At 42.6% G+C, this 45956-nt stretch carries 33 protein-coding genes and 1 pseudogene; 17 read left to right on the top strand and 17 right to left on the bottom strand.

Annotated features, from left to right (window positions below):
• The 10 genes from A1019T_RS05010 to A1019T_RS04965 form a co-directional block, all read right to left on the bottom strand.
• A partial coding sequence (locus tag A1019T_RS05010) for a lipopolysaccharide biosynthesis protein (protein ID WP_143514083.1) occupies positions 1 to 1462 on the bottom strand: 1462 nt, incomplete at its 3' end.
• A 104-nt stretch (positions 1463 to 1566) separates the two neighbouring features.
• Complete coding sequence (locus A1019T_RS05005) at positions 1567 to 3543, bottom strand: nucleoside-diphosphate sugar epimerase/dehydratase (protein ID WP_077450692.1); 1977 nt, start codon at positions 3541 to 3543, stop codon at positions 1567 to 1569.
• A 66-nt stretch (positions 3544 to 3609) separates the two neighbouring features.
• Entirely contained in the window at positions 3610 to 5865 is a 2256-nt protein-coding gene (locus A1019T_RS05000) for a polysaccharide biosynthesis tyrosine autokinase (RefSeq protein WP_077450691.1), read from the bottom strand.
• Between the two features lie 96 nt (positions 5866 to 5961).
• Positions 5962 to 6396 carry a low molecular weight protein-tyrosine-phosphatase gene (locus tag A1019T_RS04995; protein WP_077450690.1) on the bottom strand — a complete coding sequence of 145 codons (435 nt, stop codon included), beginning with the start codon at positions 6394 to 6396 and terminating at the stop codon, positions 5962 to 5964.
• Positions 6397 to 6459: 63 nt separating this feature from the next.
• A complete protein-coding gene (locus A1019T_RS04990; protein ID WP_077450689.1) occupies positions 6460 to 7608 on the bottom strand; it encodes a polysaccharide biosynthesis/export family protein in 1149 nt (382 codons plus the stop codon).
• Between the two features lie 262 nt (positions 7609 to 7870).
• Positions 7871 to 10072 carry an ATP-dependent helicase gene (locus tag A1019T_RS04985; protein ID WP_077450688.1) on the bottom strand — a complete coding sequence of 734 codons (2202 nt, stop codon included), beginning with the start codon at positions 10070 to 10072 and terminating at the stop codon, positions 7871 to 7873.
• A gap of 37 nt (positions 10073 to 10109) precedes the next feature.
• Positions 10110 to 10976: a bile acid:sodium symporter family protein gene (locus A1019T_RS04980; protein WP_077450687.1), complete on the bottom strand. Its 867-nt coding sequence runs from the start codon at positions 10974 to 10976 to the stop codon at positions 10110 to 10112.
• A 152-nt stretch (positions 10977 to 11128) separates the two neighbouring features.
• Positions 11129 to 12253 (bottom strand): alpha/beta fold hydrolase, encoded by a 1125-nt coding sequence (locus A1019T_RS04975; protein WP_077450686.1) that lies wholly within the window; start codon positions 12251 to 12253, stop codon positions 11129 to 11131.
• Complete coding sequence (gene ribBA / locus A1019T_RS04970) at positions 12237 to 13355, bottom strand: bifunctional 3,4-dihydroxy-2-butanone-4-phosphate synthase/GTP cyclohydrolase II (protein ID WP_077447488.1); 1119 nt, start codon at positions 13353 to 13355, stop codon at positions 12237 to 12239. Before ribBA ends, A1019T_RS04975 begins: the two co-directional genes overlap by 17 nt.
• A 217-nt stretch (positions 13356 to 13572) precedes the next feature.
• Positions 13573 to 14886 (bottom strand): replication-associated recombination protein A, encoded by a 1314-nt coding sequence (locus A1019T_RS04965; RefSeq protein ID WP_077450685.1) that lies wholly within the window; start codon positions 14884 to 14886, stop codon positions 13573 to 13575.
• A 326-nt stretch (positions 14887 to 15212) separates the two neighbouring features.
• Here A1019T_RS04965 and A1019T_RS04960 point away from each other — a divergent pair, with 326 nt between their 5' ends.
• Both A1019T_RS04960 and A1019T_RS04955 read left to right on the top strand, forming a co-directional pair.
• Positions 15213 to 15734: a hypothetical protein gene (locus tag A1019T_RS04960; protein ID WP_077450697.1), complete on the top strand. Its 522-nt coding sequence runs from the start codon at positions 15213 to 15215 to the stop codon at positions 15732 to 15734.
• Positions 15731 to 16768 (top strand): hypothetical protein, encoded by a 1038-nt coding sequence (locus A1019T_RS04955; protein ID WP_077450684.1) that lies wholly within the window; start codon positions 15731 to 15733, stop codon positions 16766 to 16768. Before A1019T_RS04960 ends, A1019T_RS04955 begins: the two co-directional genes overlap by 4 nt.
• Positions 16769 to 16904: 136 nt before the next feature.
• Here A1019T_RS04955 and gltA read toward each other — a convergent pair whose 3' ends face one another.
• Complete coding sequence (gene gltA, locus A1019T_RS04950) at positions 16905 to 18185, bottom strand: citrate synthase (protein WP_077450683.1); 1281 nt, start codon at positions 18183 to 18185, stop codon at positions 16905 to 16907.
• 1394 nt (positions 18186 to 19579) lie between these two features.
• Here gltA and sdhC point away from each other — a divergent pair.
• The 12 genes from sdhC to A1019T_RS04890 all read left to right on the top strand — a co-directional run bounded on the left by sdhC (position 19580) and on the right by A1019T_RS04890 (position 36594).
• Positions 19580 to 19957, top strand: a complete 378-nt coding sequence (gene sdhC / locus A1019T_RS04945; RefSeq protein ID WP_077450682.1) for a succinate dehydrogenase, cytochrome b556 subunit — start codon at positions 19580 to 19582, stop codon at positions 19955 to 19957.
• Positions 19958 to 19974: 17 nt separating this feature from the next.
• On the top strand, positions 19975 to 20328 hold the full coding sequence (gene sdhD / locus A1019T_RS04940) for a succinate dehydrogenase, hydrophobic membrane anchor protein (RefSeq protein WP_208608034.1): 354 nt from the start codon (positions 19975 to 19977) through the stop codon (positions 20326 to 20328).
• Between the two features lie 166 nt (positions 20329 to 20494).
• On the top strand, positions 20495 to 22345 hold the full coding sequence (sdhA, locus tag A1019T_RS04935) for a succinate dehydrogenase flavoprotein subunit (protein ID WP_077450680.1): 1851 nt from the start codon (positions 20495 to 20497) through the stop codon (positions 22343 to 22345).
• Between the two features lie 116 nt (positions 22346 to 22461).
• A complete protein-coding gene (locus A1019T_RS04930; RefSeq protein ID WP_077450679.1) occupies positions 22462 to 23172 on the top strand; it encodes a succinate dehydrogenase iron-sulfur subunit in 711 nt (236 codons plus the stop codon).
• Positions 23173 to 24176: 1004 nt separating this feature from the next.
• Positions 24177 to 27044 carry a 2-oxoglutarate dehydrogenase E1 component gene (locus tag A1019T_RS04925; RefSeq protein WP_425271928.1) on the top strand — a complete coding sequence of 956 codons (2868 nt, stop codon included), beginning with the start codon at positions 24177 to 24179 and terminating at the stop codon, positions 27042 to 27044.
• Between the two features lie 229 nt (positions 27045 to 27273).
• Positions 27274 to 28500, top strand: coding sequence for a 2-oxoglutarate dehydrogenase complex dihydrolipoyllysine-residue succinyltransferase (gene odhB, locus A1019T_RS04920; protein ID WP_077450677.1), 1227 nt, complete (start codon positions 27274 to 27276; stop codon positions 28498 to 28500).
• A 222-nt stretch (positions 28501 to 28722) separates the two neighbouring features.
• The gene (gene lpdA, locus A1019T_RS04915) at positions 28723 to 30180 is read left to right on the top strand and encodes a dihydrolipoyl dehydrogenase (RefSeq protein ID WP_077447769.1); all 1458 of its coding nucleotides are present in this window, start codon (positions 28723 to 28725) and stop codon (positions 30178 to 30180) included.
• Between the two features lie 137 nt (positions 30181 to 30317).
• Complete coding sequence (sucC, locus tag A1019T_RS04910) at positions 30318 to 31487, top strand: ADP-forming succinate--CoA ligase subunit beta (protein WP_077450676.1); 1170 nt, start codon at positions 30318 to 30320, stop codon at positions 31485 to 31487.
• Between the two features lie 33 nt (positions 31488 to 31520).
• Positions 31521 to 32396, top strand: coding sequence for a succinate--CoA ligase subunit alpha (gene sucD, locus A1019T_RS04905; protein WP_077447771.1), 876 nt, complete (start codon positions 31521 to 31523; stop codon positions 32394 to 32396).
• A 217-nt stretch (positions 32397 to 32613) separates the two neighbouring features.
• Positions 32614 to 33492, top strand: coding sequence for a UTP--glucose-1-phosphate uridylyltransferase (locus tag A1019T_RS04900; RefSeq protein ID WP_077450675.1), 879 nt, complete (start codon positions 32614 to 32616; stop codon positions 33490 to 33492).
• A gap of 29 nt (positions 33493 to 33521) precedes the next feature.
• Complete coding sequence (gene pgi / locus A1019T_RS04895) at positions 33522 to 35201, top strand: glucose-6-phosphate isomerase (protein WP_077450696.1); 1680 nt, start codon at positions 33522 to 33524, stop codon at positions 35199 to 35201.
• Positions 35202 to 35256: 55 nt separating this feature from the next.
• Positions 35257 to 36594: a UDP-glucose/GDP-mannose dehydrogenase family protein gene (locus tag A1019T_RS04890; RefSeq protein WP_077450674.1), complete on the top strand. Its 1338-nt coding sequence runs from the start codon at positions 35257 to 35259 to the stop codon at positions 36592 to 36594.
• A gap of 129 nt (positions 36595 to 36723) precedes the next feature.
• Here the strand turns inward: A1019T_RS04890 and A1019T_RS04885 are convergent, their stop codons facing one another.
• Together A1019T_RS04885 and A1019T_RS04880 are read right to left on the bottom strand one after the other, a co-directional pair.
• Complete coding sequence (locus A1019T_RS04885; protein WP_077450673.1) at positions 36724 to 38202, bottom strand: phosphohexomutase domain-containing protein; 1479 nt, start codon at positions 38200 to 38202, stop codon at positions 36724 to 36726.
• Positions 38203 to 38304: 102 nt separating this feature from the next.
• Positions 38305 to 39597, bottom strand: coding sequence for a nucleotide sugar dehydrogenase (locus A1019T_RS04880; RefSeq protein ID WP_244156542.1), 1293 nt, complete (start codon positions 39595 to 39597; stop codon positions 38305 to 38307).
• A gap of 292 nt (positions 39598 to 39889) precedes the next feature.
• On the opposite strand from A1019T_RS04880, the gene mazG reads away from it, so the two are divergent.
• The gene (gene mazG / locus A1019T_RS04875) at positions 39890 to 40678 is read left to right on the top strand and encodes a nucleoside triphosphate pyrophosphohydrolase (protein WP_208608033.1); all 789 of its coding nucleotides are present in this window, start codon (positions 39890 to 39892) and stop codon (positions 40676 to 40678) included.
• The gene (locus A1019T_RS04870; RefSeq protein ID WP_341864623.1) at positions 40671 to 41024 is read left to right on the top strand and encodes a ComEA family DNA-binding protein; all 354 of its coding nucleotides are present in this window, start codon (positions 40671 to 40673) and stop codon (positions 41022 to 41024) included. Before mazG ends, A1019T_RS04870 begins: the two co-directional genes overlap by 8 nt.
• Before the next feature lie 29 nt (positions 41025 to 41053).
• On the opposite strand, the gene A1019T_RS04865 is transcribed toward A1019T_RS04870, so the two are convergent.
• The 4 genes from A1019T_RS04865 to A1019T_RS04850 all read right to left on the bottom strand — a co-directional run bounded on the left by A1019T_RS04865 (position 41054) and on the right by A1019T_RS04850 (position 45358).
• Positions 41054 to 41584 carry a hypothetical protein gene (locus A1019T_RS04865; protein WP_077450671.1) on the bottom strand — a complete coding sequence of 177 codons (531 nt, stop codon included), beginning with the start codon at positions 41582 to 41584 and terminating at the stop codon, positions 41054 to 41056.
• Positions 41585 to 41744: 160 nt separating this feature from the next.
• Entirely contained in the window at positions 41745 to 43613 is a 1869-nt protein-coding gene (locus tag A1019T_RS04860) for a sodium:solute symporter family protein (protein WP_077450670.1), read from the bottom strand.
• 3 nt (positions 43614 to 43616) lie between these two features.
• A complete protein-coding gene (locus tag A1019T_RS04855; protein WP_077447780.1) occupies positions 43617 to 43877 on the bottom strand; it encodes a DUF4212 domain-containing protein in 261 nt (86 codons plus the stop codon).
• A gap of 290 nt (positions 43878 to 44167) precedes the next feature.
• A complete protein-coding gene (locus tag A1019T_RS04850) occupies positions 44168 to 45358 on the bottom strand; it encodes a hypothetical protein (RefSeq protein ID WP_077447781.1) in 1191 nt (396 codons plus the stop codon).
• A 336-nt stretch (positions 45359 to 45694) separates the two neighbouring features.
• On the opposite strand from A1019T_RS04850, the pseudogene A1019T_RS04845 reads away from it, so the two are divergent.
• A pseudogene (locus A1019T_RS04845) lies at positions 45695 to 45956 on the top strand (RNA-guided endonuclease InsQ/TnpB family protein); the annotation flags it as partial.

The raw sequence follows: 45956 nt of genomic DNA, 5'->3' as shown, positions 1-45956 counted from the left end.
GTATTAATATTACTCCAATACTTGTTATCAATAATATAGTTGTAGATATAGAAAACCTTAAAAAAGAATGTTGAGGTCTTATATTAAATAACTCAAAAATTAAATACATTGTTGCAGATACTATTAGTACTGGTGTAATAGCTTCTAAAATATATTGTTTTATATTTAAATTAATTAGTTTTGAAATTAAAAACACTCTTACCATTAAAGCAACTAATGATAAGAAAATGGCTACGTAAAACACAATAGAAGCATCTCCACCACTATTTAGAAAGTAATATGAGGTTGGAACGTTAAGCAATAAGATGCTACCTACTACTAACTGATACCTTTTTATTTTGCCTGTTGCTTGTGCAGCAGTCATCAATGAAGGTGACAAACTATCTATTAATAAAGAACAAATGATAAGCTTTATAAATAGGGTAGTGTTATCTGGAGGTTTCCCTAGCCATAGATTAAGTATAAAATCTGTATGTATTAAGACTGGAATAGCAAGAATTAGTAAGATATAAAAGTTGTATTTTGAGCTATAACACACTAATTGATGCATATATGCTAAGTCATTTCTTACATAGGACTTTACTATCTGAGGATTAATAGCTGCTTGTAAGTTTTGAACAAATCTATCTAACTGGCTAGAAACCTGTATTGCTAGTCCACGTGCAGCGTTAACTGCAGGACCGAAGAATATATTGAGTAATATGTTTACACCTTGATTACTCATCACTGCAGCAATATTCCCCCAAAGGTTCCACCCTGTATAGGATATTAGAGTTTTAAAAAGTTGCTGGTCCCAATATAATTTAAATCTTGACTCTTCATACTTAATTACATTATAGGTTCTATAGATCATAAATACGATAACTACAACTAGTAAATTAAGTATTGCGTATAATATCAGCTTATCAAACCCAAGTAAGGTTAGCATAAATACCACAGCTAGCTTTAAGAAGACATCGACTATACTGACTTTAGCAAAAACTGCCATGTTCTCATGAGCAATAATTAATGCATTATAAGGCACACTAATAATGGTTACCATAAAAGAAAGTAGAGCTAAGTGAAAAACCCACTTAGCAGCACCTAACCTATCGGCTGGGATATTTAGTTGACTATTAAGAAACCATAGTCCTATGCTTTCACCTAATATTAAGACAAAAATAGCGATAAAAATGTGTATATTTAAGCTCATACTAAATATACCACTCACATCTCTACCTTCCTCCTCAGACTTGCCTAACTCAAAAGATAAAAATCGCTGGGTAGCAGACGACATAGCACTATGTAAGAAACCTAGCATAGTGACAAAGCCAGCTACAACGTTATATATCCCATAATCGTCTACTCCAAGTGTTTGAAGTACGACTCTAGACGTATATAAGCCAACAAACATTGTAAGCAGCATGCGAAAATAAAGCATGCCCGCATTTTTGGCCATTCTTTTGTAATTATCTTTACTCACATAGCCACCAGTTTGTTTCATAATAATATTAGAAATAATCTTATTAAATTTTATGGTACTAAATTTAAAAATAATACTGATATTGTTAGAAAGAAAGGATTGGGTTACTTGGCTTTATAGCCTTCTACATAATGACTAAATTCGTTTTTGAGCCAGTCGACATCGTGTTGTTGAGCCCTGGGCTTTAATTCAAACAATACAGATTCGATTTCATCTAGATCAAAGCTATGCTCACGAGCCTGCATAATTAAAGAGTGCTGAGTGGCTTCTACATTATCATCCCCAATAATCAACTCTTCATACAGCTTCTCCCCTGGGCGTAGGCCACTGAATATGATTTCAATGTCACCAGCAGGGTTGCTTTCGTCTTTTACTTCATAGCCGCTTAAGTGAATCATACGACGTGCAAGATCAACAATTTTTACCGGCTTACCCATATCTAATACAAAGACTTCACCACCTTGTGCCATTGCTCCAGCTTGGATAACCAAGTTAGCCGCTTCTGGAATGGTCATAAAGTAACGAGTTACCTCAGGGTGAGTCACAGTAATGGGGCCACCTTTAGCGATTTGCTTGGTGAATAGAGGAACTACCGATCCTGATGAGCCCAACACATTACCAAAGCGTACCATACTGATCTTTGTCTTAGGATTAGCATTACTAAAGCCTTGGCACACAAGCTCAGCTAGGCGTTTAGAGGCACCCATGATATTGGTAGGACGTACTGCTTTATCTGTTGAGATTAAAACAAAGGTTTCTACCTCTGATTCAATAGCAGCTTTTACACAGTGATAGGTACCTTTAGCATTATTTATAACGCCTTCAAAAGGATTGAACTCCACTATAGGGACATGCTTATAAGCCGCTGCATGATATACAGTGTTAATATCGTATTTTTTAAATACTGTAGACAACTTATCTTGATTATTTACATTGCCAAGAAGAGCAATGATTTCAATGTTTTGACCTTCACTATTGTTAGTTGTCCAGATAACAAGCTCTTGGTGGATAGCATATAAAGCATATTCAGAAAGCTCATACAGCACTATACATTTAGGTTTGTTTTTAACAATTTGACGGCACAGCTCGCTGCCAATAGAGCCGCCTGCACCTGTAACCAGTACATTTTTACCTTTAATATTTTTATGAAGTAGGGCTTGGTCAGGTTCAACAGTTTGACGGTCTAATACATCCAAGATATCTACCCGGCGCATGGTACTGACCGTAACTTTACCTTCAGCGATGTCTTGCAGACTAGGTAGTTGCTTAATTTTAACTGACATTTCTGTCAAACCATCAATAATTTCACGACGGCGCTGACGGCTAACCGAGGGCATTGCTAAAAACACTTGAGCAATATTTAAGTCATCAATTAAATGCTTGATATCTGTGGCTGGATAAATACGCTTATTTAGAATATGCCCACCTGTCAAGCGAGTATCATCATCTATAAAGGCTTTTACCTGATAACGAGGAGAATCTTCTAAAGCATCAAAAAGAGCGGTACCGGATACACCAGCACCATATATGAGCACGTTATCTCGTTCAACATTTATATTCTTCGAATCTTGATAGACAGGTTTGCCTTGCAAACGCAATAACAAATCACGCAAAAATAGTCGGCTGCCCCACAGCCAAATAAACAGCATAAATAAGTAAAGAAGCGGAACTGAGCGTGGGATACTGGTAATAAAGTCAAATAAATAGACAACAGTGAATATTATAAGAATGATGACAAATAGCTTAAGCACGCGGCGCATGTCGGTATCAAAGAAGATACGAGTAACTCCGCGGTAAAATCCGACCACATATAAGCCTAGAATAGGTACTAGCGCATACAGAGAAACCAATAATGGACTGGCATTAACATCAAGTACGCCTTGACGTAATGAAAGCGCAAAAAAAAGGCAGACTATAGATATGCAGTAGTCACCTAATAGCAGTATAGCTTGCTTGACTGGACGTGGCAGCTGTAATAGTCCTTCTGCTAAAGTACTAAGTTTAGTAGGTACAGGATCGTCATGGATTGTACTGAAATCAGATTCCTGCTTAGTACGACTATCTTTATCTTTGTGTTGCATGGCTATATCACTGTTATATTTGCTATAAGGCTAAATTAGCAGGGGGAGGATCTAGTAGTACTATAGTTAGTCTTTCGAGTTACCATAAGCATAACTGTAATGGTAGTTATATTTACTGGTGATGCCTTGTACCATATCGTTTAATACAATACCGTCTACAGTGACGCCGCCCTTGTCCATCTGTTTCACTGCATAAGCTACCTGACCTTCAATAGACTGATTAAAGCGAGTTACCATCAGTACTTTATCGGCATATTTAGCAGTGATAATAGCATCCGATACGGCTAAGATTGGTGGCGTATCAATAATAATGATGTCATAGATAGCAACCAATTGAGCCATCATGCTTCTGAATTTCTCACTGGCAAGTAAAGAGGCTGGGTTAGTAGGGTGCTCACCGCGCGGCATAAAGTCAATAAAATCAAAAGAGGTAGGGTGAATGTAATTGTTTAAAGCATCTTCATTAGCCGTTAAATAATCACTCAAGCCAACATTCTTAGTGATACTGAATATTTTATGCAGCTCCCCTCTACGCATATCGCCATCTACAATTAATACTTTTTTATTTAATTGGGAGAAGGTCTCAGCCAAGTTAGAAGAAACAAAAGACTTACCAATGCCTGGGGCTTCACCGGTAATAACGATAACTTTACCATGCTTTATCATACCAGTATCGCTTTCAATACTGCCTTGAGCTGCTTTTGTCAGTTTGGGCATGGTAAAAATCAGAGAAGTACGCAAGCTCTTAATGGCTTCGTAGCTAAGACCTTCATGATCTACCATAGCCAATAGGTTACGGTTATTATGTTTCTTTTTGCTCAGGTTGAAGGAAGTCTTCGAGCGTGGAATGGTGGCAATAACCGGCACACCAGTCTTAGCTTCCAACTGTTCTGGATCTTTAACTGGATTACGTAATAAGCTTTTTATAAAGACTAACAAAGTGCCAAGCATGGTACCTAGCAATAAAGCCAATATCCAGATTTGTAGCTTTTTCGGGGCTATGGCTTTATAGGTGTTGATAGGCATATCAACCACTCGAACAGAACCAATTTCACCAGCACGAGCAATTTTAAGCTGCTCATAGTTTTTCAGCATAGTTAGGTAGATTTCACGATTAATTTCCATGTCCTGGGATAACTGTAAGAACTCACGCTGAGTCTCTGGCATACGAGTTACAGTGTCTTTGATTTCTTGGCGTCTTGCATTTAATACTGCTAATTGATCATTGATTTGCACTACCAGAGGATGCTCTGCAGTATAGTAAGTCAGTAACTCAGCTTGCTTTAACTGTAGCTCGCTCAGCTGACGCTCAATTTGAGCACTCTCACTTAAAAGAATCTCTGCTTCTTTGGTAACATCAATGGTACCGTACTGTTCTCGGAACTTGTTAAAAGCTTCTTCCGACTGTTCGAGCTTTTGCTTCAGCTGAGGGATTTGTGATTCCATGAATTCGATGGTTGTGGTGGTTCGTTGTGCTCCTCGAGACAAATTTTGATCGATGTAAGATTGCACCACATTAGAAAGGACTCGGCTAACCTGTTCTTGATCTTCACCAGAAAGGGTAAGCTGTACAATACCTGTCTGCTTACCTCGTTCGGTTACAGATAAATTATCACCTAGCGCATTAATAGCAGAAGGAGTAGACAGCTTAGTTAAACTAATGGGATGTCCCACTGCAGGTAGGGAAGCGACGGAGATTCTAATATTGCCCTCTGGTGTGTTTAGAGTAGTAGGGGTGCCGATATTTCCTTTATACTCAATAGTTTCTTCATTAATCTCAAGACTAAGGGTAAAGCCTGTCGCTGTTTTTACTAGAGTGAAAGGCTTGTTAAGGTAAGCTAGAGGTACCTCAAAGTTATTAATTTGCGCTTCGCCATGTCTAGTTTCAAGGAACACACCTTGTTCAGTACTGGTTTGAGAGGGTATCTTAGACTGCGCAATACGGTCTAGAGATCCTATCTCAGGATTGCTAATCCGTAAATCTAAATGAAGCTTATCCACCACAGGGCCTAATACCATACGTGATTTGATAAGTTCACGCTCAGTTTCAGCAGCACTGCCACTTTCACCCACTAATTCTGAGATATTGGCCCCTAGAGCAGCCACCCCTTTCGACTTTTCATCAATCTGAAGTAGGGCATCAGTCTGATAGGTAGGTTGGACATAACGGCTATAGGTAACCCCTAGTGCTAAACTTAATAAGGCACAGGCGAGAATAGTTTTCCAACCACGCAGTAAAGTCAATAATAGCGCAATTAGATCAATTTCATCGTCTTGTTGAGTGGTGTCATTGGTAGAAGGGTTAGGCACAGTCTGACTCATAGGTTTTTCACTATTTATTGGTTACTAGTTAAATAAAGCGGCTTATTCTACACAGGAGCCTATAATACAAAAGAAGGACTATATTAAAAAAGCATATTAACTGATTTTATCTTCCCATTCTTCTATACCGGTTACGATGTCCTGGTACGCGGTCTGAAAAGCACTTATTTCGTGCTTATAAGGGTCAGCAATGTCTTTACCATTCCAGTGACCTAACTTAAAGGTCTTACCGCGGCAGAATGGCCAGCGTTCCTCAATCCACTTATTCTGACCTTCAGACATAGTAAAAATTAAGTCGGCCTTTTGTGCCAGCTTTTCATCAATCTGTTTGGCTACATGATTGGTGATATCAATATTTTGCTCTTCTTGCATTACCTTAATTGCCGCATCATCAGCGCCATGACCTACCAACGCCCCAACGCCAGCAGAGTCAATATTTTTCTCAGGGAAACGCTGCTTTAATAAAGCCTCTGCCATTGGACTGCGGCAGATATTACCGACACAAACTACCAGGATGTTTTCAAAAGCCATGAGTGATTCCTACAATTAAAATCTCAAAAAACAAAAAATTATCAGCCTTCTATGACGGCTATGTTATAAGCTTGATAACTGTCTAATCGCATTACTTGAAGGTAGAACCGAGTTGATAAATCTATTCCAACGGGTCAAGCCAGTAGGATCCACATAGACGATATCATTAGGATGCATCTCAAAGCGGTTAGCCAAAGCTAGATTAGTGACTGTCTGTAAGTTGACATGGTAGATATCGGTATACGATGCATTACCGTGATCACGGACCACGTAGACTTTAGCCGCATTAGAAGTAGAAGGGTTTAACCCTTTTGACTGACCAATGACCTGAGTCAGCGTTAAGCCATGATCCGGTATTTCAAGAGGCTTAATCTCACCAAACTCACCTAAAACATAGACTTTATTACGATCGAGGCGATTGATATGAATAGAGTCGCCATCTTGCAAATAGATTTGACTGGCAGAGACGCCCATGTCCTGTAAATCACGGAGCCCTAGCTCATATTTCACGCCTCTACGGGTTAGCACCACACTGTTGGAGTCGCCCTCAGTAGTAGCCCCACCCGCCATAGAGATAGCGCCATATAATGAGATAGGCGCATCGGCCATATTGAACTCACCGGGCTGACGCACTGCACCATCAATAAAGAATTTACTACCGCGGAAATTCACTACTTTTACCTGAGGGTCAGGGTATTTTAAATAACGCTGTAACTGGCTACGTAGATTATTAGTAAATTGGCTAACCGTTAAACCACTGGCTTTAACTCGGCCGACCAATGGAAACTGGAGGTAACCCTGTTGATCAACTGGGTAGCCGGCGGCATAAGGATTGCTAGCACTCGCATTCATAGAGTTGTTATTAGGAGGGGTAATATTAGGATATTCTATTAAATTAATACTTAAAACATCCCCAGTAGAAATGCGATAGTCCGCTACCCCGCGTGAGCCATTTAATAACTCACGTACCCGAGCGTTTTTCATACCCATACCTGAGCGGCTTGATGCATAGCTAGGAGCAGGGGGTAAGTTTGCTAAAGATAAGGGCTGAATATTAAACTGCATGCCATTTTCAGCAATAAAAGCCCCTTGTGGCGGCAAGTCGCCCGATTGCATGCCCGCATTAATCGTGCCACAGCCCGAAGTTAAGCCTATGGTCACGGCAAGTGCTGCACTAGTGAGCAAAGATTTGCGGTGTTTTAAAAAATTCATGCTAACTTCTCTACCTTTATTTCGACCGACTCAGTCCCTTAATCGTTAAAATTAAGAGCCAATTAAGTTAAGAGCAAATAGGGTTAGGGTGTAACTCTAATTTTGGATAAAAAGTATCAGGATAAAGTAAACCCATTATTCTGAGTATTTTAACATTAAATTAAGAGTGCTGCCCAATTATGGGGCTATCTTACTATAAAAAACCAGAATATATACTATAAAAGTAAGGAATTATAGGGCTACTTTCTAACCAGGAATATTGCTACCACCATTCCGGCTCATTAGATTCAGGTTTTTCAGCTCGAGCCTTAGAGGCGTGGCTATCTACTAGTACTGTATCTTCTGGAACCTCGGCGATAAAACGTGAAACCTTATCAAAGTAACCAGCGAAACTTGAATAGTAATCGGGAGCGGTTAAGTATAGATGGGTTTTGGCACGACTACAGGCCACATAAAACAGTTTACGTTCTTCTTCTAACTCTTCAAACTCATGCAGTGAGCGGTGGTGGGGTGTCAATCCATCAACCAAGGAGTTGACAAAGACCACCGGCCATTCAAGCCCCTTAGCACTGTGAATGGTAGAGATGGTTACCGCATCGGGCTCTTTTTTCTCCGGATCACCCATGACCGCCACTGAATCATTGGGTGGATCGAGGGCTAAGTTTTCCAAAAAGTTATCTAAGCTGCTGTGCTCCCGCGCTAAGTTAATCAATACTCGGAAGTCCTCCGAGCGTTCACGCCAGTTGTCCTCAAGCATTTTTAACATAGGCAGATAAAAATCTATTAAGGTCTGCAAGATATCGGCCACAGTTTCTTGTTGCTCAGCTTTGGTCAACACTTGATACAGCTCTTTGATGTGTTCTTTATTTTTGGTTAGTTTAGGGTCAAGTAGCGGCTCAAACGAGTTATTTCTGCTGGTAATGGCGTTGGTAATCTTAGTCGCAGTCACCTCACCAACGCCACTAAATAAAGTTAAGATACGGTGCCAAGCAATGGTATCGTTAGGATTGTATAAGATTTTCACCAATGCCAAGATGTCTTTGATATGGCGCTTTTCAATAAATTTAATACCGCCCACCACGATAAATGGGATATTACGCTGCATAAACTGCAGTTGAATCTCGTTGGATTGAAAAGAGGTCCGGCTTAATACCGCAAAATCATTATAGTCATGCTCTGGCTTTAAGTTGATGATTTTATCAGCAATGTATTTGGCTTCCTCTTTGTCATTACTGCGACGCGATAATACCGGTTTTGACCCATCAACAGCTAAGCTGGAATACAGCTTTTTTTGATAGCCCAAAGTGATTTGCTCAGACAGCGCATTGACGTAATCTAAGATAGCCGGGGTACTGCGATAGTTTTGCTCAAGCTTAATCAGTTTGGCTTCAGGATAGCTGTCACCAAATAACAGAATGTTTTCGTAATTGGCCCCACGGAAAGCATAAATGCTTTGGTTATCATCACCCACCACCATGAGTGACACATTATCAGGCTTACAGATATAGTCGATTAACTGCTTTTGAGGAATATTAGTGTCTTGATACTCATCGACCATCACATGGCGGTAAGTGTCTTGAATCAGCTTACGAAATTGTAGGTTGTTTTTTAGATGATAAACTACCTGACTGATAATATCGTCAAAATCATATAAGTGATTGGCGCGCTTATATCTGTGATATTCCATCGCCAACTGCTCAATGACCGGAATATGAATGGCGATATCCGGATAGTCATTTTCAATTAAATCCCGCAGTAGGATGTGCCGGTTGCGCGAGGTGGAAATCAGTTTTTGTAAGGTCTTTTTGCGTGGGAAAGCCTGCTTCATGTTTTTGCGGACAACGCCCTGATCTTTACAAATCATATCCAGCGCATCTTCACTATCGCCAGTATCTAAGATGGTGAACTTTGGATTAATCCCTAAAAGCCCAGAATAGCGACGCAGTAGCATATTACAAAACGAGTGGAAAGTACCACTGGTAATGGCATTTAAATCTAGGCCGCTTAACGCTCTATTGTCCGCCAGACTTTCAGCCAATAAGCTTTTGACTCGGCCTTTAATTTCATTAGCCGCTTTTCGGGTGAAAGTTAACAGTAGAATACTATTGGGAGAAGCGCCACTTTCTATCAAATAACTGGTGCGGTAGGTCAGAGTTTTAGTCTTCCCAGAGCCGGCACCAGCGATGACCAACACCTTTCCTTCGATGGTAGTAGCTGCCAACAACTGACTGGGATTTAACTCGCCAGCATAATCGACCTCACTTTCTGCTAGTACTGTATTCTCTAGGGCGGAGTTATCTTTATGACCTTCTGTCTGTTTTGACGCTTTATCAACCGAGTCTGGAGTAATCAGATTGGCCTCAAGCTTGGCAATCGACTGACGCAAATGCTGCATCTTGTCGCGAATGTCTTCATCCAGCTTGGGATAACTATAATAGCGAGTTGAAAATAAAGAGTCGGTCATAAGCGTCGATTACAGTTAGAGTTAGGTTAAAAGAATATCAGTCATTAAATCTACGAAACAGCCAAATATAAGGGATAGCAACCAAATACATCACCACACTATACACGCCAGCAGGTAGGGCAAAAGCAGGCAATACTGATTCGCTCGATACCGCCAAAATACCAGATAGCGCCAAGGCCATTGAACTGTTTTGAATGCCCACCTCCATACCAATGGTTTTAGCATCTTTCCAAGATAAGCCCAGCAGTTTGGGTATGCCTAAGCCTATGATGAATAAGGCGAGTAACAAGGTCACAATCATGATTGTGATTTGCCCAGACTCATTAAACAGCACTTCGCGGTTACTAAAGATGGCCACAACCACTAAGAGGGCAAATAACACAAAGGCCACTTTCATAAACTTGTCACGGTGCGCTCTGGTGAAAGCCGGCCTTTTTTCATGAACAAAAATTCCCAGTCCGACCGGTAAGGCAGTGATTAAAAACATCTTAATCCCCATGCTCACCAAGTTAATCGAACCGCCTTCAGTGCCTAAAAAGTGGCCATAAGCCCAAGCAGTCAACACCGGCACGGTAAAAATAGACACCAAGCTCATCACTGAGGTCAGAGCCACCGATAGCGGTAGATTTCCTTTTAATAAAGTACACAGCATATTACTGGTGACCCCGCCTGGGCAGAAGCTGAGCAGCATAAAGCCAAAGGCGAAAGCCGGAGCAGGTTTTAGCAATAGTATCAGTACAAAGGTGACCACGGGTAACAGCACCAGCTGAGCGATAAAGCCAATAATAAATGGCTTGGGCTCTTTTGCGATGTACTTGATGTCAGCGATTTGCATGGATAAACCCAATGCAAACATGATAAAAGCCAAAATAAGCGGCAGTAAGGCCACAGAGAGCGTATCCATACTTAAGTCCGTTTAGGTATGTGAAAGTGTGCCTCAAGTATAGGCAATACCACGCGGTGACACAAGCAATGACGTTTAGACTCTATTTGGCCAAGATATTAATGGGTGTTGTGGCAATAATAGAAAGGCGACCTAGCTAATACCTGTCAATCTTAACTGGCCTGTAAAAAACGCTTTAAAACCTGAGCAAATTGGATCGGCGCATCCAAAGGAATGGCATGACCAGACTCAGCGATTTCAATCACATCGGCATTGGGCAGGATATCCGCTACTTGGCGTTGCCATGTGGGATCATAAAGCTGCGATTGGGCACCAATTAACATGGTTACTGGAGTCTGAGTGTGAGTGAGCGCCTCTCGATAATCATAAGGCAGCTCAAGATAAGCGTTTAATCCTTTTAGCTTTTGTTGCCACGTGGGATGCTGATACACCGCCAATTTATAATCGGGCAGGTAGCTGCTACTTTTAATAAACAACTGTGAGGGTAGGCGACCGGCTGACATTAATGAAAATGCCGTTTCCACCTGTGTAATCTGACGCTTTACAGCAAAAGGCAGGTGACTAAAATCGGTAATATTTTGCTGCTGGAAATACGGTAGCGTGGCTTGCAATACTTCACTAAACTGCTCAAAGATTTGCGCTTGTTCCTCACCAAACACACCGCCTTGCCAATCGGGCTGATTGTGCACGATGGGAGATTGGTCAATGTTTAGATAGCGCGTAATTTTTGAATGGTTTTTAGAAGAATTTGTGGTAGAGGACTGGTTATTAGCAGAGGTAGTGCTATTTCTATTGTTAGAAGTGGTAGTAGTAGACTGAGGCTCGCTATGTGCATAACGATTAAAATGAGCCCAAACTACCAGCGCTCCCATAGAAATAGCCGCGACATCCACAGACTCTACCTGATGCTCGGCACAGATATGGGTCAGGATAACTTCTAGATCATCGGCATATTGCTCGATGAAATTAAATTCACTGCTCGGAGTATTGGCCGCTAAGCCAAAGCCGCGAAAATGAGGCAGATAAAAGCAATACTGCCCCAACAGCGGTAACACAAAAGGCAAAAACTGACGCGCGTCCATACCAAAGGCGTGTAGCAATACTACCGGCTCGGCTTCAGGGTGACCGACTACCGTAATGGGCAGAGATACTCCATCACAGCTGACCAACTGCTGCAGCCTTGGGGTATACGGCTGCAGCAGAGTAGAGGTTTTATCTTTGGTGGCTGTAAGGGTATTACTTAACAGCGGTTTGAAAGACTTAACGGTTGGACGCATCAGGAGAGTCGATACATTCCACTACGTTTAGATCAAAGCCTGATAGCGCATTAAACTTAAGCGGTGTTGACAGTAAGCGCATGTCACGCACGCCTAAGTGACGTAAGATTTGCGCGCCCACACCGATACTGCGGTAAGGCTGATTCGCTAAAGTAGATACAGATTGATTGTTGTTAGCACGCTCAAGTGCTTCGCCCAAATCTACTGGCTCGTCGTTGCCAATCCATACTAATACACCGCGCTCAGACTGGCTAATCTCTTGCAATGAGCTTTGTACGCTCCAACCACTGCGGCCGGTAGCATCACGTTTAGCCGAGAATAAGTCACGTAGCGGATGGAAGCCATGCACACGTACGGTGCTTACGCCTTCGCTTGGGTCACCTTTTACTAACGCTAAATGAGTTTCTGTAGCGCCGTATTCTTTGAACTGATACAGGGTAAAAGTACCAAAGTCGGTTTCAAAAGGCTGCTTGCTAACTTCATTAACCGTTTGCTCATTGGCAATACGATAGTTAATTAGATCAGCGATGGTACCGATTTTTAAATCATGCTCAGCAGCAAATTTCTCTAAGTCATCACGGCGGGCCATGGTGCCGTCTGGATTAATAATCTCTACGATTACTGCTGCAGGCTCAAGACCTGCTAGACGGGCTAAATCACAACCGGCTTCTGTATGACCGGCACGGTGTAGCACGCCGCCTTTTTTGGCCATAATAGGGAAGATGTGACCGGGCTGCACGATGTCTTCAGCTTTGGCAGTCGCAGAAACGGCCGCTTGTACGGTACGCGCACGGTCCGCAGCAGAAATACCTGTGGTTACCCCTTCAGCCGCTTCAATAGATACAGTGAAGTTGGTGCTGAATTTGGCTTCGTTGTTGTCACTCATTAGTGGCAACTCAAGACGACGGCAGCGCTCTTCGGTCAAGGTTAAGCACACCAAGCCGCGGGCGTGAGTAATCATGAAGTTAATGGCCTCAGGGTTGATATGAGTAGCGGCCATAATTAGGTCGCCCTCATTTTCGCGGTCTTCATCATCCATTAAGATGACCATTTTACCGGCGCGAATGTCTTCAATGATGTCTTTAATATTGTCTAATGCCATGAAAGGTTTCTCTTTTATTGTTTATCAGATTATAAGCTATGAATATGGTGACCATTGTACCTGTAACTGGGTCTGAGTGCCATTAACTGCCATGAATCAATGGTGTCAAAAAGTTATTAAAACAAGCTATGAAAGGGAAGTTAAGGCGTATTAAATGCCTTTTTATTGCTACTTTATCCCTTTAATAGACTGCTTATTGGGCTAATTATTGGGTTAGCTATTGATTTGTATTAGGCTGAGATTTTAACCACTGCATAAATTGTAGGCTGTGTTGCTCACGTTGGTTATCGGCATACTGATAAAACTGGGTACCGACTAAATTATCAGGCAGATATTGCTGATGCTGATAATGATTGGGATAATCATGAGGATAAATATACCCTTCGCCATAACCTTGGGTTTGCATCAGTTTGGTTACCCCGTTACGCAGATGGAGTGGTACCGGAGACTGATCTTTTTGTGCCAGTTGCATCGCTTTATTAATCGCCAAATAAGTGCTGTTACTTTTGGCTGACGTGGCCAAATACACCACCACTTGACCTAAGATAATACGCGCTTCGGGCATACCAATCATTTTTACCGAACGTAGAGCAGCATCAGCGAGTAGCAGCGCATTGGGATTGGCATTACCAATATCTTCACTGGCTAAGATAACCAAACGTCTGGCAATAAACTCTGGTGGCTCGCCTGCTACCAACATTCGTGCCATCCAATATAAAGCCGCATCAGGGTCTGAGCCACGTACCGACTTAATCATGGCCGAGATAATATCGTAATGCTGATCGCCATCTTTGTCATAGCGCTGCAGGGCAGTTTGCGCCACACTGGCAAGTAGGGTGTCATCAATGACTATCGGCTGCTGACTATGGTCTGAAGCTTGAACCGCAAGCTCTAATAAATTTAGTGATTTACGAGCATCACCTTGTGCCAATTTGGCAATCTGCGGAATCGCTTGTAGTTGAATATCTAATTTAGATAAAAACTCATCTTCTACTATGGCCCGTTGTAGCAGCTGTTCAATCTGCTCTTCAGTTAACGGCTCTAAACGATAAACCTGACAGCGGGAGAGTAGAGCGTTATTAACACTAAATGAAGGGTTTTCGGTAGTGGCCCCAATTAAGGTAATATCGCCTGACTCGACAGCGCCAAGTAGGGCATCTTGCTGCGCTTTATTAAAGCGGTGAATCTCATCGATAAATACCACAGGAGCGACAAAGTCCAATCCGGCTTGACCTGATTTACTGCCCGCATCGAGGACTTCGCGTAACTGCTTGACCCCAGTATTAATCGCCGATAATGGGTAAAAAGGGCGGCCCACTGCATCGGCCAACAGCATAGCAATGGTGGTCTTGCCAATCCCAGCCTCGCCATGCAAAATCAGGGAGGGCAGGTGACCATGATCGACAAAGCGGCGGATGGGTGCTCCCGGTGCCAGAAGGTGAGTCTGTCCAATAACCTGCTGCAAAGATTTGGGACGCATACGCTGCGCTAAAGGTGTATCAGAATAAGAAGGGTTACGGGTATTGAACATAATAAACAGTGAATACCTTAGCTAAATAGAAGGATGTAAGCCCCTGATTACAGCTCAAAACTGGCCAAAATGCAAGTTAAGCTCAGGTAACTAGATATGATTTTTGTAATGGCTAAGTCAATGGGTTGTGTCTTAAATGTGCGCTGATGTGACCGACCCTTGCAGTTACTAGCGGCCGCACTCATTATTAGTTTATTATCTATAATTGGCGCTCCCTAATTTAGTATTTTGTTATCAAATATAAATAGCCTATTGCCAGAGTCAGAATCATGCGATCCCAACTAAAAAAGAAGCTAAAAAAACAGCTGAAAAAACTACCAAAGCCTATGGGCCGCTTATCGGCCAAAGCCTTAGCTGTACCAACAACACAACAAAAAAGCCGTCCCTTAACTGAGGCGGAAATAAAAATGGCACATTCGGTGTTTGGGCCAGACTTTGATGTCAGTCAGGTGCGTCTAAAGACAGCCTGGTGGGTGCTAAAAAATTATGCGGTCAGTCCCAATGGCAATATTTATTTTAATCCCAAAGATTGGGTAGAGGACTTCAGTAAACAGTCGCTAGGTAAAAAAAGTTGGTTGATTCATGAGCTCACTCATGTCTGGCAGCTGCAACAAGGTCTAAAAGTGGTGAGTGGGGCAATGAGGAATCGCCGCTATGACTATATCTTGCAAGAAGGTAAGCCTTTTTTCACTTATGGTATTGAGCAGCAGGCACGTATGGTGCAAGATTACTTTGTGCGCCGTGAACAGGGCAAGGATTGCGGAGCGTGGCAGGCCTGTATCCCTTTTTTGCAGCAACATCCAGATTATAAAAACAAGGACAATAATAATAAGGAATATCAAGCATGATGAACCACAAATCCAAGACCACCTTTGCTTCCAAATCTGGCTTAACGGTAATGAAAAGCCGCAAAGGCTTGATGGTGATAGCCTTAGGGGCAACCATAGGTTTGGCAGGGTGTCAGCCTACCTCTGAAGAGGTTACTACGGACAGTGCGACCCAAACCTCGCAAGAAAGTACACTAAGTGTGGTGATGAGCGAGTCGGCCAAAGCTCAGATAGCCCGTTTTGAAGAAGAGTACGTGAAGCGTAAGCTTAATCTGCAGCAAAGTCAGCTGGCTGAATATGAAGCCCTACAAGCGGCAGACAGCCCAGAGGACAATAAGGCTTTATTTGAAGCTGCGGAAGCTGCTGATAATTCGACAAATGCAGTTCCAGAGAAAAAGACAGTCGGACAAAAGTTAATTGATCAAAAAAGAAATACTGAAAATACAGAATCGGCTAAAAGCACCCAAAACCAAAATACAGTGGGTTCTGAATTAACTGATGCGACAGTAGAGGTAGAAGAAACTGATCCGGAAACTTCAGCTTCTACCACAGCCAATCAGCAAGCTGGCGAGACAGCAGAGGCTGCTCAAGCCAAAGAAGAAGAGCAGGGCATATCAGATGTGGAGATGGGGCAATTGACGCTACAAGAGTTGCCACTGATTAATCTAGCCATGGTGCCACCAGAGGAGCTGACCGCAGTAGAGATTCAAGAGCGCTACAATGTGGCGATGCAAGCGCTGTACTTTGATGATGAGACACCGCTACCGGCTCAAGCCATTGATACCTTATTGAGCGTAGCTATGTTAACGCCGGCCGTGTTTAATAATGCTGAGCTAGCACAGCGACTGGTCCTCAAGAGTCCCTCTTTGGCACGACTGTTAAAGCAATATCAAACGTGGGAGCAGATAGAGCGCCAGCAAAGCGCTGAGCTGGAAGCCCTAAAGCAATTACAGTCTGCTGAATTTGATGCCTTAGCAAAAGAGTTCAATGAGAAGATAGCTGCTTATGATGAGCAAATCAAAAGTTATGAGGAAAGGTTAAAAAAGTTTAAATAGCCCATTTTAAATAGCTAGGATTAAGTAGCTTTAATAGCTAAGTTGCAGCCATGGTTACAGACATTAAAAAAGCGTCCGATATATATATCGGACGCTTTTTTTAGTCTTATAAGTAGCTTATAAGCTATAGGATTTCTTATTTTCGGTCTTCAACTTTTACGAAGTCACGCTTAGTTTCACCAGTGTATAACTGACGTGGACGACCAATCTTGAATGGTGCTGAGTGCATTTCTAACAAGTGGCTGATCCAACCAGAAGTACGCGCTAGAGCGAAGATAACGGTGAACATTGAAGTTGGGATACCGATCGCTTTTAGGATGATACCTGAGTAGAAGTCAACGTTTGGATATAGGTTACGTTTTACGAAGTACTCGTCTTCTAGAGCGATTTTCTCAAGTTTCATAGCCAGTTCAAGCTTAGGATCGTTGATACCTAAAGCACCTAAAACTTCGTCACAAGTTTCTTTCATAACTTTAGCACGTGGGTCGAAGTTTTTGTAAACGCGGTGACCGAAGCCCATTAGCTTCACTTCTTTGCGTTTTACTTTTTCCATGAACTCGTCAACGTTCTCAACAGTACCGATTTCATCTAGCATCTGTAGTACAGCTTCGTTAGCACCACCGTGTGATGGGCCCCATAGAGCTACGATACCAGCAGCGATACAAGCGTATGGGTTTGCACCAGTAGAAGCGGTTAAACGGACAGTAGAAGTAGAAGCGTTTTGTTCGTGGTCAGCGTGTAGAGTGAAGATCTTGTCCATAGCTCTAACTAGAACTGGATCTACTTTATAATCTGTATCAGCTGGCGTTGCAAACATCATGTATAAGAAGTTTTCTGCGTAACTGAAGTCGTTACGTGGGTACATGAATGGTTCGCCTTTGGTGTACTTATAGCTCATTGCCGCGATAGTTGGCATTTTTGAGATTAGGCGAATAGCAGTGATTTCACGCTGTTTTTCATCAGTAACGTCTAGGTTGTCATGATAGAACGCAGATAGAGCGCCCACAACACCTACCATGATGGCCATTGGGTGCGCATCACGACGGAAACCTTCGAAGAATTTACGTAACTGGTCATGAACTCCAGTATGCTCTCTTACTTTTTTGTAGAAGTCTTCTTTTTGCTCAGCGTTTGGTAAATCGCCATGTAGTAGAGCGTAGCAAACTTCTAGATATTCAGCGTTTTCAGCTAATTGATCGATTGGGTAGCCACGGTGCAACAATTCACCTTTGTCACCATCGATGTAAGTAATTTCTGACTCAACAGGAGCCGTTACTTTAAAGCCTGGATCGTAAGTCCAGTAGCCTGCAGTTTGGAAAGCTGAAACGTCAACTACTGACGGACCAAGAGTGCCCTTGATGATTGGTAATTCGTATTCCTGTCCATCTACCTTTAGATATGCAGTTTCGTTAGCCATAAAATCCTCTTAATTATTGGAATAAACAGTAAGTTTGGGTCGATAACATCCACGATAATATAGAAAACAGTTAGTCTGTCTTAAGACAAATCTACTTGCTTGCTAAATTAAGCAGGCTATCGGGGTATGACACTTAAAAAACACATTTGCTAATTACTTTATTTAAAGCGCGCGTTACTTAAAAACTCACGTCTTGGAAGGGGCTTACCTCAAATAATTTAATTAGCCTAAAAAACCATTAAAAAATATTTTTTAATTTGCTTTTATTCGGTATAACACTCCCCTAGCTGCCAATAGCTGAAAGTCAGCTAGGTTAACTTTGGGGTTGTTATTTATGCCTATTTGCCTGGCAAGGATGACTGAAAAAGGTCATGATTGCTAGCTTATATCACTTCTCTAAGCTCAGAGTTAAAAGCCTCTAGGTTTAGAGTGGTTTATAAAGTCATATTAGCAGTTTTAGACCCAATATGGGAAAGGTATTGGCACATACCGATTATATACTAGCAGTAAGTCTATTGAATTGAAAAAACATTTATAACGCAAAATCCCCTCTTTAGTCAATCTATGACCGCCAACTTGATAACTTCTCAAGCGTTTTTAAGCCACTCTTGTTTTAACGGGCAAAACATTTTTTACCTCACAGCATAAACTCATTAACCGCTTAATTATAAAGCTAAGCCTTAAAGTAGAATGGGGTATAGGCAAGTGGTTGAGCCTGCTTAGTTAGGATTGACATAGGATTTTTTTGGTAATATTTAGTTACGCTTTAGTAAGAATCGCTGTCATAAAGTCAGCTTAGACACAGTCAACTATGATCTTTTTCTTATATTCTGTTAATAAATAAAGTGAATATAAAAGCTAATTTGGTATTTTATTTGTAATTGATAGCAACAAACTCTATAATTACTGCGTTATAGATGCTGGCTTACCATTTATTTAATTGATTGTGAGTGCAGAAATAGACGTGGATTTATATATAATTGGTATCCGGGGCAAGTCCCCATTTAGTATGGTATACAACAGTATTAATTATAAATTTTCGAGTACATTTTCTTGCAAAAACAATAATTTAACTAAGTGTTGGTCGCCAACGCCTTAGCATAAAGGCGTAAGCTTTAGCATCGAATCTATATGCTCTAAGTCATTTTTATACTTATTTATATTAAGAAATATATTTAGAGTGCTGTAGCTTTACAGTACGGCTAGGTATGAATTTAGCCAGTTAGCAACTCCTTAACTTATCCGTCTCGTGTCCGTTTTAGGCCTTCGAACTGTGGTAATGAATTAAGATTTGACTGCTTGTAAAGTTGGTCTGACTTTTTATTCCATTACTCTATAAATCGCTGAGCCTTAAAAACGCAACCACGAGTGTCAACCGCAAAAGGACGCCCGCTGTGAAAAGCAACCGACCGATTAATCTGCCACTTAGCCAAGTGATAAGCGTTAACAGTTCACCGACGGCCAGAGCTTCGATTTTACATCGTATCTCAGGAATTATTCTTTTCATCTTAATTCCAGTGATGCTGTGGCTTTTGCAAACTTCTTTATATTCTCCTCAACACTTTGACGCTGTTTTTGACAACATGGTGCTACGCTTTATTGCGTGGATCTTTGTTGCCGCGACTGCTTACCACTTTGTTATGGGTATCAAACATTTATTTGCCGACATGGGCTTCAATGAAGACCTTCAGTCTGGTAGAACAGCGTCAATTGTGAGCTTTGTTATTGCCGCTATATTGATAGTGCTGTCATTTATATGGGTGATGTTCTAATGAGAAATGATTCTGGAATTAAAAGTGCGACAGGGCTAACTGGCTCAGGTTCGCGCGATTGGATTATGCAGCGTATTAGCGCTGTTGTATTAGCCGTATACTCAGTTGTCATGGTAGGCTTTTTCTTGTTCAATGGTGATCTTCACTATGATCAGTGGCGCGACTTCATGATGAGTATGCCAATGCGTTTGTTAAGCTTATTGGCAGTCGTTGCCTTAGCAGTACACGCTTGGGTAGGTATGTGGACGGTATTCACCGACTATATCAAATCTACTGGCTTACGCATCGTGCTACAGGCTGCTATGATTATCGCAATTTTGGTATACCTATTCTGGGGCGTCATGATTTTTTGGGGCCGCGGTATTATGTAATTAACTAAAGCATTCTTTAGTTAATTACATGAACCAAACCAATTTAGATTAAAGCGAGCCTGTCTGGTAATGTGAGGCTATATCGTAACTGAGTTTTAATTGAAGTTACCTTATAGCACCCATCGCCAGCTAATATGACGACTAACGTATTCATTAGGAAAACGTAATGGCAACTAGACAAGACAATACAATTAGCAATATTAAAACCCTAAATTACGACTCTGTTATCGTTGGCGGTGGCGGCTCAGGTATGCGTGCAGCTCTGCAATTAGCAGAAGGCGGCATGAACGTAGCTGTCATTACCAAAGTATTCCCAACCCGTTCGCACACTGTTGCGGCTCAAGGGGGAATTGGAGCTAGTTTAGGTAACATGAGTGATGATAACTGGCACTTCCACTTCTATGACACCGTAAAAGGGTCAGACTGGTTGGGTGACCAAGACGCTATCGAATTTATGTGCCGCGAAGCACCAAAAGTAGTGTATGAGCTTGAGCACATGGGTATGCCGTTTGACCGTAACCCAGACGGAACTATCTATCAGCGTCCATTCGGTGGTCACACTTCAAACTATGGTGAAAAAGCGGTACAACGTGCTTGTGCTGCCGCTGACCGTACTGGCCACGCGCTACTACACACGCTATACCAAAAGAACTTAGAAGCGGGTACTGAATTCTTTATCGAGTGGATCGCACTTGACCTTATTAAAGATGAAAAAGGCGACATCAATGGCGTAGTGGCTATTGACCAAGAAACCGGTACTGTGGCCGTATTCCAAGCCACCAACACTATATTAGCAACAGGTGGTGCAGGTCGTATTTTCGCCGCTTCTACCAACGCTTACATTAACACTGGTGACGGCCTAGGTATGGCAGTACGTGCTGGTATTCCATTACAAGATATGGAGTTCTGGCAGTTCCACCCAACGGGTGTATTCGGTGCTGGTGTACTACTAACCGAAGGGTGCCGTGGTGAAGGCGCTATCTTACGTAACAAAGATGGTGAAGCTTTCATGGAGCGTTACGCGCCAACAGTTAAAGACTTGGCTCCTCGTGACCTAGTATCACGTTCAATGGACCAAGAGATCAAAGAAGGCCGTGGTTGTGGTCCAAATGGTGACCATATCGTGATGGACATGACTCACTTAGGTGTGGACACCATCATGAAGCGTCTGCCTTCAGTATTTGAGATTGGTAAAAACTTTGCTAACGTTGATATTACCAAAGAGCCAATCCCAGTTATTCCAACCATTCACTATATGATGGGCGGTATCCCAACCACGATTAACGGTCAGGTTATTGTTCCAGATTTAGAAGGTCCAGTAGACGAAGAAGGTCTATACACTGAAGGTAAGATCGTTAAAGGTCTATATGCCATTGGTGAGTGTGCTTGTGTGAGTGTTCACGGTGCCAACCGTTTAGGTACTAACTCACTACTTGACTTGGTTGTATTCGGCCGTGCTGCAGGTAAGCATATCATTGATAATTTCAGCAGTTCTGACCACAACTATCATCCAATGAACCCTCGTGTTCTAGACTTCACTATGAACCGCTTGAATAAGCTACAGCAGTCTACTCAGGGTTATAATGCTCAAGACGTGGCGGATGAAATTCGTGCAACGATGCAGAAGCACGCCAGTGTATTCCGTACTCAAGCATTGATGGACGAAGGGGTTGAGAAGTTATTAGCGCTTCAAGAAAAAGTGGACAACATTCACTTAGCTGACAAATCGCAAGTGTTCAACACTGCGCGTATTGAAGCTTTAGAAGTTGCTAACCTTTATGAAGTAGCCAAAGCAACTATGCTTTCAGCTTCTAAGCGTCATGAGTGTCGTGGTGCCCATACCGTGCTTGACTATGAGCGTCCAGAAGATGATGCTGTTGCGCCAAACGGTCGTAACGACAACGAATGGATGAAGCACACTATTTGGTACTCTGAAGGCAATAAGATTATTTATAAGCCAGTTCGTAAAGTACCATTGACTGTTGATTACGTTGAGCCAAAAGTACGCGTTTACTAAGCCAAGCTTGATTAACGCAACCTATTTGAATTTAATTTTTTGAATTAGTAAAGCTGTGGAGCCTGACCCAAGTTGGGAGAATGTAAAGCAGCTTTACGCCGTGTGGAGTTAGCACTATGAGCCGAGGTACTCGCACCATTGAGATATACCGCTACGATCCTGATAAGGACGCAGCCCCTTACATGCAAACTTATACGATTGAGCTTTTAGACTCTGATCGTATGTTGCTTGACGTTTTACTACGTTTGAAAAAACAAGATGAAAGCATCACGTTTAGACGCTCTTGCCGTGAAGGTATTTGTGGTTCTGATGGTGTGAACATCAATGGTAAAAACGGCTTGGCATGTTTGGTTAACATGAACACCTTACCAGAGAAAATCACAGTACGTCCTCTACCAGGTCTGCCTGTGGTACGTGATTTGGTTGTGGACATGAACCAATTCTATGAGCAGTATGAAAAAGTTCATCCTTTCTTAATTAACGATCAGCCAGCACCGCCAACAGAGCGTCTACAGTCTCCTGAACAACGTGAGAAGCTAAACGGACTGTATGAGTGTATTTTATGTGCTTGCTGTTCAACCAGCTGCCCATCTTTCTGGTGGAACCCAGATAAGTTCTTAGGTCCTTCTGCTTTACTTCATGCTTATCGCTTTGTAGCAGATAGCCGTGATACAGATACTCAAGCACGTTTAGCCCGTATGGATGACCCATTCAGCTTATTCCGTTGCCGTGGTATTATGAACTGTGTAGCAGTTTGCCCTAAAGGCTTGAACCCAACGCGCGCGATTGGTCATCTACGTAACTTGTTACTAGAACAAGCCGGCTAATCCTTAATTAGTTGGTTTAGTTAATTAAGACTGTGATAATATTAATTTAGAAAAAAGGTATCACTATCGATTAGCAACCCTTTACGTGAATACCACAGACCTCTATTTGTTGATAGGGGTCTTTTTTTGTTAAAATTAGCAGTGCCCAAATGATGAACATTTAGTTTCTAAATACCTAGTATTAAACAAACAAAATCAGAGCCTTTTGGTTACAGGTTACCCTTACTTTGAGTGTTCAACTGTATTCTTATTTCATTTCGAGGTAGAATATGGCACAGGTTGAAGGTAATGAAAGCCACGATAAGAATCGGGGTTTAGTTAGAACAGAGTCGTACCTAAATGAGGTTAGCTATTTTGAATATGGGTGTTTTGATTGCGAATCTATTGATTGAAAGAGACGCTGTTTTGTAGTGGAACACCAAGATTTTAATTTCTCCTAGCGTGTACAAGGCTGATATTAGAAAGAGTTTAAAGGTAGTAATCGACTAAAATGTCCCCATAGTGGTTAATAAGTGCAGCAATAGCTAGGTTCGTGAGGTTAGCTGTCGGGTCACGGTGACTAGTGACTGTATAATAAATTAAGCCAATTAAGATTAGCAAAAAAGATCAAAGTGCTAAGCAGATTGCTTACTGAAATCTTAAAGTACCTAAGGCACCAGGTGGGTTTAAAAAACTAAGTTTCAAGCAACTAGCTTTGTAAATAATTATTTTTAGCCTATATTCCAAAGTGAAGCCTTAAAACTGGTTAATTGCACATGACTATCTTTTGGCATTAGAAATATTGGCCTATAAAAAATTGTATGGTCTAACTTTTGGCCAGGTGATGGTAAGTATCACGGATCATTGGGAAACATTACTCATTATCGATTGAGTAAACTGACTACAGACTTTAACAAGATTAATGATTTTAATTGATAAAATAAGTTACTGACACCAATAGCTTGATCTAAATACGTTTTATTTAAATTAAACCTTAATGTAAATAAGAAAAGACTATGAATACTATGACTAATGAAGATGCTTTAAAAGCAGCAAGTGCGACAGAACTTGCAGGCGACAACGCAACTTATATCGAGTCGCTATATGAGCAATACCTACAAGACCCAGACAGTGTAGATGCTGATTGGCAGGCTTACTTTAAAGAATATGAAACGGGTAATGATGCTTTGCACCATGCTATCCAGGATCAGTTCTTACTGTTGGCCCGCAATCAAACAGCCAATAAAGGTGGGGCAGCTCCCGCCGGTTCTGGCTCTGATACCAACTGCATGGATCCTCGTCAGATGGGCGTACAGAAATTAATTTCTGCTTACCGTCGTCGAGGTCACCGCCGTGCGAAGCTTGACCCATTACAGCTACAAGCCCGCGCTCCAGTAGAAGATTTAACTTTAGAATATCATGGCTTGTCTGAAGCAGATTTAGATACAGTTTTCCCAACCAGTGACTTTAATATCGGTAAGCCTGAAGCGACGCTTCGTGAAATTATTGAAGTGGCTGAGCGTATTTACTGTGGTCATATTGGCCTTGAGTATATGCATGTAACTACCAGCACTGAGAAGCGTTGGTTTGAAAACTACATGGAAACCAACTTAGGTTACATCAAGTTCGATAAAGAGAAGAAAAAAGAAATCCTTGAGCGTTTAACCGCTGCTGAAGGCTTAGAAAAATACTTAGCTCGTAAATATACTGGGGTTAAGCGTTTTGGTCTTGAAGGCGGTGAAAGCTTTATTCCAGCAGTGCATGAAATCATTCAGCGTGCGGGTGGCTACGGTACCAAAGAAATAGTTATGGGTATGGCTCACCGTGGTCGTCTAAACTTATTAGTGAACATTTTAGGTAAAAATCCAGCGGACTTATTTGATGAGTTCGATGGTAAAGTGATGCCTGAAAAAGGGTCAGGTGATGTTAAGTATCACAATGGTTATTCATCAAACGTTATGACACCAGGTGGTGAAGCTCACTTAGCCCTAGCGTTCAACCCCTCACATCTTGAAATTGTCTCACCAGTACTAGAAGGCTCAGTACGGGCACGTCAAGTTCGTCGTAACGATACCGATGGTAATTTAGTATTGCCGCTAGTAGTACATGGTGATGCCGCCATTGCCGCTCAGGGTGTGGTTCAAGAAACGTTCCAGATGTCACAGACTCGAGCTTATACCACAGGCGGTACGGTTCACATCGTTATCAACAACCAAGTGGGCTTTACCACAAGCCGTCAAGAAGACGCGCGCTCTACTGAATACTGTACTGACATTGCCAAGATGGTTCACGCCCCAATCATTCACGTTAATGGTGATGATCCTGAAGCGGTGGTATTCGCGGCACAAATGGCACTAGATTATCGTCACGAGTTCCATAAAGACATTGTAATCGATCTATTCTGCTACCGCCGTAACGGTCACAACGAAGCCGATGAGCCATCAGCCACTCAGCCGTTAATGTATGCCATCATCAAGAAGCTACCGACTACTCGTACTCAGTATGCACAAAGACTGTTGGCGGAAGGTGTGATCTCCGAAGGAGATGACAAGAGGCTTGATGACGAGTACCGTGAAGCGCTAGACAAAGGCGAATATGTAGCCAACTCGTTGGTACAAGAACCAAACGAAGAGCTTTATGTCGACTGGAGTCCGTACCTAGGTCATGAGTTAGAAGATGACTGGGATACTAGTGTGGATATCGAGAAACTAAAAGAATATGGTCGCCGTATGGCAGCCATGCCAGAAGGCTTTAAGCTACAGCGCCAAGTTCAAAAAATGGTTGAGCAGCGCTTAGCGATGCAAACCGGTGAAGAGCCCTTAAACTGGGGTGCAGCTGAGACTTTAGCTTATGCGTCACTAGTAGATGAAGGTTTTCTAGTTCGTATTACTGGTGAAGACGTGGGTCGTGGTACGTTCTCACACCGTCACTCTGAAATCTTCAACGTTGAAAATGGTGAGATGTATGTACCATTAGCACATTTGAATGATACTCAGGCCCGTTTCGCAACTTACAACTCATTGTTGTCAGAAGAAGCGGTATTGGCATTCGAATACGGTTACGCAACCACTGTGCCTAATGCCTTAATCATTTGGGAAGCTCAGTTCGGTGACTTTGTAAACGGTGCCCAAGTAGTTATCGACCAGTTCATCTCGAGTGGTGAAACTAAGTGGCAACGTGTATGTGGTTTAACTATGTTATTACCACACGGCTTTGAGGGTCAGGGTCCTGAGCATTCCTCCGCCCGTTTAGAGCGCTTCTTACAGCTATGTGCTGAAGACAACATGCAAGTAATCACCCCGACCACACCGGCTCAGATCTTCCATGCCTTACGTCGTCAAGCGGTACGTCCAATTCGTAAGCCATTGGTAGTGATGTCTCCAAAGAGCTTATTGCGTCATAAGCTGGCTACTTCAGAATTAGAAGAGCTGGCAAACGGTAAGTTTGAAACCGTTCTACCTGAGATTGATCAGTTAGATAATGATAAAGTAACTCGTATGGTAATGTGTGGAGGTAAGGTTTACTACGACTTGCTTGAGCAGCGCCGTGAACTGGGCCTAGACCATGTGGCTATTGTTCGTATTGAACAGTTATACCCACTGCCTGAAGAAAGAATGGTCGAAGAAGTGCAAAAATATGCCAACCTTGAAGAAATTGTATGGTGTCAAGAAGAACCATTAAACCAAGGCGCTTGGTACTATTTAGCCCCTCATATGTTCCGTATCTTTGGCCCACAAGGCGATCAGCCACGTGTTACTAAAGCACATATCGTTGAGCCTGTTGCCCGTCCTGCTTCTGCAGCACCTGCAACGGGTCTGCCGGCGATTCACGTTCGTCAGCAAAGAGAGCTGGTTGCTGGTGGCCTAGGTATCGAAGTAGATCAACTTAAATAAATCCTAATGAGGTCTAAGCGGCACATCAGTCGCTTAGACTTTCAGTGTTTGTCCAAACTGATTTTATCGAGTTTTATAATCCTAATTGGCTTTTAAATACTTAACCAACTTTTAACAATAGACAACTCTAATTCATAGCTAAAGACTGTAAAGTTAACCCTGAGGTTGTTTGTTGTGTGAATTAAAATAAGTCATTAATCATTTTATATTTATAACAGGAGCAGTTCCCATGGCAGAAATTAAAGCGCCCGTATTTCCAGAGTCAGTAGCTGACGGTACTATCGTTGAATGGCACGTAAGCGAAGGCGAACAAGTAAACCGTGATGACATCTTAGCTGAAATCGAAACCGATAAAGTGGTTTTAGAAGTAGTGGCTCCAGATGATGGTGTGGTTACTAAAATTGTTAAGCAAGTAGATGACATCGTACTTTCGGACGAGCTAATCGCTGAGTTTGAAGCTGGTGCTACTGGCACAACTGGCGGTGATGACGCTGCTGAAGAAAGCAAAGCAGAAGAGAAAGCTGAAGATAAAGCAGAAGCTAAGCCTGAAGCAAGCGCAGCTGACGAAGCAGAACACAAAGATCAAAGCCCAGCGGTTCGTAAAGCAGCGAAAGAGTCTGGTGTTGATCCAAAAAATGTTGAAGGTTCAGGCCGTGGTGGTCGTGTGACTAAGCAAGACATGGCTAACCCAACACTTAAAGCGGACAGCTCTATCAAGTCTGACAGTGGCCGCCCTGTAGCTGAATCAGTAGGTGAGCGTACTGAGAAGCGTGTTCCAATGACGCGTCTACGTAAGACTGTTGCGAACCGTCTGTTATCAGCGACTCAAGAAACCGCTATGTTAACCACGTTCAACGAAGTTAACATGAAGCCATTAATGGATCTTCGTGCTAAGTACAAAGATCAGTTCGAAAAACGCCATGGTACGCGTCTAGGCTTTATGTCATTGTTCGTTAAAGCCGCTACTGAAGCGCTAAAACGTTTCCCAGCTGTTAACGCTTCAATCGACGGTGATGACATCGTTTATCATGGTTACTATGACGTAGGTGTTGCGGTATCTTCAGACCGTGGTCTTGTGGTTCCTGTATTACGTGATACAGACCGTATGAGCATGGCAGATGTTGAAGCGGGTATTCGTGAGTTTGCTGGTAAAGCACGTGATGGTAAATTATCACTACAAGAAATGACTGGTGGTACTTTCACTATCACTAACGGTGGTGTATTTGGTTCACTCATGTCAACGCCAATCTTGAACCCACCACAAACAGCTATCCTAGGTATGCATGCGATCAACGATCGTCCTATGGCGGTTAATGGTCAAGTTGAAATTCTACCTATGATGTACCTAGCGCTATCTTATGACCACCGTATGATTGATGGTAAAGACGCGGTACAGTTCTTAGTAACGATCAAAGAGCTGATCGAAGATCCAGCAAGACTATTACTTGACCTATAGGGTCAACGGGCTTGTATCAGAGAGATTCTGGTACAAGCTTTTTCGTTATGGATTGATTGATTATTAAGTTATTTAGCACATAGTTTTTTTGAATATAGGCAAGCCTAAACAGCGAACCCTGTGCTAATTAGTCACATAAGAATAAATGAATAGGTCATTTCATAATTCAAACTATAAATAAAAGAGCTTGTAAAATTCTTTGATTAAAAGACGGAATATACTATGAAAGACAATTATGATTTAGTCGTTATTGGCGGTGGTCCAGGTGGTTATGAAGCCGCTATTCGTGCCGGTCAATTGGGTATGAGCGTTGCTTGTATCGAAAAACGCGTTTATAAAGGTGAGCCGGCATTGGGCGGTACTTGCTTAAACGTAGGTTGTATCCCATCAAAAGCGTTACTTGATTCATCACATCGTTATGAAGCCACTAAGCATGATCTAGAAGAGCATGGCATCACAACGGGTGACGTTGAAATCGACGTTGCTAAAATGATCGAGCGCAAAGAAGGTATCGTTAAGCAATTAACTGGCGGTGTTGCTATGCTTCTTAAAGGCAACGGCGTTGACTGGTTACAAGGCTGGGGTACTTTAGTTGACGGTAAAGGCGACGAGAAAAAAGTTAAGTTTACTGCTCTAGAAGATGAGTCAGAAACGGTTATCACTGCTAAAAACGTGATCTTAGCAGCCGGTTCTGTGCCTATCGATATCCCTGTTGCTCCAGTTAACAACGAAGAAGGTATTATCGTTGATTCAACAGGCGCTCTAGATTTCACTGAAACTCCTAAGCGTTTAGGCGTAATCGGTGCTGGTGTTATCGGTCTTGAGCTAGGTTCAGTATGGCGTCGTCTAGGTGCTGAAGTAGTGGTATATGAAGCCCTACCTGAGTTCTTAGCAGCTGCGGACAAAGACATCTCTAAAGAAGCGGGCAAACTGCTTAAGAAACAAGGTCTAGACATCCGTGTTGATACCAAAGTAACCAACGCTGAAGTTAAAGACGGCCAAGTGGTTGTGACCAGCGAAAAAGGTGGCGAGTCTTCTGAAGAGACTTTCGACAAGCTAATCGTTTGTGTGGGTCGCCGTGCTTACTCTGAAAAACTTCTAGGTGAAGATTCAGGTATCACTCTAACTGACCGTGGTTTGGTTGAAGTAGATGATCAGTGTAAGACTAACCTAGATGGCGTATACGCTATCGGTGACTTGGTACGTGGTCCAATGCTTGCTCACAAAGCAATGGAAGAGGGCATGATGGCCGTTGAGCGTATCCATGGTGAAAAAGCGCAAGTTAACTATGACACCATCATCAACGTCATCTATACTCACCCAGAAATTGCTTGGGTGGGCTTAACTGAGCAAGCGGCGAAAGAGCAAGGCTATGACGTTAAGACCGGGTCATTTAACCTAGCTGCTAACGGCCGTGCTTTGGCACAAAGTGAAGGTCAAGGCTCTATTAAAGTCGTTGCTGATGCCAAAACTGACCGCTTATTAGGTATGCACGCTATTTGTGCAGGCGCAGGCGATATCGTTCACCAAGGTATGATTGCTATGGAATTCGTTTCAAGCATTGAAGACCTACAGTTAATGACCTTTGCTCACCCAACTATCAGTGAAGCTGTTCATGAAGCAGCTCTTTCAGCTGATGGTCGTGCTATCCACGCAATCCAACGTAAAAAACGTAAATAAGAAACAGTTATAGACTTAGTGAAGTGCTAATCAGTATTGATATAAAAGTCTGTTACTAATTAAGTTGCTGACACTAGAAAGATTTAGGCATCTGGTGTCAGCTTTACCTGTTAAATAAAAAACTAAAGGATAACTTTATGAATTTACATGAGTATCAAGCAAAACTATTGCTAGAGAGCTACGGCTTACCAATCCAGAAAGGTATCATTGCATACTCTGGTGACGAAGCTGCAGAAGCTTTTGACAAAACGCCAACTGACGTTGCTGTAATTAAAGCACAGGTTCACGCTGGTGGCCGTGGTAAAGCAGGTGGTGTTAAGCTTGTTAAAACTCGTGAAGAAGCCAAAGAAATTGCTGATAGCCTAATTGGTACTAACTTAGTTACTTATCAAACAGACGCTGAAGGTCAGCCAGTAAACTTCGTACTAGTTGCAGAAGACATGTACCCAGTACAAACTGAGCTATACCTAGGTGCGGTAGTTGACCGCGCTACTCGTCGTGTAACTTTCATGGCTTCAACGGAAGGTGGTGTTGAGATTGAAAAAGTTGCAGAAGAAACACCAGAGAAAATCTTCAGCATCACAGTAGATCCTTTAGTAGGTTTATTGCCTTTCCAAGCTCGTGAAGTAGGTTTCAAACTAGGTCTAGAAGGCAAGCAAATCAACCAGTTCGTTAAACTAATGACTGGTGCTTATCAAGCATTCATCGAAAACGATTTCGATATGATTGAAATCAACCCACTAGCTGTTCGTGAAAACGGTGAATTGGCTTGTGTTGATGGCAAAATCGGTGTGGATTCGAACGCTTTATTCCGTCAGCCAAAAATCGCTGAATTGCATGACCCATCACAAGAAAACGAGCGTGAGCTTAAAGCGGCTGAATTTGACCTAAACTATGTTGCTCTAGAAGGTAACATTGGTTGTATGGTTAATGGTGCCGGTCTTGCTATGGCAACAATGGACATCATCAAACTATACGGCGGTAAGCCAGCTAACTTCCTAGACGTTGGTGGTGGTGCTACTAAAGATCGCGTTGTAGAAGCGTTCAAAATCATCTTAGAAGATGACAGCGTACAAGGCGTTCTAATCAACATCTTCGGTGGTATCGTACGTTGTGACATGATTGCTGAAGCAATTATTGCAGCGGTTAAAGAAGTGAATGTAACTGTACCTGTAGTGGTTCGCTTAGAAGGTAACAATGCTGAGTTAGGTGCTAAGCTACTGGATGAATCTGACGTTGAAATCATTTCAGCTCAAGGCTTATCAGACGCTGCGCAAAAAATTGTTGATGCTGTAAAAACTGCATAATCCCAAATAAGTGACCATAATTAGGAGTAAATAATGAGTGTATTAATTGATAAAGACACCAAAGTATTGGTGCAAGGTTTTACTGGTAAAAACGGTACTTTCCATTCAGAACAAGCTATCGAATACGGTACTAAAGTTGTTGGTGGTGTAACCCCAGGTAAAGGTGGTCAAACTCACCTAGGTCTGCCAGTATTCAACACTATGGCGGAAGCTATGGAAGCAACTAACGCTGATGCGTCAGTTATCTATGTTCCAGCTCCTTTCGTACTAGATTCAATCATCGAAGCGGTAGACGCAGGCGTTAAGCTAATTGTTGTGATCACTGAAGGTGTTCCAACTCTAGATATGCTAAAAGCAAAACGTTACATCGAGCAAGCTGGCGACGTGAAAATGGTTGGTCCAAACTGCCCAGGCGTTATCACTCCAGGCCAGTGCAAAATCGGTATTATGCCAGGCCACATCCACTTACCAGGTAAAGTGGGCATCATCTCACGTTCAGGTACTTTGACTTATGAAGCTGTGGCTCAAACCACTAAACTAGGCTTCGGTCAGTCAACTTGTATCGGTATTGGTGGTGACCCAATCCCAGGTATGAACCAAATCGATTGCTTGAAGATGTTTGAAGAAGATCCACAAACTGAAGCTATCGTACTAATCGGTGAAATCGGTGGTACTGCTGAAGAAGAAGCAGCCGCTTACATCAAAGATCATGTAACTAAGCCAGTTATCGGTTACATCGCTGGTGTTACTGCCCCTAAAGGTAAGCGTATGGGCCATGCTGGTGCGATTATCTCTGGTGGTAAAGGTACTGCTGAAGAAAAATTCAAAGCATTCGAAGAAGCGGGCATCGCGTATACTCGTGACCCATCTAAGATTGGTGAGACAGTTAAAGAAGTTACTGGTTGGTAATTTGCTTTATCTCTCAGACAGATTAACCCCTGTCTTTGAATGAAAAAGGGCATCCTTCGGGATGCTCTTTTTTTTGGCTTTATTTTTAGCTTTTGTTTTTTTTAGCTTGGGTGGATATCGTAATAATTGACCCTTGTTCACTGAATAAGGGCTAAAGTTTGCTACAATATGAGATGAACCTTATACCAAATATAAATTCTAAATTTATCAAAGTTGGATGCTTATGACCACTCAAGTTACTCATGCTGTTATCCCTGTTGCCGGCTTCGGTACCCGTATGTTGCCTTTATCAAAGTCTGTGCCCAAAGAGCTGTTACCACTAGGCAATCGTCCGGCCATTCATTACGTCATTGAAGAGGCCATTGCTGCAGGTATTAAGCACATTGTGTTGGTGGGTCATGCCCAAAAAAGCGCCATCGAGAACTACTTTGATGTCAATGCTGAGCTAGACAATCAGCTACGGGCTAAGGGTAAAGAGGAGCTTGCTGATAGCTTAAACTGGTTACCAGAGGATGTGTCAGTATCTATGATTCGTCAGGGCAAGCCCTTAGGCCTAGGCCATGCGGTATTAAAGGCGCGTCCTATCGTAGGCGACAATCCTTTTGCGGTATTGCTGCCTGACGTGGTGCTTAACCCATTCACTACCGATATGGACAAAGACAACCTGGCCTATATGATTCAGAGCTTTGAGCAAAGTAACCATTCTCAAATCTTAGTGAGTGCTGTGGCTGACGAAGACGTGCATAAATATGGTATTGCTAAGCTAAAAGAGGCCGATCAACTGGAACAATTATCTGATGATAAAAATGCCAACTTTGCAGTAGCAGGCTTTGTCGAAAAACCACAGTTAGCGGATGCGCCTTCTAACTTGGCCGTGGTGGGGCGTTATGTCTTTACCGCTTCTATTTTTGATTATTTAGCCGAGACAAAGCCTTCAGTGGGCGGTGAGATTCAGCTGACCGATGCCATTGATGCGCTAATCAGTACTCAAGGGGTAGATATCACCACTATGCTGGGCGAAAGCTTTGATGCAGGCGATATGACCAGCTATATGAAGGCCTTTATCTACTTTGCTGAGCAGCAGTTACAAGCCTAACCTTAGCCCTATCGAGTCCCTTTACTATGATGAACGCCAGCAGAAATAATTCTTTACCCACTCAATTGCCTGAGTGGCAACAGCTACAACAGTTAGCACAAAAGCCTTGGTCTTTAACGCAGCTATTTGATCAGCAGCAAGATAGAGCACAAAAGTTTAGCGTCCAGGCGGCAGGGGTTTATTTTGATTACTCCAAGCAGTTGTTAGATGAATCCGTCAAGAATCAACTGATTCAGTTAGCGGAAGCTTGTGGCTTGCAGCAAAGAATCCACAGCCTGTATCAAGGCGACAAGGTAAACAGTAGTGAGGATAGAGCGGCGCTACACACTGCCCTGCGTCTGCCAAAGACCGCCAACCTATCCCACCAAGGTGTAGATGTGGTGGCAGAGGTCCATGATAGCCTAGATAAAGCAGCAGACTTGGTGAGCCGAATCCGCAATGGTATCTGGCGCGGTTACTCGGGTAAAGCCATTACCGATGTGGTTAATATTGGGGTAGGTGGCTCAGATTTGGGCCCGGTTATGGCCAATACTGCGCTCGATGAGTGGGCAGACAGTGACATTGAAGTCCACTTTGTGTCTAATATGGATGGCACTCAATTGGGTAGCTTGTTGGAGCGCCTTAATCCAGAAACGACGTTATTTATCATCTCCTCTAAGTCCTTTGGTACTGTGGATACCTTATCTAACGCGGAGACGGCTCGAGCGTGGCTGCTGAGCACAGGAGCCAGTAAAACCACCTTACTGCGCCGACATTTTATTGGTATTTCTGCTAATCCTGAGAGAGTCAGTGCTTGGGGAATTGCCCCAGAGCACCAATTGAAGCTCTGGGACTGGGTTGGAGGCCGTTTCTCAATGTGGTCGGCCATTGGCTTAGCAGTGGCTATTCGCATCGGTACTGAGCGCTTCAATGAAATGCTGCAAGGCTCCTATGCGATGGATCAGCATTTTTTACATGCTGACTTTGATCAGAATTTACCGGTGTTATTGGGATTGATTGGGGTCTGGAACAGTACCTTTTTAGATATTAATGCCCATACCGTGCTACCTTATGATGGTCGTCTTAAATACTTTCCAAGCTACTTAACCCAGCTTGAAATGGAGAGTAATGGTAAGTCAGTGACCCATGACGGTCAGCCTGTAACCTATGCCACCTGCCCAATTTTATGGGGAGAAATTGGCTCTAATGCGCAGCATGCTTTTTATCAACTGCTGCATCAAGGCACCCAAAAAGTATCTTGTGATTTCATTGCCTGCGTCAATTATTATCAAGATTCTGAATCTAGTGAACTAAAGCGTCAACATGCTTTGTCGTTGGCCAACTGCTTGGCGCAAAGTCGCGTTCTAGCTTTTGGTAACGAGGCGCTTGCTGCTAAACCTGGGCAAGAAGTATCAGAATTGGACAAATTCAAACGCTATCGCGGCAATCAGCCATCGACCACTATTTTATTGGATGAGCTGACGCCAACTAGCTTTGGTGCCTTAATTGCTTTGTATGAACATAAAGTGTTTGTCATGGCCAGTCTTTGGGACATTAATCCATTTGATCAATGGGGTGTGGAGATGGGTAAAAAAGTGGCTGATGAAGTCTTTGCTCATATTCATTTAGTAAAACCTGAGTCAAGTGCAGCTGTAGAAGAACAAGCCACTTTTGACAGCTCTACTCAGGCTTTATTACAGCATATTAATAAACAAATTGAAGAAAAGTAAGCGTGAGCATTAACAATAATAAAGTTATGAAAAACAATAAAAAGGATGATATTTGATGAACATGCCCGCCTATGTTAAGACCAGTAAAAGCTCAGAAGACAACCCGTGCGTAATTGTGGGTCACTCAATTGATGCCATTACCACTGCTACAGTGATGGTGAGTTTGGGAAATAAGGTCAGCTTGTATACCAATCAACAACAGCTAGAACATACCTTGACCAACTATAAATTCGAGTATCAGCAGCAAGCTTTATGGCAGCTGTATCTAAACCAAAAAAATATCGTGGTACAGCCTATTCCAGAACAAGCGACTGAAGTATTTACTCAGCAAGTTGCGAGTTTATACTGGCTGTTTCATAGTGACTTGCCTGAGACTTGGTGTCAGAGTAGTGACAATAAGCCGGCTTGGGTAACTCAGATGAATGAAAGCCAAGTTCCCAGTCAAACTCCAGTGATCATAAGTGGTATTAGCACTTTGGGAGTTTTTGCCAATATTGCTGATTATTGTCAACGTCCTTGGGTTTATTACGTACCCTTTGTATTTTTACAAGACGGTAGCGCCTACCTTTCAATGCTTTCGCCTAAGCTATGGCTGATGGGAGAAAAGACAGCCGACTCAATAGATAAAGTGGCGATATTACAACCCTTAATTGCTCAAGCTCAGCGCAGTTATATCAGTGATATTGCGACTATCGAATTCTCGCGTAGTGCCATCATGAGTATGCTTGCCACTCGGGTTAGCTTTATGAACGAGTGGTCCAGACTCGCTGATCATCAAGGGGTAGATATTCAAGAAGTGGCTGACATTATGGGGTTAGACACTCGTATTGGTAGTAGCTACCTGAAGGCAGGGTGGGGCTTTGGTGGCACAACCTTGCCGGCTGAGATTAACGCATTACAGCAAACCTTGGCGCACACTCAAGTAGATCACCGTTTAATGCAAGCGGTGGATCTTATCAATAATGATCAAAAGGAGCTTATTTTCCGTAAATTTTGGCAGTATTTTGATGGGGCTATTGAGAATAAACAGGTCTCTATTTGGGGTGCAAGCTATAAATCAGGTTCAGGTCGCACCTCTGAAGCGGCTATTCACCCGTTATTAACTTTGCTGTGGTCTTATAACATTACCACTCAGGTTTATGCATCAGAGGCGAAAAGCGAGTTGGCAGGACTATATCCTGATCAGCCTTTATTGCAGTTCATTGAGAGTCCAACCGAGCAGTTGGCGGATTGTGATGCCTTATTTGTATTGTCATGGCCAGAGACCAAGCGTCTACCAATCAGTGCCCTTAATGAGGTGGTGATACCGGTATTTGATGCCCAAAATGCGTTTACTAAGGATCAAATACAGTCACTGACTGGTGATTATCAAGGTATTGGCCGCAGTAAGTAGGCAGTTTTTGTTTCAGGCTTTAGGGTGCAAGCAAAAAGCAAAAATCCCGTTAATCCAAAATTGGTTAACGGGATTTTTCAAGCCAGTTTTTAGTGAATAAAGCTTTACCTGACAACTTAAAAATCAGATCTAAGCAAGCTTAGCCCCTTGTGTGGCCAACCACTGCTTAATTTGGGCAGTTTTTTCAGTCAATAAAGCTTCATCACCCTTGGTCTCGATATTGAGACGAATTAAGGGTTCAGTGTTGGAGGCACGAATATTAAAACGCCACTGGCCAAAGTCTAGACTCAGCCCATCCAAAGTGTTTTTATCGGGGTTTTGCGTACTAAAGTAGTCTTCAATGGCGCTAATGATTTCATCGCTGCTGGCTTGGGTCAGTTTAAAGTTAATCTCGCCTGAGCTTGGGTAGGCGCTGATACGCTCATTGACCAATTGACCTAATGATTTGCCGGTGGTCGATAACAGCTCAATGGTTAGTAGCCAAGGAATCATACCGCTGTCGCAATAAAAGAAGTCACGGAAGTAGTGGTGAGCACTCATTTCACCGCCATAGACGGCTCCTGATTCACGCATGACTTGCTTAATAAAAGAGTGGCCTGATTTGCTAATCACTGCCTCACCATCACCCTCTGCGATAAGTGCTTCGGTGTTATAAAGCACGCGAGGGTCATAAACGATGGCCGCACCGGGATGCTTTTGTAAGAAGGCTTGGGCGAGCATCCCAACCACATAACTGCCTTCGACAAACTCACCTTGAGCATCAAATAAGAAGCAGCGATCAAAGTCGCCATCGAAGGCGATACCTAAGTCGGCTTTATTATCAATAACCGCTTGTTTGGTAGAGTCACGGTTGGCCAAAATCATAGGATTGGGGATGCCATTGGGGAAACTGCCATCTGGGGTGTGGTGTACTTTAATAATCTCAATGGGGGCATTTTTTTGTTGTAAACGCTGCTGTAACAGATCTACGGTCGGTCCAGCACTGCCATTACCTGAGTTAATGACAATCTTTAACGGTACTAGCTTATCGGTATCGATAAAGCTCATTAAGTGATCGACATAGGCAGTTTTATCAAACTTCTCTACTACTTTACCTAATTGATCAGAGGCAGCAAAGCTACCTTGTTCTGCCAAAGCTTGAATCTCTGCCAGACCAGAGTCCGCACTAATCGGCCTTGAACCTTCACGCACCAGTTTTAGCCCATTGTAATTGATGGGGTTGTGACTGGCGGTGACTTCAATACCACCTAACGCATTATAATGGCTGGTGGCAAAATACACCTCTTCGGTACCGGTCATGCCTAGATCAATCACATCAACGCCTGCATCAACAATACCGCGAATGGTCGCCTGCTTTAATGTTTCACTTGAGTCACGGATGTCGCAGCCGATAACAATGCTGTTCTCTAAGCTCTCATCACCTTCACTGTCCGCTTTTTGACAGGCTAAAATCTGAGCAAAAGCACGGCCGATACGATAAGCAATGTCTTCATCTAGATTAACGCCGAGCTCACCGCGAATGTCATAAGCTTTAAAGGAAGTAATGGGGCGATGGGTTAAAGTATCATTATTTTTATTAAGAGTGTCAGAAATACTAGGTGTGGTCATGTGCAGCCTTTTTTGTAAAATCGATTAGCAATAAAAAATATTAAATAATCAGCGATAAAATAGCTAAAACTCTTAAGCCATAAACAAGCTTGGATGTCGGGGCTAACTATAGCCAAACACATCTCTTGAGTAAACCTTAGCTTTGACATCAGATAACTCATCGTGCCAGCGGTTGGCAACAATCAAGTCGTTTTGCTGTTTAAAGCGGTCTAACTCATTAATCACCTGGCAACCTTCAAAGCTGTCGGTGTCTAAAGCCGGCTCATAGATAGTGATACTCATACCATGCTGCTTGAGGGTATTAATTACGTCAAGCACTGCCGAATCTCTAAAATTGTCAGCATCTTTTTTCATGCTTAGTCGATAAATCCCTACTTGATTGGGGTTTTTATCAATAATTTGACGGGCGATAAAGCGCTTACGCGTATTATTGGCATCGACCACAGCATGGATTAAGTTGGCGGGAATACCGGCGTAATTGGCTTTAAGTTGCTGTGTATCTTTAGGGAGGCAATAGCCGCCATAACCAAATGACGGGTTGTTATAATGCTGACCAATACGGGGATCTAAGCCAACGCCTGTAATAATTGATTGGCTGTTTAACTCATGCTTCTCAGCAAAGCTGTCTAATTCATTAAAAAAAGCAATTCGGGTAGCCAGATAGCTGTTGGCAAATAGCTTCACCGCTTCAGCTTCAGTCGGTGGCATCATAAGGGTCGCCACCTCAGGTGTTAGGCTGGCTTGTTGATATAAGCGCATTAAGGCCGTTGCTAAGGCTTGCTGCTTGGTTGCGCCAACAATGATACGTGACGGATATAAGTTGTCATACAGGGCTTGGCCTTCACGTAAAAACTCCGGCATAAATAGAATTTGGCTGTCAAATTGCTGACGCATGCTGTCGGTAAAGCCAATGGGAATGGTCGACTTAATGACGATGGGCACAATAGCGTTTTGCTCTCGGACCGCAGCAATACTAGCTTCAACCGAGGAGGTATCAAATTTTCCTGAAGCCACATCATAGTTAGTCGGGGTGGCAATAATTACTAGATCACTATTTTGATAAATGCCCTGATTATCTATCACTGATTCTGATTGCGACGTGGCGGTTAAATTAAGCGGTTTATTGGCCAGATAATCACAAATCTCAGTGTCTTGTAGCGGAGATTTATTTTGTTGTAACAGCTCTATCTTATTTTGGTCGATGTCAAACAGCGTGACTTGGGTATTTAGATGTTTCTGGGCCAATAAAACGGCATTGGATAAGCCCACGTAGCCTGCGCCAATAACCACAATGTTGGTTAAAGAGGGTAAAGTATCGTGGTTAGGTGAAGTATCATTTGAAGTTATGTTTGTTGCATTATCCAGAGGAGCAGGGTGAATTATTTTATCGGTCATGTCTTTTTTCTTCTTATTTAAAAAGTGTATTACTGAGCTGTTATTATGAAGTTTACTATATGCTGATGAAACCGTAATTACAATTGTAAAATGATACACTTCAGGTATCACACTCAAAGTAGTAGCTAGCTTAACTATATCTATATACAGTAATTTTTAATTTTACAAAGGTAATAGGGCCATGTCTCAATCACCAAAATCCGCACCAACCAGCGCATTAAACTATTCATCAAACGATGCATCAATAACAGCACCAGCCCCAGTGACCGGAACTCCAGAGCCCAGCTCTGATATGAGCGACTTATTGGCTTTGATGGCCAGACTGCGGGCCGACTGTCCTTGGGATATTAAGCAGACCAATCACAGCTTGATTCCTTATGCGATAGAAGAAGCATACGAGCTCGCTGAAGCGATTCAAGAGGGCGATATTGAAGACATCAAAGGCGAGCTTGGCGATGTACTATTACAAGTGATTTTTCATTGTCAAATCTATGCCGAGCAGCATCAGTTTGATTTGGGCGATGTGATTTATGTCCTGCAAAGTAAACTGATTCGCCGTCATCCGCATGTGTTTGAAGCTGATAAGCTGCCTGATGAAGCCGCAGTAAAAAAACGTTGGGATGAGATTAAGGCTATAGAAAATGCCGAGCGAGAGCGTCGCGGTAAGCCCAAACGCAGTTTAGATGCTGTTAAAGCCGGTAGTGCGCTGATGCAGGCGCAAAGCTTACAACAAGCCGCTAGTAAGCTGGGCTTTGATTGGGAAGGAGTGGCCGGCGCGATAGAGAAGCTAGAGGAGGAAATCGCCGAATTAAAGCAAATCTTGCCCCAAGCCGGCGAGAAGGTAGATGCCACTCAGAAACAGGAGCTGGAAAAAGAGCTTGGCGATTGTATCTTTGGCTTAGTGAATGTGGCACGCAAGCTGAACCTAGATGCCGAAGCGGCCACCTTGACCTGCGTGCATAAGTTTCGCTCACGCTTTGGTTTCATAGAAGCAGAATTGGCGAAGCAAGGTAAAACGGCTGAAGAAAGTAGCTTAGAGGAAATGGATGCATTGTGGGAGCTGGCCAAACAGCATGAATAATCCCATTAGAGCAGTAGTTCTCGGGATATTATTGATACTTCAGTTAGTCTTAACCTCAAATGCTTGGGCGCAGCAATGCTTTGCCGATGCAAATCAAGCCTATACGTATTTAATAAATCAGCAGCAGAATAAACAACTGGTTAAGCAAAGTGGGGTTATTAATTTAAATACTGCAGCTGAGGGCGAATTAACACAATTAAAAGGCATCGGTAGCAGTAAGGCGCAGCAGATCATGTTATATAGAGAGGCCTTTGGGCCATTTGCTTCTATTGATGAGCTGACAAAAGTGAAAGGCATTGGTGATAGAACTGTGGCCAAAAATAGAGCTCGGATGAGTGTGGAGTAGTCATAGGCTGCGCCAGTACCAAAAGCGGATTACTGACAAACTACTTGCAAAATCTCATCGTCAGCGGCTAAAGGTTGCCATTGCAGCTGTTTAAAAGTAGCGGCAGACAAAGGGGCTTTGGTGGTTAAGCTGGTGATGGCAGGTTGTTGGCAGTTGACCAGCTGTGGAATGATTTTGGTGCTAATGCGTCTTTCAAACAAGTAGATATTACTGCGTCTAATATCTGCTGTGGTCGGATTAATATCAGAGCCAAGCGGCTCGCCTGCCTCAACCGCCATAAAGCGAATTACTTGCGGTTTTAGGTAGCTCCAAGGGCGATACCAAGCCTGTCCTTCAACTGTCTTTACCACTTTTACTTGTTCAGGTAGCCTGTCTATCTGCTGCTGTTGCCAATTGTATTCTTGATGAATTTGAAAGCCTAAAATGCCGATCGCTGCAAAAATGGGAATGAGCCATTTTGGGGCCTGTTTGCCCGCAAACTTAGTAAGATGGCGGATAATCATGGCGATACCAGCCATACCAAAGCCTGCAGTTATCGTGGCAATAAATTCATAAATCATGGGCAGGAGTCCGAGGTCAGTGAGTCAAAAAATGGCTAGTATTAATAAACAAAAGATGAATAAGCCGCTTAAGTGACCTATTCATCTTTTTGGGTAACTCAGTGGGTGGGCCACTGAGTTATTTTGCAGTTAAGAAAAATAGACGGTCATTCTTTTAATATCAATGATCAATAGCTGCCCCAGCACCGCGAGGAGAGCGGACGCTTTCAACCAGTTGCTGAATATGTACTGGAGGAGCTTCAGTCATTGAAGACACCAAGAAGGCTAAGATAAAGTTAATTAGAGCACCAACGGCACCAAACGACATTGGCGAGATGCCAAATAACCAGTACTCAGCGGTATCAGGGAAGTTGGCAGTATCTGGGATAAAGAACCAACCTTTATACACAAAGATATAGACCAAAGTAGTGATTAAACCGGCTAACATGCCTACGATAGCCCCATAGTTATTAATGCGTTTTGAGAAAATACCCATCATTAACGCAGGGAACAGCGAAGCACCAGCGATACCAAAGGCCAGAGCCACCACTTGCGCCGCAAAACCTGGTGGATTAATGCCTAAGTAGGTCGCAACTACAATAGCAACTGCCATTGAGATACGGGCTACCAATAGCTCACCTTTATCAGTAATATCAGGATTAAAGTTACGCTTGACTAAGTCATGGCTGATGGCAGAAGAGATGGCCAATAGCAGACCTGCTGCGGTAGATAAAGCCGCGGCCAAGCCGCCTGCTGCAATTAAACCAATGACCCAAGGTGGTAAATTGGCAATCTCAGGGTTGGCCAGTACCATGATGTCATTGTTCACATCTAGCTCGTTACCTGCCCAGCCTGCATTAGTAAATTTACCTTCGAGCTCTGCAGCATGCGCCACTTTCGCTTCTTCAACAGCAGCTGTAGCAGCGGCAACATCGCCCCCTTCATTTTGAGCAGTAGCCAACGCTACTTGCGCTGCACCTAAGCCACTATCACTATACATTTGGATACGACCATCGCCGTTTAAGTCATTATATTTGATAAGACCTGTTTCTTCCCAAGTCTGCATCCAACTTGGACGATCTTCATAACGTAGGGCAGGGGCATCCGCACCTTGAGGATAAACAGTATTCATAAGGTTTAAGCGGGCCATAGCGCCCACAGCAGGCGCGGTAAAATATAGCAGGGCAATAAATACCAATGCCCAACCTGCAGACCAGCGCGCATCCGCTACTTTAGGGACCGTAAAGAAGCGAATGATAACGTGCGGTAGACCGGCAGTACCAATCATTAACGATAAGGTGAATAGCACCATATTTAATTTATTAGGCACATCAGCAGTATAAGCCGTAAATCCTAAATCGGTAACTACTTGGTCAAGCTTAGTAAGTAATGGGATACCCGATTCAGTATGGGTTGAGAACATCCCTAAGCCTGGGATAGGGTTGCCGGTTAATTCAAGAGAGATGAATACGGCAGGAATGGTATAAGCAATAATTAGGACCACATACTGAGCAACCTGAGTATAGGTAATACCTTTCATACCGCCCAATACGGCATAGAAGAAGACCACCACAGCGGCAATCATCAGCCCCGTGGTATTGTCTACTTCTAAAAAGCGTGAGAAGGCCACACCAGCGCCTGTCATCTGACCGATAACATACGTAGTAGAGGCAATAATTAAACAGGCCACAGCGACTAAAGCTGCACCCTTAGAATAGAAGCGATCGCCGATGAAATCTGGCACTGTGTACTTACCAAATTTACGTAAGTAAGGCGCTAGTAACATAGCCAAAAGAACATAGCCACCAGTCCAGCCCATTAGATAGGTGGAAGCTCCATAACCGCCAGCGGCCAACATTCCTGCCATGGAGATAAAAGAGGCGGCACTCATCCAGTCAGCACCAGTTGCCATACCGTTTAATACGGGGTGAACACCACCCCCAGCCACGTAGAATTCTTTGGTAGAGCCAGCTCTAGCCCAAATAGCGATAGCAAAGTAGAGTAGAAAAGAGGCTCCAACAAATAAAATATTAATGGTGAATTGACTCATAATCTACTCCTCATCTAAGCCGTATTGTTTATCTAGCTTATTCATACGCCAAGCGTAGAAGAAGATCAAAATAATAAAGGTAATAATTGAGCCTTGTTGGGCAAACCAGAAACCAAGATCAGCACCACCGAAGGTTATGCCTGACAATAAAGGACGGAATAAAATACCCATACCATAAGAGCAAAAAGCCCAGATAAATAGACAGATGAGGATCAAACGGATGTTGGCTTTCCAGTAGCCTGAAGAATCTTGTGAGGGACTCATAAGACAAACTCCTTTTGTCAATGAAAGGGGGAGGGAGCCCCCTTAAGGGAAAACTGCTTCCTGCAGTTGCAAAATATAGTGTAAGGATTGTGTCAACAACCCTTTTAAAGTAACCGAGATCGTATCAAAATAGTTACTGCTTGTTTTTTAGTTTACAGCCGTCATATAGAGATAGCAATAATTATTTTAACAGAACTTGGAAGAAATCCACTATGAATAGAGGCATAGGTATCTACACGAATTTGCTAGCAGACTATTGACAGCATACTTTTTGAAGCACGGCCCAAAGATCAGTCAAATAGCTGTTTGAACTGTGCTTGTAAGTAATAAGATTCTTGTTCTTGAATCATGACTTCTATTTCTTGCTTTAGTGCCTTAAGGCTTTTCAACTTGGCTCGGGTTTCATCTAACTTGACTGCTTGTGCTTTGATTTCATCAATCCACTCTTGGAGTTTTTTCGGATTTTTAGCACATTTTTTCAAACGCTTAATAGCATAATCAGTTAATACCGTTTCATCTTTTAGCTCAATAAACTCCACTTTGAGTTTGGTGAGTTGCTGATTGAGAGCATTAATAAGGCGAGCTTCATCAAGCTCCGAGAAAGCATTAAACTGATTGTCTCCAACATGAGTCATATATAACTGAATGATAGTAACAATATCCCCTGTTGCTTTTGCATGACTTAATTCTGCCATAATAGCTTGATTTCGTTCTCGTACAGTGTCATTACTTTGTTTGTCAGGGTGTAAGGCTTTAGCTGTACGACGAAACATTTGATTGAACCACTTTCTAAAATCAGAGTCGGCGTCAGCAGTTGAATGGTTATTGATAATAGGTTTTTCTTCATCAATACTACCCTCATTTTGTTCAAAAAACTGAGCTTCACTAAAACCTTCAAGTATATGGGTTATATTCTCAAAATCCCAGCCCTCTTCTGGTGTGGGAACTGGTCCTCCATACATGTCTTCAACCAAGGTTTTAAAGGTGTTTTGCATATGCTGTTCGAATTCTTCGGACTCCTCATCAGATAGTTTGTACTTGATGACTTTTTGAGTAGCATTTGAAGCTTTTAATTGTAGCTGCATTCCTATATCAGGGCTGATATCCATTACATCTTCAAGTAGATCTCCTATCCAATCAATTATAAACGTTCGTTGCCAATCACTAATGGTCTTACGTTCAAAAAGCTCTATTAATCGTGTAATGAGAGAGACCAAAGAAGGTAATAAATATTCTACTTTTGTAGGAGCAATCGCTTGGTGGTATAACCCTAGGTGGCTATCCATTTTGGAAATATAGTCTTGATTACGCTGTTTTTGCTTTAATATTTTCTCCCATAATTGGTTTATTTTGTGTTTTTGGGAATTAGTGTCAGTGGATTTTAGCAACGAGTTACTGGTTAGTGATGTGCTAGAACTCTGCTTTAATGAGGTTTTCTTGTCTTTAGAAGTATTGTTTTTAAGATTTTTTGAGTTTTTCATGGCATTCCTTTTGTGTTAGTGATGATATAATCGACGATTTTATCATGAGTTGCCCAAAAACCGGATATAAGGCGACAACAACTGTCATTTATTGTTGATATTCCACTTTCAACTCTTTGTAACTTGCCAAAAATAAAGGCTTAGGAAGATTCGAACTGATAAGATGAATTCTTAAGCCTTCTATAATCAATGGGTTAGGGAAAAGAATTGAGATTCGGGTTATCACCAGTCGCCGTAAAACCACCCACTTCAGGGGGTGGATATAAGGCGACACACACTGTCGTAAGAAGCCGTTAAAGGGTTGTAAGCTAAAATTAATCTTGCCATACTGAATATATGAAAACACTCAAGCTACGCATTAAAGACAAACACATAAAAGAGCTGAATCGTCTAAGCGGTTCGGTAAACTTCGTGTGGAACTATGTCAATGCGTTAAGTTTTGAGCATCTAAAACGTACCGGTAAGTTTTTTAGTGCTTATGATCTAAGTGAGTACACCAAAGGTAGCGGTGAGTATTTAGGATTACACAGTCAGACCTTACAGGCTATCAATGAGACACACGCTAAATCACGTAAACAATTTAAAAAAGCCAAACTTA

It is taken from the genome of Psychrobacter piechaudii, from assembly GCF_900162825.1.
Lineage (GTDB): Bacteria > Pseudomonadota > Gammaproteobacteria > Pseudomonadales > Moraxellaceae > Psychrobacter > Psychrobacter piechaudii.
Note: the sequence above shows the minus strand (reverse complement) of the source record. Positions and strands in the feature narration are given on the sequence as shown.

What these genes read in the sequence shown, in the direction of transcription:
- A1019T_RS05005 (WP_077450692.1), bottom strand. Translation starts at nt 3,543, where the DNA reads ATGCAACACAAAGATAAAGATAGTCGTACTAAGCAGGAATCTGATTTC.
- A1019T_RS05000 (WP_077450691.1), bottom strand. Translation starts at nt 5,865, where the DNA reads ATGAGTCAGACTGTGCCTAACCCTTCTACCAATGACACCACTCAACAA.
- A1019T_RS04995 (WP_077450690.1), bottom strand. Translation starts at nt 6,396, where the DNA reads ATGGCTTTTGAAAACATCCTGGTAGTTTGTGTCGGTAATATCTGCCGC.
- A1019T_RS04990 (WP_077450689.1), bottom strand. Translation starts at nt 7,608, where the DNA reads ATGAATTTTTTAAAACACCGCAAATCTTTGCTCACTAGTGCAGCACTT.
- A1019T_RS04985 (WP_077450688.1), bottom strand. Translation starts at nt 10,072, where the DNA reads ATGACCGACTCTTTATTTTCAACTCGCTATTATAGTTATCCCAAGCTG.
- A1019T_RS04980 (WP_077450687.1), bottom strand. Translation starts at nt 10,976, where the DNA reads ATGGATACGCTCTCTGTGGCCTTACTGCCGCTTATTTTGGCTTTTATC.
- A1019T_RS04975 (WP_077450686.1), bottom strand. Translation starts at nt 12,253, where the DNA reads ATGCGTCCAACCGTTAAGTCTTTCAAACCGCTGTTAAGTAATACCCTT.
- ribBA (WP_077447488.1), bottom strand. Translation starts at nt 13,355, where the DNA reads ATGGCATTAGACAATATTAAAGACATCATTGAAGACATTCGCGCCGGT.
- A1019T_RS04965 (WP_077450685.1), bottom strand. Translation starts at nt 14,886, where the DNA reads ATGTTCAATACCCGTAACCCTTCTTATTCTGATACACCTTTAGCGCAG.
- A1019T_RS04960 (WP_077450697.1), top strand. Translation starts at nt 15,213, where the DNA reads ATGGGCCGCTTATCGGCCAAAGCCTTAGCTGTACCAACAACACAACAA.
- A1019T_RS04955 (WP_077450684.1), top strand. Translation starts at nt 15,731, where the DNA reads ATGATGAACCACAAATCCAAGACCACCTTTGCTTCCAAATCTGGCTTA.
- gltA (WP_077450683.1), bottom strand. Translation starts at nt 18,185, where the DNA reads ATGGCTAACGAAACTGCATATCTAAAGGTAGATGGACAGGAATACGAA.
- sdhA (WP_077450680.1), top strand. Translation starts at nt 20,495, where the DNA reads ATGGCAACTAGACAAGACAATACAATTAGCAATATTAAAACCCTAAAT.
- A1019T_RS04930 (WP_077450679.1), top strand. Translation starts at nt 22,462, where the DNA reads ATGAGCCGAGGTACTCGCACCATTGAGATATACCGCTACGATCCTGAT.
- A1019T_RS04925 (WP_425271928.1), top strand. Translation starts at nt 24,177, where the DNA reads ATGACTAATGAAGATGCTTTAAAAGCAGCAAGTGCGACAGAACTTGCA.
- odhB (WP_077450677.1), top strand. Translation starts at nt 27,274, where the DNA reads ATGGCAGAAATTAAAGCGCCCGTATTTCCAGAGTCAGTAGCTGACGGT.
- lpdA (WP_077447769.1), top strand. Translation starts at nt 28,723, where the DNA reads ATGAAAGACAATTATGATTTAGTCGTTATTGGCGGTGGTCCAGGTGGT.
- sucC (WP_077450676.1), top strand. Translation starts at nt 30,318, where the DNA reads ATGAATTTACATGAGTATCAAGCAAAACTATTGCTAGAGAGCTACGGC.
- sucD (WP_077447771.1), top strand. Translation starts at nt 31,521, where the DNA reads ATGAGTGTATTAATTGATAAAGACACCAAAGTATTGGTGCAAGGTTTT.
- A1019T_RS04900 (WP_077450675.1), top strand. Translation starts at nt 32,614, where the DNA reads ATGCTTATGACCACTCAAGTTACTCATGCTGTTATCCCTGTTGCCGGC.
- pgi (WP_077450696.1), top strand. Translation starts at nt 33,522, where the DNA reads ATGAACGCCAGCAGAAATAATTCTTTACCCACTCAATTGCCTGAGTGG.
- A1019T_RS04890 (WP_077450674.1), top strand. Translation starts at nt 35,257, where the DNA reads ATGAACATGCCCGCCTATGTTAAGACCAGTAAAAGCTCAGAAGACAAC.
- A1019T_RS04885 (WP_077450673.1), bottom strand. Translation starts at nt 38,202, where the DNA reads ATGACCACACCTAGTATTTCTGACACTCTTAATAAAAATAATGATACT.
- A1019T_RS04880 (WP_244156542.1), bottom strand. Translation starts at nt 39,597, where the DNA reads ATGACCGATAAAATAATTCACCCTGCTCCTCTGGATAATGCAACAAAC.
- mazG (WP_208608033.1), top strand. Translation starts at nt 39,890, where the DNA reads ATGAGCGACTTATTGGCTTTGATGGCCAGACTGCGGGCCGACTGTCCT.
- A1019T_RS04870 (WP_341864623.1), top strand. Translation starts at nt 40,671, where the DNA reads ATGAATAATCCCATTAGAGCAGTAGTTCTCGGGATATTATTGATACTT.
- A1019T_RS04865 (WP_077450671.1), bottom strand. Translation starts at nt 41,584, where the DNA reads ATGATTTATGAATTTATTGCCACGATAACTGCAGGCTTTGGTATGGCT.
- A1019T_RS04860 (WP_077450670.1), bottom strand. Translation starts at nt 43,613, where the DNA reads ATGAGTCAATTCACCATTAATATTTTATTTGTTGGAGCCTCTTTTCTA.
- A1019T_RS04855 (WP_077447780.1), bottom strand. Translation starts at nt 43,877, where the DNA reads ATGAGTCCCTCACAAGATTCTTCAGGCTACTGGAAAGCCAACATCCGT.
- A1019T_RS04850 (WP_077447781.1), bottom strand. Translation starts at nt 45,358, where the DNA reads ATGAAAAACTCAAAAAATCTTAAAAACAATACTTCTAAAGACAAGAAA.